General features: G+C 31.3%; 49 protein-coding genes and 1 riboswitch. Of the genes, 42 read left to right on the forward strand and 7 right to left on the reverse strand.

Annotated elements, in window-relative coordinates; genetic code table 11:
• Positions 1 to 293: 293 nt before the first annotated feature.
• On the forward strand, positions 294 to 1,334 hold the full coding sequence (locus RSA29_RS16490; RefSeq protein WP_346944231.1) for a nucleoid-associated protein: 1,041 nt from the start codon (positions 294 to 296) through the stop codon (positions 1,332 to 1,334).
• A gap of 78 nt (positions 1,335 to 1,412) precedes the next feature.
• Here RSA29_RS16490 and RSA29_RS16495 read toward each other — a convergent pair whose 3' ends face one another.
• From RSA29_RS16495 to RSA29_RS16505, 3 genes are all read right to left on the reverse strand, one after another.
• A complete protein-coding gene (locus RSA29_RS16495) occupies positions 1,413 to 2,360 on the reverse strand; it encodes a ketose-bisphosphate aldolase (protein WP_346944232.1) in 948 nt (315 codons plus the stop codon).
• Positions 2,361 to 2,447: 87 nt separating this feature from the next.
• Positions 2,448 to 2,828, reverse strand: a complete 381-nt coding sequence (locus tag RSA29_RS16500) for a DUF4363 family protein (RefSeq protein WP_346944233.1) — start codon at positions 2,826 to 2,828, stop codon at positions 2,448 to 2,450.
• A gap of 5 nt (positions 2,829 to 2,833) precedes the next feature.
• Positions 2,834 to 3,499 (reverse strand): DUF421 domain-containing protein, encoded by a 666-nt coding sequence (locus tag RSA29_RS16505; protein WP_346944234.1) that lies wholly within the window; start codon positions 3,497 to 3,499, stop codon positions 2,834 to 2,836.
• Between the two features lie 288 nt (positions 3,500 to 3,787).
• Here RSA29_RS16505 and RSA29_RS16510 point away from each other — a divergent pair, with 288 nt between their 5' ends.
• The 4 genes from RSA29_RS16510 (at position 3,788) to cax (ending at position 8,726) form a co-directional block, all read left to right on the forward strand.
• Positions 3,788 to 5,443, forward strand: a complete 1,656-nt coding sequence (locus RSA29_RS16510) for a nucleoside kinase (protein ID WP_346944235.1) — start codon at positions 3,788 to 3,790, stop codon at positions 5,441 to 5,443.
• Positions 5,444 to 5,882: 439 nt separating this feature from the next.
• On the forward strand, positions 5,883 to 6,563 hold the full coding sequence (sdaAB, locus tag RSA29_RS16515; RefSeq protein ID WP_346933045.1) for an L-serine ammonia-lyase, iron-sulfur-dependent subunit beta: 681 nt from the start codon (positions 5,883 to 5,885) through the stop codon (positions 6,561 to 6,563).
• Positions 6,564 to 6,569: 6 nt separating this feature from the next.
• Positions 6,570 to 7,451 (forward strand): L-serine ammonia-lyase, iron-sulfur-dependent, subunit alpha, encoded by an 882-nt coding sequence (sdaAA, locus tag RSA29_RS16520; RefSeq protein WP_346944236.1) that lies wholly within the window; start codon positions 6,570 to 6,572, stop codon positions 7,449 to 7,451.
• 171 nt (positions 7,452 to 7,622) lie between these two features.
• A complete protein-coding gene (gene cax, locus RSA29_RS16525) occupies positions 7,623 to 8,726 on the forward strand; it encodes a calcium/proton exchanger (protein WP_346944237.1) in 1,104 nt (367 codons plus the stop codon).
• Between the two features lie 55 nt (positions 8,727 to 8,781).
• Here cax and pssA read toward each other — a convergent pair whose 3' ends face one another.
• Positions 8,782 to 9,294 carry a CDP-diacylglycerol--serine O-phosphatidyltransferase gene (pssA, locus tag RSA29_RS16530; protein WP_346933042.1) on the reverse strand — a complete coding sequence of 171 codons (513 nt, stop codon included), beginning with the start codon at positions 9,292 to 9,294 and terminating at the stop codon, positions 8,782 to 8,784.
• 258 nt (positions 9,295 to 9,552) lie between these two features.
• Between pssA and RSA29_RS16535 the strand changes: the two genes are divergently transcribed.
• The 3 genes from RSA29_RS16535 to RSA29_RS16545 all read left to right on the forward strand — a co-directional run bounded on the left by RSA29_RS16535 (position 9,553) and on the right by RSA29_RS16545 (position 11,403).
• Positions 9,553 to 10,440, forward strand: coding sequence for a YegS/Rv2252/BmrU family lipid kinase (locus tag RSA29_RS16535; protein WP_346933041.1), 888 nt, complete (start codon positions 9,553 to 9,555; stop codon positions 10,438 to 10,440).
• A gap of 83 nt (positions 10,441 to 10,523) precedes the next feature.
• A complete protein-coding gene (locus tag RSA29_RS16540) occupies positions 10,524 to 11,153 on the forward strand; it encodes a hypothetical protein (RefSeq protein ID WP_346944611.1) in 630 nt (209 codons plus the stop codon).
• Between the two features lie 118 nt (positions 11,154 to 11,271).
• Positions 11,272 to 11,403, forward strand: a complete 132-nt coding sequence (locus RSA29_RS16545) for a hypothetical protein (protein WP_346944239.1) — start codon at positions 11,272 to 11,274, stop codon at positions 11,401 to 11,403.
• A 69-nt stretch (positions 11,404 to 11,472) separates the two neighbouring features.
• On the opposite strand, the gene RSA29_RS16550 is transcribed toward RSA29_RS16545, so the two are convergent.
• On the reverse strand, positions 11,473 to 13,476 hold the full coding sequence (locus tag RSA29_RS16550) for a YgiQ family radical SAM protein (protein ID WP_346944240.1): 2,004 nt from the start codon (positions 13,474 to 13,476) through the stop codon (positions 11,473 to 11,475).
• A gap of 481 nt (positions 13,477 to 13,957) precedes the next feature.
• On the opposite strand from RSA29_RS16550, the gene RSA29_RS16555 reads away from it, so the two are divergent.
• From RSA29_RS16555 to ligA, 31 genes are all read left to right on the forward strand, one after another.
• The gene (locus tag RSA29_RS16555; protein WP_346944241.1) at positions 13,958 to 15,220 is read left to right on the forward strand and encodes a CBS domain-containing protein; all 1,263 of its coding nucleotides are present in this window, start codon (positions 13,958 to 13,960) and stop codon (positions 15,218 to 15,220) included.
• Between the two features lie 211 nt (positions 15,221 to 15,431).
• The gene (locus tag RSA29_RS16560) at positions 15,432 to 16,763 is read left to right on the forward strand and encodes a VanW family protein (RefSeq protein ID WP_346944612.1); all 1,332 of its coding nucleotides are present in this window, start codon (positions 15,432 to 15,434) and stop codon (positions 16,761 to 16,763) included.
• 120 nt (positions 16,764 to 16,883) lie between these two features.
• Positions 16,884 to 17,840, forward strand: coding sequence for a MoxR family ATPase (locus RSA29_RS16565; RefSeq protein WP_346944243.1), 957 nt, complete (start codon positions 16,884 to 16,886; stop codon positions 17,838 to 17,840).
• Positions 17,827 to 18,993, forward strand: coding sequence for a DUF58 domain-containing protein (locus RSA29_RS16570; protein WP_346944244.1), 1,167 nt, complete (start codon positions 17,827 to 17,829; stop codon positions 18,991 to 18,993). The genes RSA29_RS16565 and RSA29_RS16570 overlap by 14 nt, the downstream gene beginning before the upstream one ends.
• Before the next feature lie 286 nt (positions 18,994 to 19,279).
• Positions 19,280 to 21,415, forward strand: a complete 2,136-nt coding sequence (locus RSA29_RS16575) for a transglutaminase-like domain-containing protein (RefSeq protein ID WP_346944245.1) — start codon at positions 19,280 to 19,282, stop codon at positions 21,413 to 21,415.
• Positions 21,416 to 21,534: 119 nt separating this feature from the next.
• Positions 21,535 to 22,356 carry a Cof-type HAD-IIB family hydrolase gene (locus RSA29_RS16580; RefSeq protein WP_346944246.1) on the forward strand — a complete coding sequence of 274 codons (822 nt, stop codon included), beginning with the start codon at positions 21,535 to 21,537 and terminating at the stop codon, positions 22,354 to 22,356.
• 90 nt (positions 22,357 to 22,446) lie between these two features.
• Positions 22,447 to 22,914, forward strand: a complete 468-nt coding sequence (locus RSA29_RS16585; RefSeq protein ID WP_346933031.1) for a tRNA (cytidine(34)-2'-O)-methyltransferase — start codon at positions 22,447 to 22,449, stop codon at positions 22,912 to 22,914.
• 14 nt (positions 22,915 to 22,928) lie between these two features.
• Entirely contained in the window at positions 22,929 to 23,780 is an 852-nt protein-coding gene (locus RSA29_RS16590) for a DegV family protein (RefSeq protein ID WP_346944137.1), read from the forward strand.
• A 388-nt stretch (positions 23,781 to 24,168) separates the two neighbouring features.
• A riboswitch (glycine riboswitch) is annotated at positions 24,169 to 24,274 on the forward strand.
• 126 nt (positions 24,275 to 24,400) lie between these two features.
• Positions 24,401 to 24,778, forward strand: a complete 378-nt coding sequence (locus RSA29_RS16595; protein ID WP_346933029.1) for a GrdX family protein — start codon at positions 24,401 to 24,403, stop codon at positions 24,776 to 24,778.
• 15 nt (positions 24,779 to 24,793) lie between these two features.
• Positions 24,794 to 25,717 (forward strand): thioredoxin-disulfide reductase, encoded by a 924-nt coding sequence (gene trxB / locus RSA29_RS16600; protein WP_346933028.1) that lies wholly within the window; start codon positions 24,794 to 24,796, stop codon positions 25,715 to 25,717.
• A gap of 101 nt (positions 25,718 to 25,818) precedes the next feature.
• A complete protein-coding gene (locus tag RSA29_RS16605) occupies positions 25,819 to 26,148 on the forward strand; it encodes a thioredoxin family protein (protein ID WP_346944138.1) in 330 nt (109 codons plus the stop codon).
• An 83-nt stretch (positions 26,149 to 26,231) separates the two neighbouring features.
• Positions 26,232 to 27,518 (forward strand): glycine/sarcosine/betaine reductase component B subunit, encoded by a 1,287-nt coding sequence (locus tag RSA29_RS16610; protein ID WP_346933026.1) that lies wholly within the window; start codon positions 26,232 to 26,234, stop codon positions 27,516 to 27,518.
• 59 nt (positions 27,519 to 27,577) lie between these two features.
• The gene (gene grdA, locus RSA29_RS16615; protein WP_346944156.1) at positions 27,578 to 28,051 is read left to right on the forward strand and encodes a glycine/sarcosine/betaine reductase complex selenoprotein A; all 474 of its coding nucleotides are present in this window, start codon (positions 27,578 to 27,580) and stop codon (positions 28,049 to 28,051) included.
• A gap of 144 nt (positions 28,052 to 28,195) precedes the next feature.
• Positions 28,196 to 29,500, forward strand: a complete 1,305-nt coding sequence (gene grdB, locus RSA29_RS16620) for a glycine reductase complex selenoprotein B (RefSeq protein WP_346933024.1) — start codon at positions 28,196 to 28,198, stop codon at positions 29,498 to 29,500.
• A gap of 175 nt (positions 29,501 to 29,675) precedes the next feature.
• The gene (gene grdC, locus RSA29_RS16625) at positions 29,676 to 31,214 is read left to right on the forward strand and encodes a glycine/sarcosine/betaine reductase complex component C subunit beta (protein ID WP_346944139.1); all 1,539 of its coding nucleotides are present in this window, start codon (positions 29,676 to 29,678) and stop codon (positions 31,212 to 31,214) included.
• 81 nt (positions 31,215 to 31,295) lie between these two features.
• Positions 31,296 to 32,456, forward strand: coding sequence for a glycine/sarcosine/betaine reductase complex component C subunit alpha (grdD, locus tag RSA29_RS16630; RefSeq protein WP_346944140.1), 1,161 nt, complete (start codon positions 31,296 to 31,298; stop codon positions 32,454 to 32,456).
• 262 nt (positions 32,457 to 32,718) lie between these two features.
• Positions 32,719 to 33,810 carry a BMP family ABC transporter substrate-binding protein gene (locus RSA29_RS16635; protein WP_346944141.1) on the forward strand — a complete coding sequence of 364 codons (1,092 nt, stop codon included), beginning with the start codon at positions 32,719 to 32,721 and terminating at the stop codon, positions 33,808 to 33,810.
• 192 nt (positions 33,811 to 34,002) lie between these two features.
• Complete coding sequence (locus tag RSA29_RS16640) at positions 34,003 to 35,532, forward strand: ABC transporter ATP-binding protein (RefSeq protein WP_346944142.1); 1,530 nt, start codon at positions 34,003 to 34,005, stop codon at positions 35,530 to 35,532.
• 1 nt (position 35,533) lies between these two features.
• On the forward strand, positions 35,534 to 36,610 hold the full coding sequence (locus tag RSA29_RS16645; protein ID WP_346944143.1) for an ABC transporter permease: 1,077 nt from the start codon (positions 35,534 to 35,536) through the stop codon (positions 36,608 to 36,610).
• Complete coding sequence (locus RSA29_RS16650) at positions 36,603 to 37,544, forward strand: ABC transporter permease (RefSeq protein ID WP_346944144.1); 942 nt, start codon at positions 36,603 to 36,605, stop codon at positions 37,542 to 37,544. Before RSA29_RS16645 ends, RSA29_RS16650 begins: the two co-directional genes overlap by 8 nt.
• Before the next feature lie 149 nt (positions 37,545 to 37,693).
• Positions 37,694 to 39,079, forward strand: coding sequence for an RNA polymerase factor sigma-54 (rpoN, locus tag RSA29_RS16655; RefSeq protein ID WP_346944145.1), 1,386 nt, complete (start codon positions 37,694 to 37,696; stop codon positions 39,077 to 39,079).
• Positions 39,080 to 39,260: 181 nt separating this feature from the next.
• Positions 39,261 to 40,289 (forward strand): sugar-binding domain-containing protein, encoded by a 1,029-nt coding sequence (locus tag RSA29_RS16660; protein ID WP_346933016.1) that lies wholly within the window; start codon positions 39,261 to 39,263, stop codon positions 40,287 to 40,289.
• A gap of 76 nt (positions 40,290 to 40,365) precedes the next feature.
• Positions 40,366 to 41,373, forward strand: coding sequence for a type I glyceraldehyde-3-phosphate dehydrogenase (gap, locus tag RSA29_RS16665; protein ID WP_346933015.1), 1,008 nt, complete (start codon positions 40,366 to 40,368; stop codon positions 41,371 to 41,373).
• A gap of 141 nt (positions 41,374 to 41,514) precedes the next feature.
• A complete protein-coding gene (locus RSA29_RS16670; RefSeq protein ID WP_346944146.1) occupies positions 41,515 to 42,711 on the forward strand; it encodes a phosphoglycerate kinase in 1,197 nt (398 codons plus the stop codon).
• A 132-nt stretch (positions 42,712 to 42,843) separates the two neighbouring features.
• On the forward strand, positions 42,844 to 43,590 hold the full coding sequence (tpiA, locus tag RSA29_RS16675) for a triose-phosphate isomerase (RefSeq protein WP_346944147.1): 747 nt from the start codon (positions 42,844 to 42,846) through the stop codon (positions 43,588 to 43,590).
• 26 nt (positions 43,591 to 43,616) lie between these two features.
• Positions 43,617 to 45,143, forward strand: coding sequence for a 2,3-bisphosphoglycerate-independent phosphoglycerate mutase (gpmI, locus tag RSA29_RS16680; protein WP_346944148.1), 1,527 nt, complete (start codon positions 43,617 to 43,619; stop codon positions 45,141 to 45,143).
• A 111-nt stretch (positions 45,144 to 45,254) separates the two neighbouring features.
• Entirely contained in the window at positions 45,255 to 46,550 is a 1,296-nt protein-coding gene (eno, locus tag RSA29_RS16685; RefSeq protein WP_346933011.1) for a phosphopyruvate hydratase, read from the forward strand.
• Between the two features lie 174 nt (positions 46,551 to 46,724).
• Positions 46,725 to 46,955, forward strand: coding sequence for a preprotein translocase subunit SecG (gene secG / locus RSA29_RS16690; RefSeq protein ID WP_346933010.1), 231 nt, complete (start codon positions 46,725 to 46,727; stop codon positions 46,953 to 46,955).
• A gap of 161 nt (positions 46,956 to 47,116) precedes the next feature.
• Positions 47,117 to 47,434 (forward strand): YerC/YecD family TrpR-related protein, encoded by a 318-nt coding sequence (locus RSA29_RS16695; RefSeq protein WP_346933009.1) that lies wholly within the window; start codon positions 47,117 to 47,119, stop codon positions 47,432 to 47,434.
• A gap of 287 nt (positions 47,435 to 47,721) precedes the next feature.
• A complete protein-coding gene (gene pcrA / locus RSA29_RS16700; RefSeq protein WP_346944149.1) occupies positions 47,722 to 49,971 on the forward strand; it encodes a DNA helicase PcrA in 2,250 nt (749 codons plus the stop codon).
• A gap of 143 nt (positions 49,972 to 50,114) precedes the next feature.
• Positions 50,115 to 52,112 carry an NAD-dependent DNA ligase LigA gene (ligA, locus tag RSA29_RS16705; protein WP_346944150.1) on the forward strand — a complete coding sequence of 666 codons (1,998 nt, stop codon included), beginning with the start codon at positions 50,115 to 50,117 and terminating at the stop codon, positions 52,110 to 52,112.
• Positions 52,113 to 52,164: 52 nt separating this feature from the next.
• Here ligA and RSA29_RS16710 read toward each other — a convergent pair whose 3' ends face one another.
• Entirely contained in the window at positions 52,165 to 52,482 is a 318-nt protein-coding gene (locus RSA29_RS16710) for a hypothetical protein (RefSeq protein WP_346944151.1), read from the reverse strand.
• Positions 52,483 to 52,627: 145 nt separating this feature from the next.
• Between RSA29_RS16710 and RSA29_RS16715 the strand changes: the two genes are divergently transcribed.
• Positions 52,628 to 54,208 carry an ABC transporter substrate-binding protein gene (locus RSA29_RS16715; RefSeq protein ID WP_346944152.1) on the forward strand — a complete coding sequence of 527 codons (1,581 nt, stop codon included), beginning with the start codon at positions 52,628 to 52,630 and terminating at the stop codon, positions 54,206 to 54,208.
• 19 nt (positions 54,209 to 54,227) lie between these two features.
• Here the strand turns inward: RSA29_RS16715 and RSA29_RS16720 are convergent, their stop codons facing one another.
• Positions 54,228 to 55,631, reverse strand: coding sequence for a hypothetical protein (locus RSA29_RS16720; RefSeq protein ID WP_346944153.1), 1,404 nt, complete (start codon positions 55,629 to 55,631; stop codon positions 54,228 to 54,230).
• A gap of 202 nt (positions 55,632 to 55,833) precedes the next feature.
• On the opposite strand from RSA29_RS16720, the gene rdgB reads away from it, so the two are divergent.
• Together rdgB and RSA29_RS16730 are read left to right on the forward strand one after the other, a co-directional pair.
• Positions 55,834 to 56,430: an RdgB/HAM1 family non-canonical purine NTP pyrophosphatase gene (rdgB, locus tag RSA29_RS16725; RefSeq protein WP_346944154.1), complete on the forward strand. Its 597-nt coding sequence runs from the start codon at positions 55,834 to 55,836 to the stop codon at positions 56,428 to 56,430.
• A gap of 71 nt (positions 56,431 to 56,501) precedes the next feature.
• Positions 56,502 to 56,642, forward strand: coding sequence for a hypothetical protein (locus RSA29_RS16730; RefSeq protein ID WP_346944155.1), 141 nt, complete (start codon positions 56,502 to 56,504; stop codon positions 56,640 to 56,642).
• Positions 56,643 to 56,783: the final 141 nt, after the last annotated feature.

Below are 56,783 nucleotides of genomic sequence, written 5' to 3' on the forward strand. Positions count from 1 at the left end.
TAAAAATAAAAATAAAAATAAAAATAAAAATAAAAATAAAAATAAAAATAAAAATTATAAATTTAGGATTATAAATTATAAATTTAGGATTCAAAATTCAAGATTTAGCATTGGAAATTATAAATGATGGATAAAATTATTAATAGATTTATAAAAAATGAAATGTATTAATTGGTTTAGAATATGGATATAATTGAATACCTAAGGAAATTAAATTTTAGTAACCTGTTTTTGTGGATAGAATTTGGAATTAAATATATAATATATATTGGGAATTTGAGGAGGTTAGAATAATGGAGTACATAAATGAGATTAATATAAATCAAGGAATAATTCATATTTTGGATAATAATGCGGATGAACCCCTTTTAAATGAGTATCCTTTAGACTTAACAGAGGAAGTGTATGAATTTGTTTTTAAACATATACAAAGATGTTTAAAGGATGAGGAGCTTAAATACGCTATCTTTAACAAAGAAAGAAATATTGTAAAGGAAGTATCTCAGGAGTATTTAAATGGTGAGAATGATTTAATAAATGTATCGAAAGAACTTGCAAGTCAAATGTTTATACTAATGAGGTCAAAGGGAAGTATTCCTTCTTGTGATCTACTTACTGTATCATTTACAACAGAACATGGTGCTTTTTTAGGTATATTTAAAATGGATTACATTAAAAATTATATGCATAATGTGGAATTTGTAGAGGGGAAAGTTGGAATACACATAGTTCCTCAATTTACAGGACTTCCTTCAAGTAGTTCTAGAATACAAAAGTGTGCCTTTATTAAAGTCATGGCTAGTGACAATGATTATGATTTATTAGTTATTGATAAACAAAACAAAGCAAATAAGGATAGCACTGATTATGGTGCAAACTACTTTATAGACAATTATTTGGGATGTACAATTATTGAAAATAGTAGAGATAAAACTAAGCAATTCCTTAAAGTAGCAGAGAAGTGGACGCAGACTGCACTAAATGAAAATGCAGAGGGGCAAGAAATTGTCCGTAGGGAAGTAAAAAGAAGACTTAGAGAAGAAGAGACCATTGATTTAGCAACTTTCACTGAGGAAGTATTTCAAAATGATGATAAAATGAAGGAGAGTTTTAAAACATTCGCTGTGGAAAGTGGCGTTGGTGAGAAAATTGATTTAGATAAGCAATGGGTTGAAAAGAAACTTAAACGAGTACGTTTGAAGATTGATAAGGACATAGATATATATATTTCAGAGGAAGCTTATAACGATATAAATAGGTTTGAAATTGAAAGGGTTGGAGATGGAAGTATTAATATGAAAATTAAGCACATCCTCAATTACAGTGAAAAATAAGAAGTTAATGAAAAGGAGTATGGAAATTAATAAATTTCCATACTCCTTAATTTTTAATTCTAAATTAATGTTTTAGTACTATTTCATTGAGTCAGTTGAACCTAGAAGAGTTGTAATTTTTCCTTCAACTAATGCTTGAAGGTTTGTTCTTCCAACACCAAGGTATTTCCTTGGGTCAAACTCAGATGGTTTGTCAGCAAATACTTTTCTACAAGTACCAGTGATGCAAAGTCTGATATCAGTATCCATGTTAATTTTGCAAACTGCCATACCGGAAGCTTTTCTTAACATTTCAACAGGTACACCCTTAGCGCCTTTGATTTCTCCACCGTTTTCATTACACATTTCAACGTACACTGGATCTACAGAAGATGCTCCGTGAAGAACGATTGGATATTTTTCAAAGCCAGCTGCTTCTAACTTTCTTGTGATAGTTTCAAGTCTTTCAAAGTCAAGTTTAGCTTCACCTTTAAATTTATAAGCACCGTGGCTAGTTCCAATAGCTATTGCTAATGAATCAACGCCAGTTCTTTTAACAAAGTCAACAGCTTGATCTGGGTCAGTGTAAGTTGCATCTTTAGTATCAACATTTACATCATCTTCAATTCCAGCAAGTTTACCAAGTTCAGCTTCAACTACTACACCTTTAGAGTGAGCATAGTCAACGATCTCTTTTGTAAGTCTTACATTTTCTTCATAGTCATAGTGAGAACCATCAAACATAACTGATGTGAATCCATTTTCTATGCAAAGTTTGCAAGTTTCAAAAGAGTCACCGTGGTCAAGGTGTAATGCTATATCAAGTCCGCTTTCTTCAACGGCTGCAAGTACCATGTGTTTTAAGTATTCAGGTCTCATATATTTAAGAGCTCCTGCAGAGCATTGTAGGATTACAGCAGAGTTTTGAGCTTTTGCTCCATCTACAATTCCTTGTATAATCTCCATATTGTTAATGTTAAATGCTCCGATAGCATATTTGCCTTCAAAAGCTTTTCTAAACATTTCTTTAGTAGTTACTAATGCCATAATGTTATTCCACCCTTCATATTTTATCATTAATTCTACAAGTATATTATAGTTCAAACTGTAAACAAATGCTATATGTAAATTTTTTTAAAAGATATTACCAATATTTACAGATTCCATTTGTCTAACTTGATTTATTAAGGTTTTTACCACGTGAATTGTTGCTAAAGCTTCATCTTTATTTTCACACTTTGTATACTGACTAAGCTTTATTACTTCACTGTAGATATTATCAAACTCAGTATGATTTAGAAAAAGTGTAAGGTTTGCAATATGGCCTTCATATATATTAAGTAATTCAAAGGATAGCATATAACTTTCATCCCAATTATCATCTACGATGTTTGTTTCGATTTTTGAAGAGACATCTAAAAGTTTATCACAGGTTAATACTATATATTTGCTGGCAAAAAATAATAAAAACAACATTGCAAAAAACATGATAAAGGTTGTAATCATACTCTTCATTTTAATTAAGACTCCTCTTTGGATTTATTTTTATTACTAGTATTACTTGTGGTGGATTTAAGTTGATAATATAGTTTATGGTCATTTGAATAAATAATCGCAATAAACACTTCCTTAGGGCTTTTTATATTGTGATTACTTAAAATTTTATTAAGCCAGTATTTATCTTTACCCAATAGTTTTAAATTTTGAAAATTAATAACTCCGTCTAAAATTATGGGCATTGGAAGAGGTTCATCGGCTACTTTAATTTTTAAGTCTTCTCGCTTTGGAGGTTCATAGGGGGTATAAGGAAGAATAGATATGTCACCATCAGTTTCAAGAATAGCATAGTGTATTTCATTTACATTAAAATATCCCTTTAAACGAAGTTCAGAAAGTAAATCATCGAGATTGTACCTAAGATGACGAAGTTCAGCTATATTTATTATCCCGTCTTTTATTATTATGCTAGGTTTTCCACTTAGAAGGTCTCTAAATTTCTCACTCTTTAATTCTAAAAATGAGGTTGCCATTTGAAGAAACACCAAGGTAGTTATAGGAACTAAAGCATATATTAATGGGATTCTATTATCCCCCATAGGTAGTGCTGCAAGTTCAGAAATCATTAGAGCAACTACTAAATCAACAGGTTCTAATTCTCCAATTTGGCGTTTTCCCATTAGTCTCATAATAAAAACTAAATAAATATATAGAATTATTGTTCTAATAATTAGTATAAACATAAAAATCACCTATATTTCTAAAAGTATTAATAAGTATATTATGTACAAAATAAAATAAATTATTTGTTTTTTATTGGGTTCACATTTATAATCATGTAATATAATAGATAATACAACTAGTAATTATTTTAAGTATATAGAGATTACTAAGGTGTGTGGTATTAATAGAATACATATAGGGTTAAAATAGATAATTTAACTATATGATAAAGAGGTTACATTAGGGGTGAAATTATGGGAGAGATTAATGTTAAGATTGGTAATAATATTATCAAAGCAAAAAAAGGAACAAGCTGTTATAATTTGATGAAAGAACATGGATATGAAAGAGAGGCTCCTATAGTTCTAGTGAGAATAGATGGGAAGCTTCAGGAGCTATATGTAACTATGGAGAAGGATTGTACATTGGAGTTTATTGATATAACTAATAAGCAGGGAATGTTATGCTATATAAGGAGTCTTCAGTTTATACTGGTAGTAGCAACAAAGGAGCTGTTTCCAAATTCGAGAATTACTATTGAACACTCTTTAAGTAAGGGACTTTTTGGGGAAATATATAAGGACTCTCATCTCAATATAGATGATGTATATGCAATAAAGAGAAGAATGGAAGAGATAATTCAAAGTGATTTACAAATAAATAAGATGAAGTACAATAGAAATGAGGCTATTGAGTTATTCCATAACGATGGTATGGAGGATAAGGTTAGCTTATTAAAAACTGTAGATCAAAACAGTTTAACGATATATAGATTAAAAAATGAGATAGGTTACTTTTATGGGCCTATGGCGTCATTTACATCTCTGTTAAAACATTTTGATATAATATATTATGATCCAGGATTTATTCTAAGGTTTCCAACAGTGGAAAGCCCTAGAATGATTCCACGGTTTGTAAATCATAAGAAACTTGCAAAGATATTTTATGAAGCGGAGAGATGGGGAGATATTTTAAATGTTGCCCATGTAGGTGCTTTAAATAATGAAATCGAAAGCGGCGATATAGTTACGTTAGTTAGGGTTGCGGAAGCGTTGCATGAAAAGAAAATAGCAAATATTGCAGATAAGATAAGTAAAAATAGAAATATAAAACTTATAACAATAGCAGGTCCATCATCTTCAGGTAAAACTACCTTTTGTAAAAGATTAGGTATACAGCTGAGAGTAAATGGATTAATACCAGTACCAATATCTTTAGATGACTATTTTATAGATAGAGAAAAGACACCAAAAGATGAATCAGGAGAGTATAATTTTGAAACTATAGACGCCTTAGACTTAAATCTTTTTAATGAGCATTTAGAAATGATTTTACTAGGGGAAGAGATAGAGGTGCCTTCTTATAATTTTAAAAGTGGAAAAAGAGAGTGGGTTGGAAATAAATTAAGAATGCCTAGTAATGGTATTATTGTAATTGAGGGAATCCATGGCTTAAATGAACTGCTTACGGCATCAGTAGCTAAAGAAAATAAATTCAAAATATATATTAGTCCATTAACTCAGATTAATATGGATGATCACAATAGAATTGCAACAACAGATGTAAGAATGATAAGAAGAATAGTTAGAGATTATCTATCAAGGGGGTATGATGTTGAATATACCTTGAAAATGTGGGCATCAATTAGACGGGGTGAGGATGCATATATTTTTCCATATCAAGAAGAAGCTGACGTGATGTTTAATTCAGCATTAATTTATGAACTTGCTGTTCTTAAGAAATATGCCCTTGAGGAGCTATATAAAGTTAAGGCAGATAGTAGTGTATATGATGAGGCTCGAAGACTTATTGAATTCCTGCACTTTTTTAAAGAGGTTGACATGGATGTGGTACCAACGAATTCACTTATGAGAGAGTTTATTGGTGGAAGTTGTTTTTACAAATATTAGCTATGCAGGAAGATATATATGTTCTAATTAAGTTTAGGCATTTTCAAATAATAAATAAGTCAGTGTGTTCAATTATTCATTATTCATTTTTAGATGCCTATGCATTTGATTTTTAAAGAACTATGAAGGAACTTAGTTTCCAACTCCAATTCTAAATTTTAAATTTTAAGTTTTAAATTGTAAGTTTTTAATTTAAAACTGAATAGATAGTTCATAATATAAGAAATTGTATTATGGACTTTTTTAATTTTAAATTGTATAAGATAAAGGTATTAAAATTTAGTTTGACATATAAAAAATTAATATAAATTAATAGATATTTTTTTTAATAAAGTAGTGGTATTATATTATATGGGTATACTACCTAAAGCAAAAGATGTAGAAGTTTATCAAAAAAGTACATTTACATATTATAGGAATGGTATTTTAGGAGGAAATTATGAAGAGTTATAGCGCATTTGATATTATGGGGCCCATAATGATTGGACCTTCTAGTTCACATACAGCAGGAGCAGCTAGACTTGCAAAGCTAGCTGCAAAAATTGCAGAGGATAATGTTAAGGAAGTAAGGTTTTTACTTCATGGTTCTTTTGCAAAAACATATAGAGGTCACGGGACAGATAGGGCATTAGTAGCTGGAATTTTAGGAATGGATCCTTGGGATTATGAGCTTAAAAATTCCTTTGAAGTAGCTAAAGTTTCTGGACTAAAATATACCTTCGAAGAAGCTGATTTAGGGGATGTACACCCGAATACAGTTAAGTTTGTAATGAAAGATTCAAATGGAAATGAAACTACAGTTACAGGATCTTCTATAGGTGGAGGTAATATTGTTATATTTGAATTGGATGGACAAAGCATACGATTTACGGGAGAATATCCAACTCTAATAATTACCCATTTAGATGTCCCTGGTATGATATACAGAGTTAGTAATCTTCTATTTAATGAAAATATAAATATAGCTTCAATGAATGTATATAGAAAATCAAAGGGATCAGATGCATCAACAGTAGTGGAAACAGATGGTGTTGTTAATCATGAGGTAATAGAGAAACTAAGAAGAATTGAAAATATTAAAAATGTAGAAGTAATTCTTCCGCCAACAAAAGGAGAGTAGATTATAATGTTTTTATCAACTGCAAAAGAAATAATAGAAGTATGCAATAAAGAAAATATAACTATTGCTGAATATACAATGCGTGAAGAGTCCCAAACATCAGATTTATCAAGAGAAGTTTTGATAAAAAAAATGAGGGAGAACTTAGAAGTGATGAAGTCATCGTCTCAAGAGGGCATGGATAAGGAAGTTATATCTTTAAGTGGACTTATAGGCGGAGATGCCATAAAAATTAGAAAATACTTTGAAGAAAAGGAAACTCTGTGTGGAAGTTTTATGGTGAAAGCGATGGCTAGAGCATTATCTTGTTCTGAGGTTAATGCTTCCATGGGAAGAATAGTAGCGGCACCTACTGCAGGTAGCTGTGGTATTATACCTGCGGCGATTATAACAGCGGGAGAAAAACTAAATAAAACTGATGACGATATGATAACTGCATTATTCACAGCTTCAGGAGTTGGGGTATTAATTGCACAAAATGCTACGTTAGCTGGTGCAGAAGGTGGATGCCAAGCAGAGTGTGGAAGTGCAGCAGCTATGGCAGCAGCAGCATTGGTTGAAATGATGGGAGGTACTCCACAAATGGCTTTTGATGCTGGAGCCATGGTAATAAAAAATGTGGAAGGGCTAGTTTGTGATCCTATCGCAGGTCTTGTTGAGATACCATGTGCTAAAAGAAATGTAGCAGGTGTTGTAAGTGCCCTTACCATGGCAGATGTTGCAATGGCAGGAGTTGAGAGCAAAATTCCTTTTGATGATACCATAATTTCAATGTACAAGATTGGAAAAGGACTCCCAAGTGAACTAAGAGAAACAGGTATGGGTGGGCTTGCAGTAACACCTTGTGGATTAAGGTTAAGAAAAAAAGCCTTAGGTGTAAGTAAATAAAAAAACAATAAATACATATAAAAAGGGATATCCAAGAGAATTTATTCGCTAGGGTATCCCTTTAAAATTCATAGAAATATTTTTGTATAATGGGCATGATTTAGATATAGGTGTAACTGTTTCTTTATAACATGAATAAAGTAAAGTATAACAAATGTTATGGAGGAAAATATGAAAGACTTAATGGTGAAAAAAATAAAAATCTCAAAAGATAATATTCATGTGGAAGAAATAATTAATTTAACAATAATTTTAGTATCTATTGGATTACTATTTATAAAGATAAATTCAAACATACTAAGCGCTGTTATATATTCGGTATCAATGATTCCTTTAGCCATATTACTGGGTAGAGGTACTTCGAAAATTTCTGATTATATTGGAGAGAAAAGGGGTGGATTAATATCGGCAACGGCAGGGAATGTTCCCGAGCTAATGATGGGACTTTGGTCTATAAAATATGGAATGATATCCATGGCAAAAGCAGGGATATTAGGAGCAGTAGTTACAAATATGTTGCTTGGACTTGGGATTGCAGTATTTTGTGGTGGAATTAAATTTAGAGAGCAGAAATTTAATAAGATAATTGCTAGAACAAATTTAAATATGCTATTTTTAGTAATGTTCACTATAATAATAGTTTCTGCATTAAATAGATATTCATTTATTGATGATGGAAGATTTCAACACTTAAGTATAATAATATCGGGGGTATTGATTGGAGTATATATACTTGGATTAGTCTTTTCCCTATATACCCATAGCAACTTATTTATTTTGGGTGATAAAAAGGAATTTATACAGAAGGATGGGAAAAAAGAAACTAGGAATATTTTCATACTGATAGTAGTTATAACAATATTATTATATTTTATAAGTGAAAGACTTGTAGAAAACATAAGTAGTATAATACAGGAATATAAAATATCTCAAGAATTTATAGGTATAATTTTAATTCCATTATTAGGGTCATTTGGAGAAAATGCCTCTAGTATTGTTTGTGCTATGGAGAATAAAATAGATGCAAGTTTAGAGACAGCGATTGGGTCAAGTATTCAAATTACTATGTTTGTACTACCTATACTTATAATTTGTTCCTCATTTATGGGTATTTCAATTAATTTACTATTTTCAAGCTTTCAAATTATTATAATGGCTATTGCAATGGGAATGTCTTACTTTGTATTTCAAGATGGTAAAACCTATTGGTTTGAAGGTGCACTATTAGTAGCTATTTATATTGTAGTAACCTTATCATATTATTATGTAGTATAAAAATTAAAGCCAACTACAAATTTTTGTAGTTGGCTTTAATATCATATGCCTAAATCTATTTTTTCTTGATTTGATATCTGCTAATCATAAGATATGAAAGCACAATCATAAGTACTGCAGGTATTGGATATGGAATTAATTTTACTGTTGAAAAAATTTCGAGCACAGCAAGGAGACTTCCTGCAATTGTTATTGGGATACCAGTAAAAACATTATTAAATTCAGTGCAGTTATATCTAGCTAATCTATAGGCTCCAGCTATAGGAAAAATAATTAAAATTAAATACCCTAAGAGTCCTAGGTTAATAAATTTATATAATGAAAAAGCTAGTATAGATGGGGCAACTCCAAAGGTTACTAAGTCTGCTAAAGAATCAAGTTCTTTACCCAGGTCACTATGGGTATTCAAAAATCTTGCCACAGTACCATCATATCTATCAAGAATTCCACCTAGAAGAATTAAAATTCCAGCTGTTGTAAAATCATTATTCATCGTAAGTTGTATGGATAGAATTCCACAAACTAAATTACCTAAAGTCATAGCATTCGGAATGAAAGACTTATTCACATTATCACCTCTATTATATTATATACATTATATTGACTATTGTAAAACCTATATAACAGATAAAAATATTTTATTTATCATGTCTGAATGTGAAGAAGGTTAAAACAATTGAAAAAATATTTTTATAATGGTATTATGATATATAAAATGAAATAGGTGAAAATCCATATAAGGAGTAGAGATAGTAGGAAGAATTAAATATAAATATAAAATTAAGAATAAATTCAATACGAATATTACTGATAAATGGAGGAAACCATGAAAAGAGTTAAATTTATATACAATCCTTATTCGGGAGAAAATTCAATAATAAATGATATAGATAAAGTTATAAAAATTCATCAACAGTATGGGTATATTGTTGAACCATTTAGAATTAGTGATAATGTAGATATTAAAGATGCATTTGTAGGACTAGATGAAAATTATAAGTACATATTAATTGCAGGTGGAGATGGGACTATTGATTCTGTAATTAATAAAATGAAGAAAAATAATATAGATATTCCAGTAGCATTTTTACCTGTTGGAACTGCAAATGATTTTGCAAAATATTTAGGGTTACCTAATGATGTTACTACAGCTTGTAGGCAAATTTTAGATGGGAAGATAAAACGATTTGACCTTGGAAAAATAAATGATAAGTATTTTGTAAATGTAGCTAGTACTGGTATATTTACAGATATATCACAGAAAACCGATTCTAATCTTAAAAATACAATGGGGAAGTTAGCTTACTATGTTAAGGCGGTAGAGGAATTTACTAATTTAAAGAAAATACATGTAAAGATAACTTCTCCAGTAATAAATTTTGAAGGTAAAATATACACACTTCTTATATTTAATGGTCAAACAGCTGGGAATATTAAATTTGCAGAACTGTCAGAGGCTGATGATGGATTACTAGATGTAGTAGTAATAAAGAAAGAAATTTTAAGAAATGCTCTTAATAATATGAAGATTATGATGAAAAAAGGTCAGATAGCAGACATGGATGGAGTATTATACTTTAAATGTAAAAGTTTAATGGTGGAGTGTGAAGATGATATCGTAACGGATATTGATGGTGAAAAAGGACCAGACTTTCCACTAGAAATTAGTTGTGAGCGAAGAGCAATTAAGATAATAGGATGTAAAGAGGAATAATATTTTCATAAAACATACTGTAGAATAATATATATAGATAAAATTAATTTTGTGGGGTGTGCAGATTGAATATATATATATATATGTTAGTAATAGCAGCTATTATGATTATAGCCTACATAACAATATGTTTAGGCATGAGATGTTGTCCTAAAAAAATAAAAGAAATGATAGTAATATCAGTAATTCTCGTTGCACTTAGGGTAGTTGCAATAGCAGTTTTGATAATAGTAAAAACACCTAACTATACTAGCTTTGTGAGAAATTTAGTCTTCTTAAATATTGTATACATACCTATAGTAATGTTTATTTGTCTCTACATTTTTTATAGAAATATAGATGTTAATATAAAGTGGTTTTATGGAATCTTAATTTCAGGTATAATTGTTTATTTAGTTTCTATATTTAAAATACCTATGGAATATTATGTTTCAGAAATTTATGGATATAATATTATTTTAAAAAGTTCAATACCATATAAAATCTTACTCTGTGTAAATGGATTTGGATTTTTTATGAGTATAGTTGGGTTTAGGTACAGATATAGTATAAAATGGGGCACTATACTAATTGGATTTTCATCCTTAGTGTTTATAGGAGCTATGGCTAAGGCATTAAGTGGCATGGAAAGTATAGGATATTTACTTTTAGGTGATTTAGCTTGGATGATAGCTTTATATGGTGGAATGGTAACATTTAAAGAAAAGCATTAGAAATTAAAATTATTCGTCAAGTTAGGGATAAGGATAATAGTATGAAGTAATAGAAAACACGAGCTTAGTAATATAATCAAATTTTAAAATACAATCAAGGATAATTAAGAGGGAGAATATGGAGAAGTTTATAAATTGGGTATTAATATATCTTGTTGTAGTAATGCCATTTTTATTTATGTTATATTTTGTGATAAAAAAAGCGGTAAAGGACGGCATGGATGACCATGAAAGATATAATAAAAAGTAAAATAATAAGAAGGCTATGTGTGAATGATTTTTAATATTCACACATAGCCTTCTTAATTATTAAGTTATATTATTTACCTTGTCTTTTAGGTTGAGATTTAGTTCTATTATTATTAGTCGATTTAACTTTTCTTGAATTAGGTGAGTTAGATTTTGCATTTTGGATGTTAGATGGCTTTTTAGACTTATTAGGATCTTCTTTTCTAGGAGTCCCATTTTCATTAGTAGCTTTAGGTTTTGAAGAAGTAGAGCGCTTTCGTTTCTTTCCATGATAAGGATTTTCCGCAATTAAGCATTTCTTACCTGTACCTATTAAGTCTTCTCTCTCGCAACTAATTAAAGCCGATTTTACAAGACCATGATTATCCGGATTTCCGAATTGTAACAGAGCCCTTTGCATATTTTTTTCCCTTTGAGTTTTAGCAACATATACCTTCTTTTTAGTCATTGGGTTAATTCCGGTATAATATATTGTTGTTGATAAACTTCCAGGAGTTGGGTAAAAATCTTGAACTTGTTCAGGCATATGTCCCATAGATTTAATATATTCACCTAGTTCAATAGCCGTAGTTAAATCACTACCAGGATGACTTGACATAAGATAAGGAACAACAAACTGACTTTTACCTAAATCTTCATTTATTGCTGTATATTTGTTTTTGAATCTTTCGTAGACATCCTTAGATGGTTTACCCATTTCACAAAGGACTTTGTCACTTATATGTTCTGGAGCTACCTTTAACTGACCACTAATATGATGTTCACATAGTTCTTTGAAGAATTTTGGATTTTTATCATATATTAAGTAATCGTATCTAATACCTGAACGGATAAATACTTTCTTAACCTTGGGAAGGGTTCTAACTTTCTTTAAAAGACTTAAATATTCAGTGTGGTCTATTATTAGATTTTTGCAAGGGGTTGGGAATATACATTGCCTATCCTTACAAACACCATGTTCAACTTGTTTTTTACAAGCCTTTTGTCTAAAGTTTGCTGTTGGACCACCTACGTCGTGGATATATCCTTTAAAGTCTTTATCTTCTGTAAGAAGCTGAGCTTCAGATACTATAGAATCTTGACTTCTGTTTTGGATAACTCTTCCTTGGTGATAGGTTAGTGCACAGAAGGAACAACTTCCATAGCAGCCTCTATGACTTGTAATTGAAAATTTAACCTCATTAAGGGCAGGGATTCCACCAGCTGCCTCATAGATAGGGTGGTATGTTCTTGTATATGGAAGATTGTATACCATATCCATTTCTTTTGTAGATAGAGGCGCTTGTGGTGGGTTTTGAACTATAAATTTATCACCATAAGGCTCTACAATAGGTTTACCCCATACAGAATCTTGTTCTCTAGAAGCTAGATAGTAGCTTTTAGCATAGGCTTCTTTATTTGAAGTTATGTCAGCTAGGGATGGTAGAATTACCGGATCTTTAACTTTATCTATATCCTTTGAAACATAGCAAGTACCACGTATAGAAGTTATGTTATTAATTGGTTTACCATAACTTAAAAGTTTTGCGATTTCTAGTACAGGTTTTTCACCCATACCGTATATAAGAAGATCAGCAGTTGAATCAATAAGGATACTTTTACGTATTTTGTCTTCCCAATAGTCATAGTGTGCAAATCTTCTAAGACTAGCCTCGATACCACCTATAATTATTGGCGCATTTTTATAAGCTTCTCTAACTCGATTAGAGTATACAATGACAGCTCTATTTGGTCTAAATCCACTTTTGCCACCAGGTGAATAAAAATCGTCATGTCTTTTCTTTTTAGCAACGGTATAGTGATTTACCATGGAATCAATATTACCAGAGTTAATTAAGAAACCATATTTGGGCTCTCCAAGTTTTTTGAAATCTTCACAGGTGTCCCATTTTGGCTGGGGAATAATTCCTACAGTATATCCTTCGCTCTGTAAAAGTCGCCCAATTATTGCAGTACCAAAAGACGGATGGTCTATATAGGCATCACCAGTTATTATTATAAAATCAAGCTGAGAAATACCTTCAGCCTTCATATCTTCCTTACATATAGGTAAAAATTTATTATTATTTTTCATAAGTTTTCTTATTAAAAGTGCTTACTGTGATTAATTAAATTCTAAAAGAGAATACTAATTAAAATAAGTAAGTGAATAATAAGATACCTCCTTTCTTTTGAGGAATATATATCATTAAACTATATTAACACAATAAGTAGTAAATATGAATAGTAACCATTGTGGCAAAAAATGAGATTAAACAGGTAAGAATATTAGTATGATGTAGAAATAATGAATAAACGTGAGCCTTAGACATGTAATCAATATTTTTGACTTAATTCAAGGATATTTGAATTAAATTAGTTACAAATTCAAATATGTAGACTATAATAATAAGTATAGAAATAAAAAAGTTAAATAGGTGGTGAGAATTTAATGGACAGTGGGCCTTTGTGTAACGACTGTGAGGAAAGTGATAAATTAAATAGAGTTAGAGGGATACTGTTTATTGAGTTATAAATTACTTATATACATATTCCTCTAAAATTGGAGGAGTAATATGGAGAGATTATCAGAATTCTACTTGAGCAGCATCCTGAACATAAGTGTTTATGATGAGTTAGATTATTGTATAGGAAAATTAGAAGATATTTATGTGACTACAGATTATGGATGTCCAAGAGCAATTGGATATAAAATCAAGAATGGAAGAGAAATAGAAAATTTTGAATTTAGAACTATTGATGTCTATAAAGATAATGGGAAATATATTATAAAAGTAGTTCAGGTAAAGGATATTATTCCTAGAAAATATTCATATTTATTATCTAAAAATTTATTAGATAAGGATATAGTTAATGTAAATGGGAAAAAAATTGTAAGAGTAATAGATTTAAAGATAGTAAAATTTAATGGATACTTAACAGTGGTAGGTGTAGAATCAGGTCCTTTAGCTATGGCAAGAAAAATAGGCATGGATGGAGCAATCAAAAGGGCTTATAATATATTTAACAAAAATATAGAAGAACATTCAATAAGTTGGGAAAGTGTTCAATCTTTAGAAATGGTTGATTCATCCTTAAAATTAACGACACCTTATAATAAGTTAAGCAAATTACATCCAGCGGATATTGCAAAAATTATTGAAGAACTATCACCAGAAGATAGGGTGAAGGTTATTGATGGCTTAAGCATTGATTTAGCTTCAGATACTTTGGAAGAGCTAGATCATGATATAACCCAGGATATTTTAAAGAGGCTTTCTGAAGAAAAGGCAAAGCAAATTTTAGATATTATGCCTAATGATGAAATAGCTAATATGCTAGATGATCTTGATGAGGAAACTACTAATAAGGTATTGGTAAACTTAGATGATGATGATGAAACCGAAATAAGAGATTTGATGAAATATGAAGATGAAGTGGTTGGAAATATAATGAATAAGGATTTTATATCTTTTAACATTGATATTACAGTTAAGGAAACAATAAATATTTTGAGAGAGCTTAAACCAGAAGAAGAAGTGTCAAATTATATTTATATTGTGGATAGTAACGAAAGACTTCAAGGTACAGTAGCATTAATAGATTTAATAATATCAGATCCAAATTGCAAATTAAAATCAATAATGAATACTAAGATATTCAAGGTTTATGATAAAGATGAGATAGATTCAGCTATTGCTATAGCGGTAAAATATGATTTATACTCAGTGCCAGTAGTTGACGAGGATGAAAAATTATGTGGAATTACAGTTATGAGTGATATTATAGATGAAATTCTATCCCCAAGTTGGAAAAGAAAAATAAAAAGAATGGTTTAATTTATATATTTCATTTTCTTGAGATACATTAATGATTTATACTTAAATTTAAATTAATATTTGAACAATAAATGAGAAGTACTTCAATTAGATATTATGGATATATCTAATTGAAGTACTTTTTATTTGCGTTTAATAAAACTATTATAATATGATGGCGGCGTTCATATATTTACATGAGAGGTGATGAATTTTGAAAAATAGGTTCAAGATGGCAATTTTATTTCTAATCATAATATTATTTATAATTATTGTGATAATAGGATTAAGGATAGGATTGGCGGTTAAAGCAAATGCAAATATTATATATAAAGGTATTACTATCAATGGTATAGATGTTTCACTTTTAAATATGGAACAAGCTATAGAAAAGATTAAGCAAAATTCAGATATTGTTAATGAAAATAGGAAAATAAGTGTTAATGTGGAGGAAAAAAGTTATAATACATCTTTTGTTCGATTGAAAGTAAGGGAGAATATAGAAGAAGTTGTGAAAATTGCATTATATTATGGGAAAAGCGATGATATTTTAAAAAGATATAAGTGGATTAAATATGGAATAATTAAAGATTTTACAACCTCAATAACCTTAGATGCAGAAGAGTTTAAAGAGTTTTTGAAGAATATAGAAAAAGAACAAAATATAGCTTCGGTAGATGCGACTATAGACCATCAATGGGGGGAATTTAGAATAACTCCTCATGAAATAGGAAGAAGTATAGATCGATATGAACTTAAGAAAAATATAGAGAATCAGATTGAAGAAAGCAAAGATGGTGTGGACATTAGTTCTGAGGCAATGTTTATAAAAGAGTATCCTAAGATAATGGATAGCGATATTAAGAGTATAAATTCTTTAATATCTAGTTACACTACAGGTTTTATTAATTCTTCATCTGCAAGGTGTAAAAATATAGAAATAGCAGCAAAATCAATAGATAATACAGTAGTTTTACCGGGAGAAGAATTTAGCTTTAATAACATTGTAGGGATGGCTACAAGTAGCAAGGGTTATCAGTATGCCAAGGTAATAAAGAATGGCATTTTTATAGAGGAAGTTGGAGGTGGAATTTGTCAAGTATCTTCCACATTATACAATGCGGTATTGAAGAGTAGGTTTTCTATAAGTGAAAGAAGGAATCATAGTAAAGTTATATCATATGTTCCAAGGGGGCAAGATGCTATGATTTCCTATGGGGTATCAGATTTAAAGTTTGTAAATACATTTAATTATCCTATTTTAATAGAAACTATAGTGGCAAATAAGGAAATTACAATTAATATTTTTTCCAATAAGAATGAAAGTGGAACTAACTATGAGGTGGTAAGTGAGGTAGGAAAATTAATTAATCCTAAAAAAGAAATTATTTATGACTATGGGTTGAGAGAGGGAACGGTTATTATACAGCAACAAGGGGAAGTTGGATATGTAATAGATACCTACAGAGTTCTTTATAAAAATGGAAAGCTAGTTGAAAAAATAAAGGTAGGGGAGAGTATATATCAGGGTAAAAATATAATTATACGAAAAGGAAAGGATTAGTAATATTTTAAATTATGGATGATAATACTTTTTAACATTTATAAAAAAATAAAAGGGTTTCCTGTCGGTAATGACGAAATAAATAAAAACAAAATAATTACAATACAGGAGGTATTTACTATGAATGAGGCTGTAGAAACTATAGATAAGATTGTAGAAAACATAGAAAAGGTCATAATCGGTAAGAAAAATGAAGTATATAATATAATGAAGGGTATGATTGCAGGTGGGCATATATTAATAGAGGATGTACCAGGTGTGGGAAAGACGACATTAATAAAAGCTATAAAAGAGAGTTTAGATTTAACCTATAGTAGAATTCAGTTTACACCAGATTTACTTCCTTCTGATATTACGGGAATATCAATATATAATGCTGGAACAGGGATGTTTAATTTTAATAAGGGGCCTATATTTTCTAATATAGTTTTAGCTGATGAGATTAATAGAACTTCACCTAAAACACAGTCTGCGTTACTAGAAGTTATGGAAGAAATGCAGGTTTCAGAAGGTGGGATAACATATAGATTAGAAGAACCATTTTTTATTATGGCAACAGAAAATCCTATAGAGTATGAGGGTACATTTTCGTTACCGGAAGCACAGTTGGACAGATTTATGATAAAGGTTCACCTTGGATATCCTGGTAAAATGGATGAAATATATATATTGGAGTTATATAGAGAAGAAAATCCTTTAAAGGAATTAAAAGCTGTAGCTAGTAAAGAGGATATTGTAAATTTACAAAGGATAGTTAGAACAGTTAAAGTTAATAGTGAGATTAATAAGTACATTGTTAATATTATAGATGCTACAAGAAATCATAAGGAAATAATCTTAGGTGGAAGTACGAGAGCTTCCCTTGCATTAATGAGAGTTTCACAGGCTACAGCCTTAATAAAGGGGCGGGATTATGTAATTCCAGAGGATGTTAAGGAAAGTGTTAGCTTGGTATTAGCTCATAGATTGATATTAACTAATAGTTGTATCGCTAGAGGTGTTAAGGCAGAAGAAATTTTATCGGAAATTTTAAATGTAGTTCTAGTGCCTACGGTAAGACTTTATGATCAGAATTAAGAAATCATATATAGTTTTAGTTGTTATTACATTCATATTTGCGTTATTTTCTGGTGGAAATTTACCTTACTCTATTTTTTACTGTGTAGTTTTAGTGTTACTTATATCGGGAATTTATACTTATATTGTAAAAAAAGGCATATATGTAGACGTTGGCACCGACAAAAAAATTATTCAGGTGGGAGAAGAGAATGGAATTATTATAAAAGTTTATAATGATTCCATATTCCCTATACCGTATATAGAAGTGCAAAACTCTCTGTTTAGAAAATTTGTAAAAATGTATAGAGGGGATTTTATATCCATAAGCATATCTTCAAATAAATTTTTGAAAAAATCTTTAAGTATTTTGGTTAGAGGCCAGTATAATTTAGGTGAAAGTAGTTGTGTAGTAAGTGATATTTTTGGAATTTTCACATGGGAAGAAACCTTTATACATAAGGAGATTATTAAGGTGTATCCTAAAGTTTATCAGTTGTCTAATATTACAATAAATGGTGCAAATTTAAAAGAATATAATATAACAACTATTAAAGAGGTAAATAGAGGACATGAAAGTTTAGAGACAATTAAAAATATACGGGAATATAGAGTAGGAGATAGTTATAAAAGAATTAATTGGAAGGTAACAGCAAAGCATGGAAAGTTGTTTATAAAGGAATATGAAAGTAGTGAAAGTCCGCGTATTCATGTGTTTTTAGATTTAAGGAGCAATCCATTTAGTCATGATGAAAATGGACAAATAGAAGAAGATGTGGTTGAATTTTTTTTATCTCTAATAAATCACATTAAAGATAAAAATACTAACTCTCAGGCGGTTATAGTTGGAGCTACTACAAAGTCTTTTCATATAGGTAACAATAGTCAATTTGAAATGCTAAGAGAACAAATGGTAACAAGCTATAGTGGCGGAAAAGGTAGTTTATCAAAATTTATGAAGAATTCTATTTATGAAATTGCTAAAAGAAGCGCTATGGTTATAGTTAGTTGTGATATTAGTAAGGAAAATGTAGATTATTTTATATCCCTTGCAGATAAGGGATATACAGTTACATTATTTTATTTAAATAGAATACCAGGATTGAATGAAGAAAGCATTTCCAAAATTTCAGAGCATGGCATAAGTTGCTATAATATAGAAGGATTAAGGTGATGGCATGGAATCGTGGAAAGAAAAGAGCGTAAAGATATTTTTAGTTGTGATTAATATTATGTTGATTATGAATCTTGTGCGACAGTGCTTTAAAATAGAAGAATTCAATTATATTTTTGTATTGTTATTAATTATTTTAGGAATAATAATATATCTGTTTTGCAATATCATTCTCAATAGTAAAAGAAAAAAAATTATTTTTTTTCTTTTCATCAGTTGTGCATTAGGGTTACTCATTTTTCAAACGAAAGGAAGGATGATTTCTGAGGAAATAAAAACTATTCTTTTGAATTTTAAGGTTATAAACACAGCTGCATTAGAGCATCGTGGAGTTAATTTTGAGGAGTTTGTTCATATAATCTCCTTAACAGTTCCATTATTAACTGCCGTAATTATAGGGATTACACAGAAATGGAGAAATGCTGTTGTAATTTTTACCAGTGCAGTATTTATAATATTTTGGTATCAGATATTTTATAAAACTGTACTTAAGAATATTTCCTATTATATAGCTGTAACTATTTTAACGGTAGGGGTAAATGAATATATTAAGAAAAATAAAGAGTACACAGGGCGAGAGGTGAAAATAGGGTTAAGAACTACTGAGGTCATTTCGATTCTCGTTATACTTTCATTAATTATCCCACAGATAGTATTAATATTTCCCCAGGAATACAAAGGAAAGACTATTGAAGGAATTAGGACATATATTAGAAATGAATTTGCAGAGGGGAAAGGTAAGGGTGGAAGCCCGGTTTTAGCTGCAATTAATGGAAGTTATGGACTTAAACAGAGTGGTTATAGTGATTCGGCTACTATGCTGGGTGGGAAAATAGTCATAAATGACAATGAGGTATTTACAGTTAAATCAGACAAGCCTTATTACCTTAGAGGAAGGGTAAGTGATAATTACACAGGGAAATCATGGCTAAAATATGATGATGCTTTATTTAGTAATGAAGAGTCCTACAAAGGAGAGGCCATGAAAAAACTTGAGCAGGTTATAGGCATTGAAGAAATCCCTAGAGAGGATAAAACACTTACCATATCTCCAAGTAAAAACTTGAAAAGCACTTCGTTTTTCACGCCAAATGGCAGTAAAAACGTTAAAAGTAGTAATGATGGAATTTATTTGGATGAAGTTCCTGTTTTTATGTCTAGTGAGGAGATAATGGAGGATTATACTGTAGAATATTTATCCTTTGGAGATTATGATAACTATTTACAAGGAATACAAAACACACAATATATTAAAATCATTAAGGATGAAGGATATACTTTACCATCAAGAGTCTTTGGAGAAGATGATTATGCGTATGTTGAAAAAATAAATTTATTATTAGAGAGTTATAAGGGCGAAGAATCTATAAATATAATAAGTGCTAAACTTGGTCAACTTTTAAATAGCTATTTTGGTTATATGAAAATAGAAGCATCAATGAATGAGGGAGTATATATAATTGTAAACACTATATTGAATGATGAGGCTGTAAAAAAGGGAGTTAAGGTAGAAGAACTTACAAATCATGATAAAGCATCAGCTATTAGAACTTACCTTATGGAGAATTATGAGTATGTTACTAATGTTAAAAATAATACTCAATACGATGATTTTGTTAGTAACTTTTTACTAGAAGAGAAAGAGGGATATTGTACTTATTTTGCAACAACCACAGTAATGATGTGTAGAATAGCAGGGGTTCCAGCCAGATATGTAGAAGGTTTCAAGATGAGCGATAGAAAGAATGATGAAGGTGACTATAGTGTTACCAATGCAGAAGCTCATGCTTGGGCAGAGGTGCTTATAAATCCATATAGAGACAATTGGGCTGTGGTAGATTCAGCGCCGACGCCTAGGGAATATGAAGCGTTGCGAGATAAAGAACAGGTTGAAGCTGGTGATACACCAGATATCAATGTTGATAATGGTGGACAAATTAATAGACCGGATAAAAATAATCCGGCATTGGGTGAGGATGATTTTAATAATGATGTAGGCACAACAAATAAAATTTTCACTCCATACAGAGTAATATTTGGATTAATTATAATCATACTATGCATTATGAGCATGCAGTGGATTAATAGAATAAAGATAATTAAAAGTAATAGTATAATACCATTATATAATTATTACTTTAAAAGACTTAAAACTATAGGTATAATAAAGAATAGTACTGAGGGCGATTTAGAATTTATAGAAACTATTAAAGATTCTGATTTAAAACTATTGTTAAGTAGTCTTGTTAAACAAACCTATGATGAGTTTTATGGTGGCAGGGTATTGAAGAATGTTGACAAAAGACAATATTTAAAATCTATTGAAAGCTATATCAAAGATAATGATAAGTGGTATAAATACATGGTGAAAAAATACTTTTTAATTAGCAGTGTTTTAAGAAAAAAATCCGTGGAACAATAATTAAGGCATATGAAATAAAATGATGTTAAGTTATTTTGTTTCATATGCCTAATGTTTGGAATAAAGTTATTGGTACTATTTTCTAAAATATGGACAATAATTAAATGGGGGAGATACTAATGAAATATAAATTAATTTGTTTGGATATGGATGGTACATTATTAACTAATAAAAAAAACATAACAGATAGGAATTTGAAAGCGATAAAAATGGCTCATGATCTTGGAGTAAAAGTTGTGGTTGCCACAGGGCGAATTTTTGTTTCAGCCAGTTATTATGGAGATTTAATAGGTGTGAAAGCTCCTGTTATAGCATCTAATGGTACATATGTAAGAGAAAAGGATAATGATAAGGCTATATATGAGGAATATTTGGGGCAAGATAGTTGCAAACTAATAGTAGATATACTCAAGAAATACAATATAGAACCTCAGTTTTATGGTATAGATACATTGTATACAAAGGAAATGAAATTTGCAGCATTAATATATGAAGCAGCCAATAAAGAAATGCCTTTAAATAGACAAGTTAAAATAAAAAGAATAGAGGATTGGAATAGATTATTTGATGATAAACACATAAAGCTAATTAAGATTATGGCAACGGATTTAGATGGAGAAAAAATAAAATTAGCTAAAAAAGAATTTGTAGAACTAGGGGATTTTGAAGTTGTTAGTTCTTTAAAAAATAGTTTTGAGGTTATGAGGAAAGGTACGTCAAAGGGGAATGCATTAAGAAGAGTATGTGATTATTATGGAATAGATAGAAGCGAAGTAATATGTGTAGGAGATAATGAAAATGATATTTCAATGATTGAATTTGCAGGTCTTGGAGTCGCTATGGGAAATGGTGAAGAGATGGTTAAGGCCAAGGCTGACTATATTACTCTTACAAATGAGGAAGATGGAGTGGCCCATGTTATAGAAAAATTCATCTTTTAAATTCATAAGAAACTTTACATAAAAATAGAATTAGAGTATTATATTTTTATGACGCTTTAAAAAAGTGCGTTTTGCTAGGAGGATATAAGAGTGAACTTAAATATAGTATTATTTCAACCAGAAATTCCTCAAAACACAGGGAATATAGGAAGAACTTGCGTTCTTACAGATTGCAAATTACATTTAATAAAGCCTTTAGGTTTCGATATAGGTGAGAAAGCTGTAAAAAGGGCGGGGCTTGATTATTGGCCACAAGTACAAATAGAAATACATGAGAGCTATGAAGACCTTAGAGAAAAATATAAGGATGGTACCTTTTATTTTTGTAGTACTAAGGGAGATAAGTATTATCATGAAGCGAGTTATAAAGAAGGTGACTTTTTGGTTTTTGGAAGAGAATCTAAAGGATTACCTGAATATATAAGAGAAGAGAATAAAGAGACTCTTATTAAGGTGCCTATGGTAGATACCACTACTAGGTCACTTAATCTTTCAAATACTGTTTCAATAATTGTATACGAGGGGTTAAGACAAATTGGATTTAAAAATATGAAATAGGAGGTGGACTTAATTTGACCAAAATAAAAATAGTAACGGATAGTACTTGTGATTTACCCAAAGAGCTAGCGGAAGCTATGGGTTTTCATGTAGAGTCATTACAAGTAATGATAAATAATAATACATACAGAGATGGTGTAGATATAGACATAAATACATTTTTTGATGAGATGGAGAAGAGCGATGAGTCACCAAAAACTAGTCAAATACCTCCTGCAAAATTTGAAAGTATTTATCGTCAATACATAAATGAAGGATATGAAATTGTATCTATCCATCTATCGTCAAAAATGAGTGGAACATATCAATCTGCAACTATAGCGAAGGATATGATAGGAAGTGATAATATTCATATAGTAGACTCGCAAAATGTAACTTGTGGATTAGGATTATTGGTACTAAAAGCTTGCAAGCTTAGGGACGAGGGTAAAACTGGTGCTGAGATAAAGCAAATAATTATTGAAACTATTCCACATATTAAAAGCACCTTAAACTTTCAATCCTTAGACAATTTGGTTAAAGGTGGCAGACTTAGTAAAACCACAGGTTTTGTTGGTGGTTTATTAGGGATAAAGCTAAACCTTGCAGTTGAAGATGGAGAGATGATCGTTAGAGATAAGGTTAGAGGTAGTAAGAAGGCTTTAAGATATCTACTGGATTATGTAGATAGCTGCGGAATATGTGAAGAAGTTACACCTATTGTATTAAATGCAGGAGCAGATGAAGAAAATAGGGGAGTATTAAATGGAATAATAGGTTATTTGAATGATAATAACATTAGGTTTATAGAATCAGAAGTAGGGTGTGTTGTTGGAACCCATTCAGGAAAAAATGCATGCGGTATTTTCTTTATAGAAAAATACTAGATGTAAATAGCAATTATATTCAGAGTGTAATTATTAAAAGCATTATATGTTTTTAGTAATTACACTTTATTTTTTTAAAAATTAGAAATTAGAAATTAAAAATAAATGATTAAAGATCAATGATTAAAAATTAAGGATTAAAAGTTCAGAATTTATAATAAACCATTAATTGGTTTAAAGTATGTAATGAATAAGATTAGTTAGAACATAGACAAACAGGGCATAATACTATTAAGGATGGATTCATAAGTTGAAAATCAGTATTTGAAAAACTTTAATAGACCTATAGAAAAAATAAATATTAAAAATTCAAAATTGTGTAGAAATTTAGGAAACTTTATTGTATACTAGTCTCAACAGGGAAAATAAAAAGAATAATCGGAATTGGATGATATTTTCGGGAGATAATCCATTAAATTGGGTAGCCGAAGAAGCAAGTACTTATTTTGCCAAATAAGTGCGAAACTCTCAGGCAAAAGGACCGACAAAGGACAATACTCTGGAAAGCGTATATGCACCGAAGGAGCAAAACTCTCAGGTTAAAATACAGAGGCGTAAGGCGAGAATATGTATAATATTTTTGACTTACGTCTTTTTGCGTACACTTAGGAGGTGTTTCAATGATAGAACCATTATTTATTGTAACAAACAACCCTATGTCTAAAGAAAAATTCATGGGAAAGTATATAGTTGAGTTTGTAGAAGGACCACAGCTTGAGGTACTTAAAAAAGTAAGAAATTATATACATAAAGGTAATCGATTACTTACACATCCATTAATGGGGAGTGTAAAACCAAATGAAACGCCATACAGAACAGTTTGTGTTTCATTAAAAGTAGAAGATGCAGTAGATTTTCAATCCCTTGAGATTATAGAGAATTCTATATCAACTACTGAAAAGTTTTTAAACGATTTCAACACTCCTAATTGGAGTGAGAAAATATTAGCAGATTTTCAATTAATAGATTCAGATTTAATAGATCATGCTATTAACTAAGGGAGGTATATTAATATGTCACAAATTTTCGATACTATAATAATTGGTGGAGGACCTGCAGGATTATCAGCAGGACTATACGCTTCTAGATCAAGAATGAAAACGTTAATAATCGAGAGAGCTAAATACGGTGGTCAGGCTACAACAACTGACGAGTTAGAAAATTATCCGGGTTCAATCGAAGAGTGTACAGGAACAAGCTTAAGTCAAAGAATGAGAAAACAAGCAGAAGAATTTGGTACTGAATTTGTTAAGGATGAAGTTGTTGAAACCGTTTTAGAAGGTGATATCAAAACTATTAAATGTAGAAAAGGTGAATACCAAGCTAAGACAATCATAATAGCAACAGGAGCTACTCCAAGACTTGGTGGGTTCAAGAATGAAATAGAATTAAGAGGAAAAGGTATTTCTTACTGTGCTACATGTGATGCAGATTTCTTCACAGATTTAGATATTGCAGTAATGGGTGGCGGAGATTCAGCGATAACTGAAGCTATATACCTTGCTAAATTTGGAGAGACAGTTACAGTTATTCATAGAAGAGATGAGTTAAGAGCTGCTAAATCATTACAAGAAAAAGCTTTTGCTAATCCTAAAATCAGATTTATTTGGGATTCTACTATAGATTCAGCAAATGGTGATGAAATACTTGAAAGCTTAACAGTAAGAAATCTTAAAACTGGAGAAGTAAGTAACTTAGAAGTTAACGGATGTTTTGTATTCGTTGGATACTTACCAATATCTGAATTATTCAGAGGTAAGATAAATATGACTGAAAGAGGCGACATCCAAACTGATGAAGATATGAGAACTAATATACCAGGAGTATTTGCAGCAGGAGATGTTAGAGAAAAAACTTTAAGACAAGTTATAACAGCGGCAGCAGATGGAGCTATAGCAGCTACTAATGCAGAGCATTATATAGAGAACGGTCACTAAAAGGTTAATAATATTTATCTTTAGTGATTAATATTAAATAATAGGTAGATAATTATAATTGGTTATTAAAAAACGTAAATTTGAAAGGTAGGGAATTAAAAATGTTAGAATTAAACAAAGATAATTTTGAAGCAGAAGTTATAAACAGTGAGTGCCCAGTATTCGTAGATTTCTGGGGAGATAAGTGTGAAATTTGTATCGAATTAATGCCTGGCGTTCATGAATTAGAGCCAAAATATGGAGATAAAATAAAGTTTGCTAGTTTAAATATTGGTGGATCAAGAAGAGTAGCTATATCACAAAAGGTTTTAGGACTTCCAACTATGAAAATATACAATGGTGGAGCATGTGTTGCTACAATAACTCCAGATAAAATATCTACATTAGATGATATTGAAACATTTGTAAAAGAATATTACGCGACATTATAATTAAAGACTTATTAGATGAGGAGGATGTACCTCCCATCTTTTAATAAAAAAAAATAACCTATATATTTTAGGAGGTGAAGGTTTTGCGTCTAGAGATTGGAAAAATATTTATTAAGGATCTTCAATTCGGAGCAGAAACAAAAGTTGAGAATGGAGTTCTTTATGTAAACAAAGAGGAATTATTAAGTGAAGTGTCTGGGGATGAAAGAATTGCTAGTATCGATTTTGATATAGCGAGACCAGGTGAAGAAGTTAGGATAATACCTGTAAAGGACGTAATTGAACCAAGAGTAAAAGTTGAAGGACCAGGTGGAATATTCCCAGGTTTCATTAGCAAGGTAGAGACAGTAGGTTCTGGTAGAACTCATGTTTTAAAAGGAGCTGCAGTCGTAACTACTGGTAAAATTGTTGGTTTCCAAGAAGGTATCGTTGACATGTGTGGAGAAGGTGCTAAATACACACCATTCTCAAAAACAAATAACCTAGTAATTATATGTGAGCCTAAAGAAGGTGTTTTACAACACGATCATGAAGAGGCTGTAAGAACTATAGGATTTAAAGCGGCTACATATCTTGGAAAAGTTGGTAAGAATATAGAACCAGATGAAGTGAAAACTTTTGAAACATTACCGCTTTTACAACAAGCTGCACAATACCCAGAATTACCTAAGGTTGTATATGTATATATGCTTCAAACACAAGGATTATTACATGACACTTATGTATATGGAGTAGATGCTAAGAAAATAATTCCTACATTTATATATCCAACAGAAGTATTTGATGGAGCTGTTGTAAGCGGAAACTGTGTATCAGCTTGCGATAAGAACCCAAGTTATGTTCATATGAACCATCCAATAATAGAAGATTTATATGAGAGACATGGTAAAGACTTTAACTTCTTAGGTTGCGTTATCACAAATGAAAACGTATATCTAGCTGATAAAGAAAGATCATCAAGTATGGTTGCTAAATTAGTAGAATTCTTAGGAGCAGATGCTGCTATAATTTCTGAAGAAGGTTTTGGAAACCCAGATGCAGACCTTGTTATGAACTGTAACAAAGTTACTGCAAAAGGTATTAAAACTGTTTTAGTAACAGATGAGTATGCAGGACAAGATGGAATGTCTCAGTCACTAGCAGATTCAACTCCACACGGAGATGCTGTTGTAACTGGTGGAAATGCTAATGAAGTAATTATTTTACCAGCTATGAAAAAAGTTATTGGTCATGTAGATGCTGCAGATATTATAGCAGGTGGACACATGGGAAGTTTAAGAGAAGATGGATCAATAGAAGCTGAGATTCAAGTTATTACTGGAGCTACAAGCGAAGTTGGATTCAACTACTTAACAGCTAAAGCATATTAATTAAAAAATTTAACTAATGAGATAAAGTTATTTAATAAATATAAGTAAAAAGGAGATAGATTATTATGTTACAAGGAAAAAAAGCTATCTGTATAGGAGATAGAGATGGAATACCAGGACCAGCTATTGAAGCTTGTTTAAAATCAGCAGGAGCAGAGGTTGTTTTCGCATCAACTGAATGTTTTGTCTGAACAGCTGCAGGTGCAATGGATCTGGAGATCCAACAAAGAGTTAAAGATTTAACAGAAAAATATGGCGCAGAGAACATGGTAATAGTAATAGGAGGAGCTGAAGCAGAAGCATCTGGATTATCAGCTGAAACTGTTGCAGCAGGAGACCCTACATTTGCAGGTCCTTTAGCAGGAGTTGAACTAGGATTATCTGTATTCCACGTAGTAGAGCCAGAAATAAAAGCTGAATGTGATGAAACTATCTATGATGAGCAATGCGGAATGATGGAAATGGTTCTTGATGTTGATGCTATCATAAGCGAAGTTAAAACTGTAAGAGACCAATTTTGTAAATATCTTTAGAAATGATATTCACTGAATTAGTTTAGTGAAGTAATTTTAAGATATTTAAATATCGGATTTAGAGTCTTAAGTAAAAATAAATGAATTAATTGACCTTAGGAAGAATAATTCTAAAGGTCAAGTCCCATGAAAGGGGGAGAACCTATGTTAAAAGTTGTTCATTATATAAACCAATTCTATGCAGGAATAGGTGGAGAAGAAAAAGCAGATATTAAACCTGAGGTTCGTGAAGGATTTATAGGACCAGGACTTGGATTGAATGGATTGTTACAAAAGGAAGGCATTGAAATAGTAGCTACTGTTATTTGTGGAGATTCTTACTTTGCTGAGAATACAAAAGAAGCAAAAGCAGAAGTTCTTGAAATGGTTAAAAAATACAGTCCAGATTTATTTATAGCTGGACCTGCATTTAACGCTGGAAGATACGGAGTTGCTTGTGGTGAAATCTGTAAAACAGTTCAAGAAGAGTTAGGAATACCTGTTTTATCTGGAATGTATATTGAAAACCCAGGTGCAGATATGTATAAAAAACATTTATACATAGTTTCTACAAGAAATAGTGCAGTTGGTATGAGAGATGCATTACCTAAAATGGCTAATTTAGCTGTTAAATTAGTAAATAATCAAACATTAGGAACTCCAGTAGAAGAGAATTATATCGAAAGAGGTATAAGAAAAAATTACTTTGCTACTGAGAGAGGATCTAAAAGAGCGGTTGATATGCTAGTTAAGAAGTTAAAGGGAGAAGAATTTGTAACAGAATTCAAAATGCCTGACTTCGATAGAGTTGATGCTATGCCAGCAGTAAAAGATATGGCTCATGCTACTATAGCAATAGTTACATCAGGTGGTATTGTACCAAAAGGAAATCCAGATCACATTGAATCATCTTCAGCTTCAAAAATCGGTAAATACGATATAGATGGAATTGATGATTTAACAAGTGAAAACTTTGAAACAGCACACGGTGGACACGATCCAGTATATGCAAATCAAGATCCAGACAGAGTTATTCCTGTTGATGTGTTGAGAGAAATGGAAAAAGAAGGTAGAATAGGTAAGTTACACAGATATTTCTACTCTACAACTGGTAATGGTACTGCGGTTGCTTCTTCTAAGAAATTCGGAGAATATGCAGCTAAAGAATTAATAGCAGATGGTGTAGATGCAGTTATACTAACTTCTACATGAGGAACTTGTACACGTTGCGGTGCAACGCTTGTTAAAGAAATAGAAAGAGCTGGACTTCCAGTAGTACACATGTGTACTATTACTCCAGTATCAGTAACTGTTGGTGCTAACAGAATATTACCAACAATTGCTATTCCTCATCCACTAGGAAATCCAAACTTAACTGCAAAAGATGAGTACACTTTAAGAAAGAAACTTGTTGAAGGCGCTTTAGTGGCACTTGAAACAGAGGTTGATGGACAAAGAGTATTTGAATAGTTTTTAATAATGATTAAGTAATTAGGGGAGTATCCCCTAATTACTTAATATATAACATTGGTATATTGGATTGCACAATGTACAATGAATAGGTTTAATCTATTTATTTTAGATTGTGCAAACTATATAAAATAATATAAATAAAGGCACATTATTAAGGGAGGTTGAATTTCAAATGAATTTTCCAGTTATTAAGAAAGCATCTTATATTTTAGTAAATACTCCAGATATGGTAATACATAATGGAACAACTCAAACTTTAGAGAGACAAACTCATCCAGATTCAGAATACTTAACACAAATAAAGAGTAATTTAAGATCGTTTGAAGATGTGGTAGGGTATGCACCTAACCAAACTTATATAGGTAATATAACTCCAGAGGAGTTAGGTGAAATGCCAAGACCTTGGGTTGGTAAAAACTTAGAGAATGCAAATAGGTTTGGTAAATTTGGAGAAGTAATGCCACAAGATGAATTCTACGGATTAATGAAAATATCAGATGTATTTGATTTAGTTATTTTAGAAGAGTCTTTTGCAGTAAATGTAAAAGAAAAGTTAGCTAAACATCCATTATTAAAAGAAAAATCAGAAAAAGTAGTAGGGGATGAATTATCTAAAATTGAAAATCTAGTTAATAATTCTGGTGCAGAAGGATTATATGAAGATGGTAGACTTATAGGATGTGTAAGAAGAGCTCATGAATTTGATCCAAACTTATCATCTCACTATATGCTTGAAAACTTAGCTGTTAAATCTTCAGGAGTACTTGCAGGAATGCATCTTGTAGATAATTTAGATATACCAGTAAATGAAATTGAATATATAATAGAATGTTCAGAGGAAGCAATAGGAGATATGAACCAAAGAGGTGGCGGAAACATAGCTAAATCAATTGGTGAAGTTGTAGGACTTTCAGGAGCAACAGGAACTGATATGAGAGGATTCTGTGCAGGACCGGCTCATGCATTAATAAATGCTGCATCTTTAGTTAAGAGTGGAATATTTAAAAATGTATTAGTAATTGCAGGTGGAGCAACAGCTAAACTTGGAATGAATGGTAAGGATCATATTAAAAAATCATTACCAGTACTTGAAGATTGTCTTGGAGGATTTGCAGTGCTTGTATCTCAAAATGATGGTGTAAGCCCAGTTTTAAGAACTGATATAATTGGAAAACATACAATAGGACATGGTGCATCACCACAAGCAGTGCTTGAGGCTTTAGTACTAGATCCACTAACTTCAGCAGGGCTTAAAGTTACTGATGTAGATAAGTATGCTCCAGAAATGCAAACACCAGATATTACAGAACCAGCAGGAGCTGGAGATGTACCAACTCAAAACTATAAAATGATTGGTGCATTAGCTGTTAAGAAGGGTCAATTAGATAGAAAAGAACTACCAGAATTCATTAAGAAACATGGATATCAAGGATATGCTCCAACTCAAGGACATATTCCATCAGGAGTACCTATAATAGGTCATGGTATAGATCATATAAAAAATGGTGTTCTAAATAACTTTATGATAGTAGGAAAAGGAAGCTTATTCTTAGGAAGAATGACTAACTTATTCGATGGAGTTTCTATATTGGTTGAAAAGAATACAGGGAAATTAGAGAATGAATCTGGAGTAAGCAAAGAAGAAGTTAAATCAATGGTTGCTGATGCTATGAAAGATTTTGCAAATTTCTTAGTAAACGCTGATAAATAGTAATTTTAAAAGCTTTATATAATTAATAATATCTCCCCTTTAATTTAAAGGGGAGGATTATTAAAGAAAAGGGGTGTAGAAATGAGTCAAGATGCTACTAAGGCAATGATTGCTGAGGTATTTAACGATATCGCAACAGGAATAAGAAGTGGACAATTTAAGAAAAAAGTTAGAATAGGGTTAACCATATTAGGTTCTGAACATGGAATAGATGAAATGATAAGAGCTGCTGAACTAGCAAAAGTTAAATATGGAGACTTTGATATAGTTTTAATAGGAACTAAGGTTGATGCTGACTTTGAAGTAATAGAGGTAGAAACAGCTGAAGAAGGTCATAAAAAAATGACTGCTATGCTTGAAGCTGGAGAATTAGATGGTTGTGTAACTCAACATTTTGATTTTCCAATAGGGGTATCAACAGTAGGAAAAGTTATGACTCCAGGGTTAGGAAGAGAAATGATAATAGCTACTACTACTGGAACAACATCTACAAACAGAGTTGAAGGCATGGTAATGAATGCTATATCAGGAATCTCAGTAGCTAAAGCCAATGGAATTAAAAATCCAAGAGTTGGGATTTTAAACCTTGATGGAGCAAGACAAGTTGAAAGAATATTGAAAGAAGTTAAAGATGGTGGATATGATTTATCCTTCACAGAATCATTAAGAGCTGATGGTGGAGCTGTAATGAGAGGTAATGATCTTTTAGCAGGAACACCAGACGTTATGGTATGTGATTCTTTAACAGGAAATTTGTTAATAAAAATATTTTCATCCTTCACAACTGGTGGAAGTTATGAAACAGTAGGAGCAGGATATGGTCCTGGAATTGGAGAAAACTATGATAAGCTTGTTAACATAGTTTCAAGAGCTTCAGGAGCACCACTTATATCAGAAGCATTAAGATTCTGTGCGACATGTGCAGAAAATAAAGTTTTAGATATAGCTAGAAGTGAATTTAAAAATGCTAACAAAGCTGGATTGAAGGAACTAATAGAAAAAACTACGAAGAAAGCAAATAAACCACAAGAAGAAGTAGTTGCGATGCCAACTAAAACAGTGGTTACATTCTCAATAGCTGGAATAGATATACTTGAGCTTGAGGATGCTTGTAAAGCATTGTGGAAAGAGAATATATATGCGGAGAGCGGAATGGGATGTACTGGACCTATAATATTAGTAGCTGATGAAAATGGCGAAAAAGCGAAAGAAGTCCTTGTGAAAGCTGAGTTTATGGCATAAATTTTAAAAACAAAATTGATGGATATATATATCCATCAATTTTGTTTGATTTTTTAGAATAATTGTGATATATTCAACATAAGAATGTATGAGGTTTAATTGTGTAGCATAATAGAAAAGGTGTTTTATGAATTATAATGCAATTATTATTTATAATTATACATAAATATTATGGGATTGCGTATATATTATTATGGTAAATAATGTATAATATAAATTTTATATGTTTGAATTAAATGTATTAACTTAGGGAGGGTATATTATGAAGATGAAGAAAATTATTGCTCTTGTGGCAACGGTTACGATGACTGCTTCACTATTAGTTGGATGTGGTCAAAAAGAAGAAGGGACTAACAATGGGGGAACTACGCCAGAGAAGAAAGCTGTAGCGGTTGGGCTTTCAACTGATGAAGGTGGATTAAATGATAAATCATTTAACCAATCAGCAGATGAAGGTGTTAAAAAAGCTGTTAAAGAATTAGGGGTTAAATATACTCCAATTGAAGCTCAAAAGAAGGAAGATTATGATCCAAACTTACAATCCTTAATAGATGCAGGTTCAGACCTAACTTTAGCTATAGGATTCCAATTAGCAGATGCAGTTAAGGCTGTTGCTAAGAATAATCCAGATTCAAAAATGGCTATAATAGATTCAGTAGTTGATGAAAAAAATGTTATGTCAATAACATTTAAAGAAGAAGAGGGTTCATTCCTAATGGGAGTTATAGCTGGTTTAACAACTAAAACTAACAAAGTTGGATTTATCGGTGGAAAAGATTTTGATACAATTCAAAAATTTGAATCAGGATTCGTTGCTGGAGTAAAAGCTGTTAACCCAGAAGCTGCTAAAGGATTACTAAGTGCAGATGGAAAAAATCCAGGTGCAAACGCTATATATGCTGATTCTTTCGCAGATACGAACAAGGGTAAAGAAATAGCTAAAAAATTATACAACGATGGTTGTGATGTAATTTATCATGCTGCTGGTGGTGTAGGAATTGGTATGTTTACTGCTACTAAAGAACTAAGAGATGCAGGTAAAGATGTTTGGGCTATTGGAGTAGATATGGACCAAGCGGTTTCAGTTCCAGAATATAAAGATGTAATTCTTTCTTCTATGATTAAGAGAGTTGATAAAGCTACTTTTGATGCAACTAAATCAGTTGTAGATGGAACATTCAAAGCAGGTCATGTAGAACTTGGAATTAAAGAAGGCGGAATTGGAATGGCAGATACAACAGCTAACAACACAAAAGCTGATGTAGTTGCAAAAGCTAAAGAGTTTGAAGAAAAAATAAAATCAGGTGAAATTAAAGTGCCATCAACAAGACAAGGTGCTATAGATTATAAATAAAATTTAGTGAAAATGAGAAAGGGTTAGATGCGTAATCTAACCCTTTCTTCACGTGAATAATTGGAATTAAGTGAAAAATAAAATAATATTAAATGAAGTTGATTTATGATATAATATTATAAATATGATGTACAAATATGATATTAATTCAATTGGATTTAAATGTAGGAAATATTATAAGGAGGAAGGGAAATGAAGAAAGTAATTGAAATGAAAGGCATAACCAAAGTTTTCCCTGGTACTATTGCAAATGATAATGTGGATTTTGATCTTTTACAAGGTGAAACTCATGTGTTGTTAGGAGAGAATGGAGCAGGGAAAACTACCTTAATGAATATACTTTATGGTCTTTATCAGCAGGAAAAAGGTGATATATATGTCAATGGTAATATAGCTAAAATTACCAACCCTAATGACGCTATAAAACTTGGGATAGGGATGGTACACCAGCATTTTATGTTAGTGAGCAATTTTACAGTGGCTGAAAATATTGTCCTTGGGTGTGAGCCTAGTAAAGGTTTAAGTCTGGATAGAAAAAAAGCTTATAAGGATGTTAAAGATATTTCAGATAAGTATGGTTTTTCTATAGATCCAAATGCAGTTATTCAGGATATATCTGTTGGACAGCAACAAAAAGTGGAAATTCTTAAAGCACTTTATAGAGGAGCTAAGATTTTGATTCTTGATGAGCCTACCGCTGTTTTAACACCGCAAGAAATAGAAGAGCTTAGTAAGATATTAAGTAATCTAAAAAAAGAGGGAAAGTCAGTAATACTAATAACCCATAAATTAAAAGAAGTTATGAGTATGAGTGATAGGGTTACTATTATTAGAAGAGGTAAGGTTACGGGTATAGTTAACACTTCTGACACAAATATAGATGAGCTAGCTGAGCTTATGGTTGGAAGAAAAGTAAATCTAATAGTAGATAAAAACCAAGCAAAATTAATGGGAGAAGTACTTAAAGTTGAAAATCTTTCAGCTAATGATCAAAGAGGTATTGAGGCAGTGAAAAATGTTTCTTTTACAGTAAATGGTGGAGAAATATTTGGGGTAGCTGGAGTAGATGGAAATGGACAAACAGAACTTTTAGAAGTGCTTACGGGACTAAGAAAAGGTAATGGTGGAAGTATAGCTGTTAATGGCAAAAATTTATATGGTAAATCTACTAGGGAAATAATTGATTCAGGTGTTGGACATATCCCTGAAGATAGACATAAAAGAGGACTTATACTAAAATATTCATTGATTGAAAATTCAATACTTGGAATCCATAAAAATAAGCCATTTACCGATAAATTCATTATGAATTACAAAGAGATAAAGCAACATTGTGATAAGTTAATTAAAGAATTTGATGTAAGAACGCCTAGTAGCGAAGTGCATGCATCTGCGCTATCAGGGGGGAATCAACAAAAGCTTATTGCGGCTAGAGAAATTTCTAAAGATCCAGATTTACTTATTGCGGCTCAACCTACAAGAGGAATTGATGTTGGGGCTATTGAATATATTCATAGAAGACTTGTAGAAGAAAGGGATAAGGGAAAAGCAGTACTTTTAGTATCCCTTGAATTGGATGAAGTTTTAGCTCTTTCTGATAGAATAGCGGTAATGTATGATGGTAAAATTGTAGATATTTTAGATAGAAAAGATGCAGATGAGCAAAAACTTGGTATTTTAATGGCAGGTGGAAGTTTGTCTAAGAAAGGGGAAGAAAAATAATATGAAAAGTAAGATTAAGGATATAGCAAAAGCAATCCTCTTTCCTATTGTAGCAGTTATACTTTCATTATTCATATCAGTGTTTTTTGTTATGTGGGCAAAGCATTATCCGATAACTGAATATTTTACAGCATTAAAAGATTTAGTTTCAACAATATGGACTGGAAGTTTTGGGAATCAAAGAAATATGATGGCTACATTAGCAGAAGTAACACCACTTATATTCACGGGGGTTGCTAATGCTATAGCGTTTAGATGTGGATTGTTTAATATTGGTGTAGCAGGTCAGTTTGTACTTGGTATGGTTGCTGCGGCAATCGTAGGTACGATTCCAGGACTTAGCCCTATTATTCATATACCATTGATAATTTTAAGTGGTATAGTAGCGGGAGGTATTTGGGGTGGAATACCTGGGTTTCTTAAAGCAAAATTTGGAACTAGTGAAGTTATAAATACAATTATGATGAACTATATTTCTATTGCAGTTGCAAATTATATTATTCTTAGAACTGCCTTTGGAGTTGCTGGGAAAGCTTCAACTCCAATGATTCAAGAAAGTGCTATGCTTACTAGATTTGTACAGGGAAGCTCAGCTAATATAAGTTTATTTATTGGAATTATAGCTGCAATACTTATGGCATTTATATTATGGAAAACAACTGTTGGATATGAAATAAGAGCTGTTGGGATTAATCCTTATGGAGCAGAGTATGGCGGAGTGAATGTTGCTAAAAAGGCAGTTCTTGCTATGGTATTATCAGGAGCGATTGCAGGACTTGGAGGAGCTACCCATGTAGCGGGAGTGAAACATTTAATACAAGATTTTATGGTAGTGCCAACCTATGGATTTGATGGTATAGCCGTTGCTCTTTTAGCAAAGAACAATCCAATAGCATGTATTGGATCAGCAGTATTATTTGGAGCTCTAAACAGTAGTTCGAGAGCACTTCAAATAAGTGGAATACCAAAGGAAATAGTATTCTTAATTCAATCAGTAATTATTATATTTGTAGCGACAGACTATATTATGACTTACTTTCAAAATAAGAAAAAGAAAGGGGAGATAATGAATGGATAGCGTAATTATTACTACTATAATTTCATTAATAGCTGCAACACTTAGGATAGCTACACCTCTTATCTTCACGGCACTTGGAGGAGTTTTCTCGGAGCGTTCAGGTGTAGTAAATATAGGTCTTGAAGGTATGATGACAATTGGTGCATTCTTCGCAGTGTGGGGAACTTATATAACTGGAAGTCCGATTGTGGGAATGATTTTTGCAATGATAGCAGGTGGAGTTCTTGCTTTAGTTCATGCATTCTTATCTATTACATTGAAATCAGATCAGGTTATTTCAGGTACAGCTATAAATCTATTTGCAGCGGCTTTGTCTAGCTTTTTAATATATATTTTATTCGGTGGTAAGGGTGGTCAAACTGATATAGTTAGCTTGTTACCTTATAATTTGCCGGAATTTATAGAAAATATTCCTATTCTAGGAGATATATTGGCAGATTTGAACTGGTTTGTTATATTGGCTATAGTACTTGTGTTTGTATGCCACTATGTATTATATAAAACATCAATTGGTCTTAGAATAAGAGCTGTTGGAGAACATCCAAAGGCTGCAGATACATTAGGTATTAATGTATATTTAGTTAGGTATTCTTGTGTTGTAATATCAGGTGTTCTTGCGGGTTTAGGTGGAGCTGCACTTTCAATAGGTATTACACCAGTTTATAGAGAAGGAATGATAGCGGGGCGTGGATTTATAGCTCTTGCCGCTATGATATTTGGTAACTGGACACCTATAGGGTCCCTTGGAGCATGTTTATTGTTTGCATTAGGGGAGTCATTCCAAATTTTCGCACGAGGACTTGGATGGTCATTACCATCTGAAGTGTTCACAGTTATTCCATATTTATTAACAATGCTTGCTCTTGCAGGTTTTGTAGGTAAAACTAGTGCACCATCAGCATCTGGTGAAGCTTATGAAAAGAATGGTAGATAAAATTTAAATAATAAAGGGATTAGTTCAAAAAAATGAGCTAATCTCTTTTTTAGTGATTAAACTATCAAAAGATATGTGAATATACTAAAATGGAAATAGTAAAAAAATTGTGATATGATAGTGTGAGAAGATGTAAAGGGGTGAGAGTCGTGAATTTAGGTTTTGACTTAAAATTATCACAAGAACAAAAGTTAGTTATGACAATGGAGATGCAGCAATCAATAAAATTACTTCAAATGTCATCTTATGAATTATTGCAACATATAGATAAGGAATTGCAGGAAAATGTGGTTTTAGAAACAGAAAATGCTGTAGTGGATACTAAAGAATATTCAGTTGATAATGAATTGAAGGAATATAGGGAAATTATAAAATACTTAGAGTTTGATAATTATAATAGTAGAGTATATTCTCAAGATGATGAAAATGAAGCGATATCACCCTTTAATTTTATAAGTGATAAGCCTACGTTGAAAGATTATTTGAGTGATCAACTTATGTATAGTGGTTTGAATAAGGAAGATGAAAAGGTATGCAGATATATTGTTGATAATATAGATCATAAGGGTTACCTAGAGACTACTATTATAGAAGATTTAGTGAATGAACTTGGTATTGAGGAACATATGGCTATGGAGTGTTTAGTTATAGTACAAAATCTAGAACCAGTAGGGATTGGTGCTAGATCTCTTAGTGAGTGTCTGATAATTCAATTGCATAAAAAAAATGTGAAAGATTCTGCTTTGGAAAAAATAATAAATACGTATTTAGTGGAACTATCAAAATCGAAATATCAATTTATAGGCAAGGCTTTGGGAATTTCGGCAAAGGCTGTACAGGAATATGAAGATGTTATAAAAAAATTAGAACCTAAGCCTACGAGAGGTTTTTTCACGGGTGAAGAGATTAGTTATGTAATTCCGGATGTGTATATTAAGAAGCTAGATGATAATTATATAGTTGTTATGAATGATAGTTTATTACCTAAGCTTGTAATTAACAATACATATAAGGAGGTAATTAATAGCGGTGAAGACCAAGTGGCAGTTAACTATGTAAAGGATAAGATTAGTAGTGCTATGTTTCTTATAAAGAGTATACAAAGCAGAAAAAATACTTTGTGTAGAGTGGTGGAAGAGATAATCAAAAATCAAAAAGAATATTTTGATGGTGGTGATGATTTTATTAAGCCTATGACTATAAAATCTATAGCTTATAGTCTGGATATGCATGAATCTACAGTTAGTAGAGCAATTCGGGATAAGTATGTTGCATTAAGTAGTGGAGAAGTTAGAAGTATAAAAAGTCTATTTACTACTTATGTAAATATTTCAAATGAAGAACTATCTTCTGTTAATGTAAAGGATATGATAAAAAAAGTAGTAAGTGAAGAGGTAAAAACAAAACCTTTATCAGATTTATCAATATGTAATATATTAAATGAAAAAGGTATAGATATTTCAAGACGTACAGTAGCTAAGTATAGGGAAGAGGTTGGAATTAAATCATCATCTCAAAGGAAAAGGTTGATTTGAGAGAATGTGAATAAAGATATGGTGAAATGATTAATACTAATGAAGATTAAAATAAATATAAATAAAATAGAAGAAACACTTCACAAATACTATAAATTGTCGTACAATCATTATGGAAGACAAAATTGCCATAGGGACATTAATTGTCCACTGGGACATTAATTGTCCATAGAGGTGAAGGATGAAAGAATTATTAAAATTACAACAACAAGTGGTTCCAGATTTACTAAAGGTTTTAGATGTAAGATATACAATTTTAAGAAATATAAAATATAGAGAACCAATAGGTAGAAGACTACTATCCTCAGTAGTAGATTTAAGTGAAAGAATCATTAGAAGTGAAACAAACTTTCTTAAGGATCAAGGCTTAATCGAAATAACAGCGGCAGGTATGTGTATAACTGAAAATGGAGAAAATGTATATAGGGGTCTAAAAGATATGATGAGAGAAGTAAAGGGACTTAATTTTATAGAGGAAGAACTTAAGAGTGCTCTTAAAATTAAGAATGTTGTTGTGGTAAATGGAAATGTTAATTCAGATATGAGTCTTCGTTCACAGCTTGGAAAAGCAGCAGCTAACTATCTTAAGCAAACTATTAAGAGTAACTGTGTAATATCAATTACAGGTGGACGTACAATTAAGGATGTTGTAGATAGCTTCCCGTCAATGTCGAAGTTTTCAGGCTTGAAAGTTTTACCTGGTAGAGGCGGAATGGGAAAAGAGGCAGAAATACAATCAAATACTTTAGTTGAAATTCTCGCAAACAAGTTAGATGCAACATACGAATTACTTCATATACCAGATAATTTAAGCCATAATTCTTTTAATGCAATACTAGAAGAGGCGGAGATTAAAGAGATTTATCGAAATATTAGAAATTCTGATATTTTGCTTCACGGAATTGGAATTGCTAAGGAAATGTGTGAAAAGAGAAGTTTAACAATGGCAATGAGAGATGAAATAATAAAATGTGGAGCTATAGGGGAGGCTTATGGGCATTTCTTCAATAGTTGTGGAGATATAGTATATTCTATGCCTTCAATAGGAATACCTAAAGATAACATTGAAAATATTCCTAATATAATTGCAGTGGTAGCAGGAATCGAAAAAGTAGATGCTATCATAGCGATTGAAAAAAATAGAATGAACTCTACATTAATTACAGATGAGGTAACAGGTAAAGAAATACTAAAAAAAATACAGGGTTAGACAATGTTTAAGTGGTTTATCATTTAAGCTAAATATATAAATAAATTTAGAATTTAATTTCAGGAGGTAGTTTATAATGGTTAAAATAGGTATTAATGGATTTGGAAGAATAGGAAGAAATGTATTTAAGGGTATTATTGAAAGATATGGTAATGAACTTGAGGTTGTAGGGATAAATGATTTAACTAGTCCTAAGACGTTAGCCCATCTTTTAAAATATGATACACTTTATGGTAGATTTAATGGAACGGTAGAAGCCACTGAAAATTCAATAATTGTTAATGGAAACGAGATAAGAATATTTGCTGAGAGAGATCCTAAGAATATACCTTGGGGACTTCAAGGAGCAGATATAGTAATAGAGTCTACTGGGTTATTTACAGATGCAGCTAAAGCTAAGGCACATATAGAAGCTGGAGCTAAAAAAGTTTTAATATCTGCACCAGCTAAAAATGAAGATATTACAATAGTTCTTGGTGTAAATGAAGAAAAATATGATGCTAAAAATCATAATATAATATCAAATGCATCATGTACTACAAACTGTTTAGCTCCATTTGCAAAGGTTCTTGATGAGAAGTTTGGAATAGTGCAAGGGCTTATGACAACAATTCACTCATACACAAATGATCAAAAGATTTTAGATGCTCCACACAGCGATTTAAGAAGAGCAAGAGCAGCTGCAGAAGCAATGATACCAACAACTACAGGGGCAGCTAAAGCGGTAGCATTAGTGTTACCACAGCTTAAAGGAAAATTAAATGGTATGGCAGTGAGAGTTCCAACTCCAACAGTTTCAATGACTGATTTAGTTTGCCAACTTGGAAAAACAGTAACAGCAGAAGAAGTTAATGCGGCATTTAAAGAAGCGTCAGAAGGAAGTTTAAAAGGCATACTTGGATTCTCAGAAGAGCCATTAGTATCTATGGATTATAAAGGTGATGATAGATCTTCAATAGTTGATGGATTATCAACTATGGTAATGGGAGATAACCTAGTTAAAGTAGTTTCTTGGTACGATAATGAATGGGGATATTCAAATAGACTAGCCGATTTAACAAAATACGTTGCTGATAGATTATAATCTTTAGTTTATTATTAAAGTAGGAAATATATTAAAAGAATCTAGTTCAGCAGAGGAATCTGGGGACTAGATTTTTTTATAAGTTAAGGGTAATGTATTTAGTATAAGATATAGTAAATATTAGTTTGGAGGAGATTTTATATGTCATATAATAAAAAGTCTTTAGAAGACATAGAAGTAATTGGTAAAAAAGTATTGGTGAGATGTGATTTTAATGTACCGATAGTAGATGGGGTAATTACAGATGAAAACAGATTGGTTGGCGCTATACCTACCATTGAATATTTAGTGAAAAATGGAGCTAAGGTTATATTGTGTTCTCACTTAGGAAAACCAAAGGGAGCGGAAAAGAAAGAATTTTCCCTTGAACCTGTGGCAGTGAGATTAAGTCAGCTTTTAAACAAAAATATAGTTTTTGCAAATGACGATAATGTAGTTGGAGAAAATGCTAAAAACAGCATTAATATAATGAATAATGGGGATATTATTTTACTTCAAAATACAAGATATAGAAAAGAAGAAACAACAAATGAAGAAAATTACTCTAGAGAGTTAGCTTCTTTATGTGACTTATTCGTAAATGATGCCTTTGGAACAGCTCATAGAGCACACTGTTCAACGGTGGGAGTAACTGAATTTGTTAATGAATCAGTTTGCGGATATTTAATACAAAAAGAATTGAAGTTTTTAGGGGAAGCTATAGATAATGCAGAGAGACCGTTTACTGCAATACTTGGAGGTTCAAAGGTTTCAGATAAAATCAATGTTATAAATAGTCTTCTTGGAAAAGTAGATAATCTTGTAATAGGTGGAGCTATGGCATATACCTTCCTTAAGGCTCAAGGCTATGAAATAGGAATGTCTAGAGTGGAAGAGGATAAAATTGCATATGCTTTAGAGATGATGAATAAAGCTAAGGCTAATAATGTGAACATTTACCTTCCTGTAGATCATGTGGTTGCAACTGAATTCTCTAAGGAGGCAACACCTATAGTAACAAAGGATGAGAATATTGACAATGGATATATGGCTTTAGATATAGGACCTAAAACAAGTGCAATATATGGAGAAGTTATAGGCAAATCTAAAACAGTTATTTGGAATGGGCCTATGGGGGTTTTTGAATTCCCTAACTTTAGCAAAGGTACAATAGCTGTTGGAGAGGCCATGGCAAATTGTGACGGAATTACAATAATCGGTGGTGGAGATAGCGCTGCAGCGGTAAATATATTTGGTATGGGTGATAAAATGACTCATATATCAACAGGTGGCGGAGCTTCTCTAGAATTTTTAGAAGGTACACCACTTCCAGGAATAGTTGCATTAAATGATAGATAATTAACAGAAGAAGAATCATATTTATTTAAGTGGTTAACACGTTAAATAATATGGAATGGGTATATTAATTTCTATAAAAATTTATTTAGTACTTAGGTAGAAGTAAAAACTTTAAATAATAGGAGGTTAATTATGAGAAAAGCAATAATTGCTGGGAATTGGAAAATGAATAATACTATAGAGGATGCTTTAAAATTAGTTGGAGAATTAAAACCTATGGTTAAAGATGCTATGTGTGACGTAGTGGTTTGTCCTACGCTTTTAAGCCTGCCGTCGGTAGTTAAGGAATGCATGGGAACGAATATAATGGTTGGAGCTCAAAATATGCATTTTGAGGAATCAGGTGCTTTTACTGGAGAAGTTTCTCCGATGATGCTTAAAGAATTAGGAGTAAAATTTGTTATTATTGGACATAGTGAGAGAAGGCAGTATTTTAACGAAACAGATGAAACTGTGAACAAAAAAGTAAAGGCCGCATTTGCTCATGGGATTATACCGATACTATGTGTTGGTGAGAGTTTGGAAGAGAAAGAACTTGGAATTACTAATGAAATTCTTGGGTCTCAAGTGAAACAGGATTTAATTGGCGTGCCTAAGGAAAATGTAGAAAATCTAGTTATAGCTTATGAACCAATATGGGCTATAGGAACAGGTAAAACAGCAACTTCAGAAGAAGCAAACAGCACTATAGGATTTATTAGAGGTGTGGTTGGAGATTTATATGGATGTGAAGTTGCAGATAAAGTAAGGATACAATACGGTGGATCAGTAAAACCATCAACTATAAAAGAACAAATGGAAAAAGAGCATATTGATGGTGGATTAATTGGTGGAGCAAGTTTAAAAGCTTCAGATTTTGCAGCTATTGTAAACTACTAGAAGATAAAAAGGATGGGGGTTTATATATGAGTAAGAAACCGGTAATGCTGATGATATTAGATGGATTTGGTATTAGTGATAATTTAGAGGGAAATGCAGTGAGAGAGGCTAAAAAGCCTAACTATGATAAGTTGAAAGCTAAATACCCTCATACAAAGTTATCGGCTTGTGGGCTAGAAGTTGGCCTACCGGAAGGACAAATGGGGAATTCAGAGGTGGGGCATCTGAATATAGGTGCTGGAAGAATAATATATCAAGAGCTTACAAGAATATCAAAAGATGTGAGAGAAGGAAGATTCTTTGACCGTGAAGCATTTAAATTTGCCATAGATAAATCAATAGAAAATAAATCCTCTATTCATTTAATGGGACTTTTATCAGATGGTGGAGTACATTCTCATATTTCTCATCTGAAAGCACTTATAACCCTTTGCAAGGATAAGGGTGTAAAGAATGTATTCGTCCACTGTTTTTTAGATGGAAGAGATGTTTCACCTAGTTCAGCGAAAGAGTATATTAAAGAATTACAAGGGCATATGGACATGGAAGGGGTAGGAGCTATTGCGACTATTTCTGGTAGATATTATGCTATGGATAGAGATAATAGATGGGAAAGAGTAGAGCTTGCATACGATGCTATAGCAAAAGGAGAAGGAAACACTAATACTTCACCATTAGCAGTTATTGAAGATGCTTATCATGATAATAAAACTGATGAATTTGTAATTCCAACTGTAATAGTTAAAGATGGAAAACCAGTAGGTGTGATAAAGGATAAAGATTCAGTTATATTTTTTAACTTCAGACCAGATAGAGCAAGAGAAATAACTAGAGCTTTAGTAGATAAAGAATTTTCAGGATTTAAAAGAGAAAACATGGATATAAACTTTGTTTGTATGACTCAGTATGATAAGGCTATTGAAAATGTAAAAGTTGCATATACACAAGAAGGTTATACTAATACTTTGGGTGAATATGTAAGTAGTAAAGGGCTAAATCAACTTAGGATTGCAGAAACTGAGAAATATGCACATGTAACATTTTTCTTCAATGGTGGAGTTGAAGAGCCTAATGCGGGTGAAGATAGAATATTGATTCCATCACCTAAGGTAGCAACATATGATTTAAAACCTGAAATGAGTGCTTATGAAGTTACAGATGCAGTATTAAAACAGCTAGATAGTGACAAATATGATTTAATAATATTAAATTTTGCAAATCCAGATATGGTTGGTCATACTGGGGTAGTAGAAGCTGCAGTTAAAGCTATTGAAGTTGTTGATGAATGCTTAGGTAAGGTTGTAGATAGTGTATTAGAACATGATGGAACTGTATTTATTACAGCGGACCATGGAAATGCTGAAAATATGATAGACTACTCAACAGGAAAGGCAATGACTGCTCATACTACTAATTTAGTTCCATTTATATATGTATGCAAGGAAAATAGTGAATTAAGAGAAGGTGGAATTCTAGCAGATATTTCACCAACAATCTTAACGAAAATGGGAATTGAAATACCTAAAGAAATGGACGGTAAATCACTAATTTAGTTAGTGACAATAGTAAATTACAAGTTACGTAATTTATGCTATAATCTTATAGAAGCAATATATTTAGCATGCTAAATTTATTATAAACATAATATAGAGGAGGAATAAAAAATGAAACAATATGTTGAAATTATCGACGTTTATGCAAGACAAATATTAGACTCAAGAGCATTCCCAACTGTAGAGGTTGAGGTTGTATTAGAAGACGGTACAGTAGGGGTAGCAGCGGTGCCATCAGGAGCATCTACAGGACAATTTGAAGCTGTAGAATTAAGAGATGGAGATAAGAGCGTATATGGTGGGAAAGGCGTTTTAAATGCTATTGAGAATGTAAATAATATAATAGCAGAAGAATTAGTAGGAATGAATATCTTTGATCAAGTTGCTATTGATAAAATCATGATAGAACTTGATGGAACTCACAATAAAGAAAAATTAGGTGCTAATGCTATTTTAGGAGTTTCTCTTGCTTGTGCAAAAGCTGCTGCTGAATACTTAGGACTTGGATTATATCAATATATTGGTGGAGTTAATGCTAAAGTTTTACCTGTACCAATGATGAACATTTTAAATGGTGGATCACACGCTGACAACAACGTAGACTTACAAGAGTTCATGGTTATGCCTGCTGGAGCTGAATCTTTTAGCGAAGCTTTAAGAATGGGTTCAGAAGTATATCATGCTTTAAAATCAATATTAAAAGCTAAAGGACTTAGCACTGGTGTTGGTGATGAAGGTGGATTTGCTCCTGACTTAGCTTCAAATGAAGAGGCTATAAAAATTATTATGGAAGCTATAGAGAAAGCTGGTTTTGTGCCAGGAAAAGATATATTCATAGCTCTTGACCCAGCTTCATCAGAATTCTTTGAAGATGGAAAATATAACTTAGCTGGAGAAGGAAGAATATTAACTCCAGAACAAATGGCAGATTACTATGTAGAACTTACAGAAAAATATCCAATAATCTCAATTGAAGATGGTATGGCTGAAGAAGATTGGGCTGGTTGGAAATACTTAACTGATAAAATCGGTAAAAAAGTTCAATTAGTAGGGGACGATTTATTTGTAACTAACACTACAAGACTTGAAAGAGGTATTGAAAGTGAAACTGCAAACTCAATCCTAATAAAATTAAATCAAATTGGAACTTTAACTGAAACTATAAATGCTATAGAAATGGCTTCAAGAGCTGGTTATACAGCTGTAGTTTCTCACAGATCAGGAGAGACAGAAGATACTACAATAGCAGATTTAGTAGTTGCTATGAATGCAGGACAAATTAAAACAGGAGCTCCTGCTAGAAGTGAAAGAGTTGCTAAGTACAACAGATTATTAAGAATAGAAGAAGAACTTGGCGATATGGCTGAATATAGGGGTTTAAAATCTTTCTATAACATTAAAAGATAATTAAAAGAATTACTTATGTGAAAATATCGGACAGATATAAAAGCTGTCCGATGTTTTGTTTTTGAAATAATAGATTTTTTTTACAATTAATTGTTCTTTTTATTGTAAATATTTTTTTACTATGATAAAATGTATTACATGTATCAAAGTTTAAATTAATAAGGGGGTACAACAATGATAACAGCATTAAAGGTTGTATTAGTTATTTCTGCATTAGTAGTTATAATATCAATAGCACTTCAAGAAAGTAAATCATCGGGACTTGGTGGCTTAGTTGCTGGGACTTCGGAGACGTTTTATAGTAAAAACAAAACAAAGACTAAGGATTCCTTACTAGTTAGGATTACAATAGTGTCAGCTGTAGTTTTTGCAGTGACAACTGTGGGAATAAATATTTTATTATAGGTTAAAAGCTATCTAATATTAAGATAGCTTTTTTTATTGTGTTAAAATAAATATATATTTTAAAAATTTAAATTATTATTAATATAGATATTTACACTTTAAAAATATGTCCCTATAATGTTATATAGAGATATATTTTTAAATTTAATGGGGGTTGAATAATGGGTGGGTATAATTCGAAAATTGAAAGTATAGAAATGGATTATTTAGTTGATTCTATAAGATCTCTTAAAACAAGAGAAGAAGTATATAGATTTCTTGAAGATGTTTGTACGATAAATGAAATTAAAGCAATGGAACAAAGGCTTCAAGTGGCTAGAATGTTGAAAGAGAGAAGAACTTATTTAGATATTGCAAGTACAACAGGGGCAAGTACAGCTACAATAAGCAGGGTTAATCGTTCGTTAAATTATGGTAATAATGGGTATAGAGTAGTGTTCGATAGGGTGAATTGGGAAGAATATGAAGAGCAAGAATAATAATGTACATAACTTAGCACAATGTGATTGAGTAAGCTAAAACACGGTGGTGGATAATAATTATCTACCACCGTTGTTATTTTTGATATGAATTAATAGTTATTCGTTTATAAATATTAAGTATATGGTATAATAAAAGATAGAATAAAAATTTATAGTATATAAGTAGTTTAGATGTATTATAAGGATTCATTGTTAATATTTTCATGAAATTAATTGCATAAGCATTTATAAGTAGTATAGATGAAAATAGGTACGGAAGAAAATATAGATTTAGGAGTGATTAAATGGAGTTAAAAAGTCTATTAAATAAGGAACAATACGAAGCTGCTGTAACGGTAGAGGGACCATTATTAATTTTAGCAGGAGCTGGATCAGGTAAAACTCGAGTTTTAACTTATAGAATAGCGCATATGGTAAATGATTTAAATATTTATCCATCTCAAATCCTTGCATTAACATTTACAAATAAGGCTGCAGGTGAGATGAAGGAGAGAGTTAAATCCTTAGTTGGAGATGTGGTTGATAATATGTGGGTGTCAACTTTCCACTCTAGTTGTGTAAGGATATTAAGAAGAGAAATTGACAAGATAGGATATAATAAAAATTTTACAATATACGATAGTTATGATGCTAAATCACTAGTAAGACAGTGTATGAAAGAACTTAATATAAATGATAAGGACATTACAGAGGGAGAAGTAATTGGCAAGATTTCAGATGCAAAGAATAAATTAATATCTGCAAAAAGATTTAAGAAGGAAAACGAGAGCAATTTTAGAACTAATAAAATTGCAGATATTTATTTGACATATGAGAAAAAGTTAAAAACGAGTAACTCTTTAGATTTTGATGATTTAATCTATTTAACAGTTAAATTGTTTAAAGAGCATGAAGATGTTAGAGAATTCTATAAAAGGAAATTCAAATATATATTAGTAGATGAATATCAAGATACGAATAAATGCCAGTATGAGTTAGTTAAGCTTCTTGTAAATGAAAATGAAAATATTTGTGTTGTTGGTGATGATGATCAATGTATATACGCTTGGAGAGGTGCAGATATAAATAATATACTGGACTTTGAAAAAGATTTTCCAAAAGCCAAGGTAGTTAAACTTGAACAAAATTACAGATCTAAATCAAATATACTTGAAGCGGCTAATAAAGTAATAAAAAACAATGCTACAAGGAAAAATAAGGTATTGAGGACTGAAAGTGACCCAGGAGAAACCTTAAAAGTATATAGAGCATACAGTGATATTGACGAGGGTAACTTTGTAGCAACTCAAATAAAAAGGCTGATAAGAGAAGAAAATAGAAGTTTAAAGGATTTTGCTATTCTTTATAGAATGAATTCACAGTCACGTATCTTTGAGGAATCTTTTAGAAGAAATGAAATTACATATAAAATAGTAGGTGGACTTAGATTCTACGAGAGAAAAGAAATTAAAGATATTATGGCATATCTAAAACTTATAAATAATCCACTAGATGATATAAGCTTAAAGAGGATTATAAATGAACCAAAGAGAAGTATTGGTGATGCAACTATTGCGAAGGTTCAAGAATTTGCATCTGAAAAAGGTATTTGTATGTATGATGCGCTTTTAGATGCAGAGTTTATACCGAATCTTTCAGCCAGAACAATAACTTGTGTAAATAAGTTTGTAAGTCTTATGAACACTCTAATAAGTAATTCAGAGAATACAAGTGTATCCGAACTTATTGGAGATATTTTAGATAGAAGTGGATATATGAAAATGTTAGCAGGTTCTGCTAGTGCAGAGGATGAAAGTAGAATAGAAAACTTAAAGGAACTTGTGTCAGACGCAGTTGCATTTGAAGCAACTTCAGAAGAAAAATCATTGAGTGGATTTTTAGAAAAGGTAACACTGGTATCAGACATTGATAATCTTGATGAAGAAAATAATGCAACAGTAATGATGACGGTTCATAGTGCAAAGGGACTTGAATTCCCAGTTGTATTCCTAGTTGGAATGGAAAATGGTGTATTCCCAGGACAATCTTCACTTAATAATTTTCATGAGATGGAGGAGTCAAGAAGGCTATGTTATGTTGCCATAACAAGGGCAAAGGAAGAGTTATATATATCTTCAGCTGAACAGAGAATGGTATTTGGTAGGACAGTTGGATATCCAGTCTCAGATTTTATAAGTGAAATACCAAAAGAGCTTAAAACAAGTTTGAATGATGTAGTGAGGGTTCATCCAAAGGCTGATATGAATGCGGGTGGACAACGTGAAGATAATAATCCTCACTCATTTAGAAATAGCTTCTACAATAAGAGTGCAAAGCAGGCTCAGGCTGTAATTGAAAGTGGATTAGAAGAAAAAGGTAAGGAAGCAACTAAGGATGAACTTACAATTGGTAGAAAGGTTAAACACAACAAATTTGGAATAGGAACAGTTGTATCACTTTCTACGGATAATGGAGGAACCATAGTTACTATAGCTTTCAATAATATGGGTATAAAAAAACTAATGTTCAGTAAAGCGGGACTAGAAGTTCTATAAAGTAATTGTAATTTAAATAATAAATAATAAATAATAAATAATAAAAGTAATAGAAGAATTAAAAGCAATAATCTCTTTAATTTTAAAGTTAGGTTATTGCTTTTGATAATATTTCTTAAATGGAAGGTAGGAGAATAAGTTTTATGACTGATAATAAGGATGAAAGAATACTTGAGTTAGTAGAAGAGTTAAATAGATATGCATATGAATACTATTCATTAGACAATCCAACGGTGTCGGACAAGGAATATGATAAAAAGTATGACGAACTAAGGGCTTTGGAAAAAGAAAGTGGTAGAGTGTTGCCATATTCTCCAACCTTAAGAGTAGGAGATATAGTCCTTGATCAGTTTAAAAAGTATAAGCATAAATCTCCACTTTGGAGTTTGGATAAGGCACAGTCCATGGGGGAGATAATACAGTGGCATAATAGAAATGTTAAAGCTGTAAATGATTATAATAATAACCATGAAGAAAAATTACCTCAGGTTGAATATATAGTAACGAAGAAGTTTGATGGGTTATCCATAAACTTAACATATGATGAGAATGGAATATTAGCTGTGGCAGCATCACGTGGTACTGGAGAGATAGGAGAAGATATAACTAATCAAGTAAAAACAATAAAATCAACACCACTCATTATAAAAAACACCCATGTGTTAGAAATACATGGAGAAGCTATTATGACAAAGGATGCATTTGAAGAATATAATAAAAATGCTGATATACCTCTTAAAAATTTAAGGAATGGAGCTGCAGGTGCTCTCAGAAATTTAAATGTAAAAGAAACAGCTAGGAGAAATTTATCAGCATTCTTTTATGATATTGGATATAATGAAGGGAAAATTTTTGGAAGTTATAGTGATATGTTAAAGTTTATAAAGGATATGGGGTTGCCAGTAGATGAATATGTAAAGAAGTGCAATACCATAGAAGAAATAGAAGATGAAGTAGAGTATATTAATAGTATAAGAAGTGGTTTGAATTATGATATAGACGGTGTTGTTATTGCTATTAATGATATGAGAACTAGGGAAGTGTTAGGCTACACAGTTAAATTCCCTAAATGGGCTATAGCCTTTAAGTTTGAAGCAGAAGAAACTACTACAGAGCTTTTGGATGTAGAGTGGAATGTTGGGAGAAGTGGTAGAGTTACACCTACTGCAATACTTGAACCGGTAGAACTTGCAGGAGTAACGGTTAAGAGAGCAACATTGAATAATATTGATGATATAGAGCGAAAGGGTGTAAGGATTGGAGCAACTGTATTCATTAGAAGGTCTAATGATGTAATTCCAGAAATAATGGGAGTTGTAGGAGCGTCAGTAGAAGGGAAAGAACCTATAAAGGAGCCACGGGTATGCCCTAGCTGTGGATCTAATCTTTTCAGAAATGGGGTTCATCTATTCTGTGAAAATACATTAGCGTGTAAACCACAGATGGTAAAGACTATAGTACATTATGCTGGTAGAGAAGCCATGAATATAGCAGGATTTAGTGAAAAAACCGCTGAACAATTGTTTGAAAAACTTGGGATAAAGTCAATTGCAGACTTATATAGGATAAAAAAAGAAGAACTTTTAACATTGGAAAAGTTTGGCGAGAAAAAAGCTACTAATCTATTGGTATCTCTTGAAAATAGCAAGGAATGTGAGTTGCCGTCATTTATATATGGATTAGGTATTCCTAATGTTGGTAAAAAGACAGCAAAAGATTTGGCTAAGAAATTTAAAAGTTTAGAAAATATACAAACAGCATCCTTTGAAGAATTAGTCAGTGTTCAGGATGTAGGTGATATAGTTGCTAAAAGTATAGTGGAATTCTTTTCATTAGAAAAATCTAAGGAGATAATTAATGAACTTTTAGAACTTGGGATAAAACCAAAGGAAACTCAGATTCAGGAAGTTGCTATAAACCAATTTAGTGAAAAAACTGTGGTAGTTACAGGGAGTTTGAAAAGTTTTTCGCGTAATGAAATTAAGGAAAAATTAGAAGTGCTTGGTGCTAAGGTATCAGGTTCGGTGAGTAAAAAAACTGATTTTGTAATAGTTGGTGAAGAGCCGGGATCAAAATATGATAAAGCAGTAGAACTTGGAGTTAAGATACTTTCAGAAGATGAATTTAAAGATATGATTTAGTGATATAAATTAAAAACCACTTAGGAGTAAATTCTAAGTGGTTTTTAATTTGTTAATTAGAATTATTCTCAGCTGATTCATTTGATAGAGTTGTATCTAATTGTATATTATCGGTAGTAGGGATATCCGTAGGATTAGTAATCGAACTTTTAGCGGGTGTTTTAAATTTTTTAGTTTCCTCTTTTTTCTTAGCCTGCATATCTAGGCAAGAAATGTTGAGAATATGTGATATTTTTTCAAGTATATAGTTACTATATTTAAGTTGGCCATATATAGAATTAAACACAACAAATCCCCAAATAGCTATTAGCATGAAAGTTAATAGAGAAGCAATTCCTAATACTTTTAATATGATATCTAAATAAATCATAATCTACCTCCAAATTATTTTCATATTACAATAAGTATTATATCATATGTTACATAACGTAAAAGAAGAATTTTATATTAACTGACCAAGAAATGTTTATTTTAATATCAATAAGTAAATAATCCTAAAATAGGAGGTGTTACAAGTGAAGAAAATAATAATGTTGGTTATGGTCATAATAGTCATTTTTGTAGGTACATCTATAGAAAGAGAAAAAGTTGAAACACTAGATGATAAAAATTCACGGGATTTAATAACTTATAATATGAATATAAACCCAGATGATTTAAAACTTATCTATATTGACAATAGGAGAGAAAAGGATTTGTTAGTAACACTTTTTGAAGGATTGGTAAAGGAAAATGAAAATGGGCAAATTACACCAGCATTAGCAAGGGAATTTAATGTGTCTGAGGATGGTCTACAGTATACATTTACCTTAAGGGATGATATACGCTATAGCAATGGCGAAAAAATCGTTGCAAAGGATTTTAAGGAGTTCTTTAAAGCGTTTATAGGTGATAAACAGAATATATATGCAAAAGAACTAGATTGTATATTTGGGGTAAAAGCATTTAGGGAAGGAACTGGGAATTTTTCAGATGTAGCAATAGTTGATAATGGAGATGATGTTTTATCTATAAGATTAAATTATAGATGTCCATATTTTATAAATATATTGACGAACCCAGTATATACACTTAGGGATTATAAAGATTTAGATGAGTATAAAGATAAATATACATCAATTCGCTTCACTGGGCCATTTATTATAAAAGAAGCTAATGATGAGGAGTTGGTTGTAAAAAGAAATGATAGTTATTATGATAGTGATAATGTAACGGATGAAAATATAAAAATATCGTTTAATGAAAGTGCGGAAAAATCATTAGCAATTTTTGAGAGTTCTAATAAAGATTATTTTAAAAATATAGATATAATGTTAGATGTACCTTCAAATGAATTATTGAGACTAGCTAAGGATGGAGTAGTTAAAAGTTTCAAGGGAGTATCTAAATATTATTTGAATTTTAATGATAATGATAAATCACTAGGAAGTGATTTGAACTTTAGGAATTCTATAAATTCTGCGTTATCTAAGGAGTATTATTCTCAAATAATATCTAAAGAACTGTTAAGTCCGGCTATAGAATATGTTGAAAAATCTAGTGCGGTTGAAACTGTATTTTCTAGTTATGGACATACAGAAAAAGCAATGGCTTATTTGAAAGAATTAGGTATAAATGAAAATTCAATTATAAAGATAGCATATATAAAAAACAATTTAAATAAACGTGTTATTGAAGAATTATGTTATGACTTGGAAAAGGAGCTAAGTATAAATATTGAGGCAAAAGGTTATACAGATGTAGAGTTAAAGGATGTCATAAAGAAGAATGAATATGATGTTTTATTACAGGAACTAGAGTTTAAATATAGATATCCAGGTGAATATTATGAAAGTTTTAGCAAGTTATCAGAAGCTAATATAATAGGGTACTATGATACGCAGTATGAAGAGTTGCTAAATCGGGCTAGATATGAGATGAATGAAAATAAGAGAAATGAAATTTATGAAGAGTGTGAAGCAATTATAAAGAGAAAATTAAATTCTATACCATTGTACGATGTAAATATACCTATTTGTGTGAAAAAAGATATATCCAAGGTTTATGTAACTACGGGTGGCAATATAAGACTGGAAAAAGTAGAAAGAGTACCTTAGAAGTAAAGGTACTCTTTTCCTAAAAGTTTAGGGTATCATTAAGGAATATTACAATGAAGAAATTAAACATATTTTTACAAGAATCAAAGCTGTGTTTATAATGTTTGTAGCTCTCTTTTTTTCGATTAAGAGATATGCTTTTTATGAATATTGGAGCCAAATCGTTAGCTTCTATATTTATAGAAGGCGTAGGCATAAAGTAGGAATCATCAAGCATATCCTCGGATTTATTTGAATAATTTAAATATCTTGATACATCGTCTAAGTTAGGCGGGTCTATCCATCTAAGAATAATACCGGAATTTATTACTTGCTTTTTATAAAGATTATGAACTTTTGAGGCAAGATCCGATTTTTCGTTATCGTTGAGAAAGGATTCATGAATCATAAATACATATAGGTACAAAATTATTTCATCAGATGAAAATTTATTTTCTTTTTCTGAGGCATCTTTAATAAATATACCAGTATCATTATCATAAAGAGTTTCAAGTATATTATAGAGTTTAAATGCTTCAGTTTTGAAAGTGATAATACCTGTATTTTTATAGGTTAGTATGGAGTTTATATAGCAAATGCAAGAAATATCAATATTATCTCTGATAACAGAAGCAGGCATATGATTTATGTTTTCAAGCATAAGTTCAGAAAAATCTATTAGTAATTCTTTAACTTCATCTAATTTTGAGCACTCATAAAGAATATTAAAGGCTAAACAAATCTTAACAAGCTCGTCATGGGAGGTGTTGTAGATTTGTTCTTTCAAAGTTTGAAATAATTTTAAAATATCAAGGGCGAAAGCTTTAAAATCTTCATTTGAGTTATTACAATCTATAGAGACCATATAACATTTATAATATGCGGCCATAAGTAAAGCTTGAGTTGAAAATTTGAATTTCATATCTTTGTCAGTAAGAGAGTACTCTTTTTGAAGAGGATCTGTAGAATCATACTTATCCACGAAAACGCCTTCATTATTACGGCAATGTGTGGCGAAAAATTCTAGTTGTTCATTGGCCAAATTAGAATAATATTTACTAAGGTTGAATTTATCATTATCAATACCTTTAAAAGATCTAAAGTAGTCCGATAAATAAAGTAAAGTCAGATTCATATAGCCGTTAGCACATATATTTATTTCTTTTTTGAATTTTCGATGATTCCAAATAAGTGTATCTTTTTCACGTAAAAGTTTTCCATCAGCTTTTCTATACACGCATAATAGTGGAGAAATAGCACTATTTGTGGTATCATCATCTTTAGGTAAAAATTTGGATTTCAAATCTGAATTTCTACATACAATACCACAGCCGGAGTGTAGGATTATATGTCTAAAAGATTCTTTGGAAAAATGAAACAATTGACTTTTTATTTTGTCATTGCTTAATATGTTAATTCTTAAAAAAGGTCCTATATATCTCAAAATAACACCACCAGAATATTAATCATATTTAATAGTATGATTAATAAAGTGAAAATGTGCTAAAAACAAAATAGTTTTTACTAAAAGAATTTATATTATATAATGGTTTGTCTTATTCAATTATTTAAAAGCATGGAATGCGAAGTCATGAACACATAATTAGCAAACAAAAATTAATAAAGAGTAAAAAGGAGAACAATATATGAGAAGACTAATAGTAGCGAGTAATAATGAACACAAAATTTTAGAAATTAAGGATATTTTAAAGGCGTTTAATCTTGAAGTAGTATCATTGAAAGAGGCGGGGATAAATGTAGATGTTGATGAGACGGGAAGTACGTTTATGGAAAATGCAGAAATAAAAGCAAGAGCAATTTATGAAATTTGTGGGAATGATATGGTTTTATCTGACGATTCCGGTTTATCTGTAGATGCACTAAATGGGGAACCAGGTATATATTCTGCAAGATATAGTGGAAACCATGGAAACTCAGTTGAAAATAATAAGAAATTAATACGAGAACTATCAGGGGTACCATTTGAAGACAGAACTGCAAAATTTATCTGTGCTATGGTTCTTATTGTTGATAATGAAAATGTAGTGAAGGTTCAGGGTGAGGTATCGGGTTTAATTTTAGAAGAGTATTGTGTTTGTGATGGGTTTGGATATGATCCATTATTTTATGTTCCAAAATTGAAGGCAACATTTAATGATGTACCTTCAGGGGTTAAGAATGCAATTAGTCATAGAGGTAATGCATTAATGGAACTTACAAAAGAAATGAAGAAATATTTATAAAATATAAAATGTAATTTAAATAGCACAGTTTTGTTAATACAATTCTGTGTTATTATTTTGGGGATTTTTAAATGAGAAATATTAAAAATGTGAAAAAAAGAAAGCTTTTCATACTGTGGACTAACTGTGAAAAGCTAGTTAAATCAATGGATGCAAGAAATGAATCAGAAAAAAATAAAATGGGGATGAAAAAAGTTTGGAAAAAGTGTTGACTATTTACTAGGAAGTCTGTATAATAAATTTTGTCGTTAAGGTTACTAAATGAATGGCGAAAACGAAGCCAAGTAGTTTGGTTGATAGCGGGGTGTAGCGCAGATGGGAGCGCGCGTGGTTTGGGACCATGAGGTCGCAGG

Source organism: Clostridium sp., assembly GCF_036660475.1.
In the GTDB taxonomy this organism is placed as follows: Bacteria; Bacillota; Clostridia; order Clostridiales; family Clostridiaceae; genus Clostridium_J.

Bases quoted from the DNA above. Each gene is read 5' to 3' on its own strand.
- RSA29_RS16490 (WP_346944231.1), top strand. From the start codon at position 294: ATGGAGTACATAAATGAGATTAATATAAATCAAGGAATAATTCATATT.
- RSA29_RS16495 (WP_346944232.1), bottom strand. From the start codon at position 2,360: ATGGCATTAGTAACTACTAAAGAAATGTTTAGAAAAGCTTTTGAAGGC.
- RSA29_RS16500 (WP_346944233.1), bottom strand. From the start codon at position 2,828: ATGAAGAGTATGATTACAACCTTTATCATGTTTTTTGCAATGTTGTTT.
- RSA29_RS16505 (WP_346944234.1), bottom strand. From the start codon at position 3,499: ATGAGACTAATGGGAAAACGCCAAATTGGAGAATTAGAACCTGTTGAT.
- RSA29_RS16510 (WP_346944235.1), top strand. From the start codon at position 3,788: ATGGGAGAGATTAATGTTAAGATTGGTAATAATATTATCAAAGCAAAA.
- sdaAB (WP_346933045.1), top strand. From the start codon at position 5,883: ATGAAGAGTTATAGCGCATTTGATATTATGGGGCCCATAATGATTGGA.
- sdaAA (WP_346944236.1), top strand. From the start codon at position 6,570: ATGTTTTTATCAACTGCAAAAGAAATAATAGAAGTATGCAATAAAGAA.
- cax (WP_346944237.1), top strand. From the start codon at position 7,623: ATGAAAGACTTAATGGTGAAAAAAATAAAAATCTCAAAAGATAATATT.
- RSA29_RS16535 (WP_346933041.1), top strand. From the start codon at position 9,553: ATGAAAAGAGTTAAATTTATATACAATCCTTATTCGGGAGAAAATTCA.
- RSA29_RS16540 (WP_346944611.1), top strand. From the start codon at position 10,524: ATGTTAGTAATAGCAGCTATTATGATTATAGCCTACATAACAATATGT.
- RSA29_RS16545 (WP_346944239.1), top strand. From the start codon at position 11,272: ATGGAGAAGTTTATAAATTGGGTATTAATATATCTTGTTGTAGTAATG.
- RSA29_RS16550 (WP_346944240.1), bottom strand. From the start codon at position 13,476: ATGAAAAATAATAATAAATTTTTACCTATATGTAAGGAAGATATGAAG.
- RSA29_RS16555 (WP_346944241.1), top strand. From the start codon at position 13,958: ATGGAGAGATTATCAGAATTCTACTTGAGCAGCATCCTGAACATAAGT.
- RSA29_RS16560 (WP_346944612.1), top strand. From the start codon at position 15,432: ATGGCAATTTTATTTCTAATCATAATATTATTTATAATTATTGTGATA.
- RSA29_RS16565 (WP_346944243.1), top strand. From the start codon at position 16,884: ATGAATGAGGCTGTAGAAACTATAGATAAGATTGTAGAAAACATAGAA.
- RSA29_RS16570 (WP_346944244.1), top strand. From the start codon at position 17,827: ATGATCAGAATTAAGAAATCATATATAGTTTTAGTTGTTATTACATTC.
- RSA29_RS16580 (WP_346944246.1), top strand. From the start codon at position 21,535: ATGAAATATAAATTAATTTGTTTGGATATGGATGGTACATTATTAACT.
- RSA29_RS16595 (WP_346933029.1), top strand. From the start codon at position 24,401: ATGATAGAACCATTATTTATTGTAACAAACAACCCTATGTCTAAAGAA.
- trxB (WP_346933028.1), top strand. From the start codon at position 24,794: ATGTCACAAATTTTCGATACTATAATAATTGGTGGAGGACCTGCAGGA.
- RSA29_RS16605 (WP_346944138.1), top strand. From the start codon at position 25,819: ATGTTAGAATTAAACAAAGATAATTTTGAAGCAGAAGTTATAAACAGT.
- grdC (WP_346944139.1), top strand. From the start codon at position 29,676: ATGAATTTTCCAGTTATTAAGAAAGCATCTTATATTTTAGTAAATACT.
- grdD (WP_346944140.1), top strand. From the start codon at position 31,296: ATGAGTCAAGATGCTACTAAGGCAATGATTGCTGAGGTATTTAACGAT.
- RSA29_RS16635 (WP_346944141.1), top strand. From the start codon at position 32,719: ATGAAGATGAAGAAAATTATTGCTCTTGTGGCAACGGTTACGATGACT.
- RSA29_RS16640 (WP_346944142.1), top strand. From the start codon at position 34,003: ATGAAGAAAGTAATTGAAATGAAAGGCATAACCAAAGTTTTCCCTGGT.
- RSA29_RS16645 (WP_346944143.1), top strand. From the start codon at position 35,534: ATGAAAAGTAAGATTAAGGATATAGCAAAAGCAATCCTCTTTCCTATT.
- RSA29_RS16650 (WP_346944144.1), top strand. From the start codon at position 36,603: ATGGATAGCGTAATTATTACTACTATAATTTCATTAATAGCTGCAACA.
- RSA29_RS16660 (WP_346933016.1), top strand. From the start codon at position 39,261: ATGAAAGAATTATTAAAATTACAACAACAAGTGGTTCCAGATTTACTA.
- gap (WP_346933015.1), top strand. From the start codon at position 40,366: ATGGTTAAAATAGGTATTAATGGATTTGGAAGAATAGGAAGAAATGTA.
- RSA29_RS16670 (WP_346944146.1), top strand. From the start codon at position 41,515: ATGTCATATAATAAAAAGTCTTTAGAAGACATAGAAGTAATTGGTAAA.
- tpiA (WP_346944147.1), top strand. From the start codon at position 42,844: ATGAGAAAAGCAATAATTGCTGGGAATTGGAAAATGAATAATACTATA.
- gpmI (WP_346944148.1), top strand. From the start codon at position 43,617: ATGAGTAAGAAACCGGTAATGCTGATGATATTAGATGGATTTGGTATT.
- eno (WP_346933011.1), top strand. From the start codon at position 45,255: ATGAAACAATATGTTGAAATTATCGACGTTTATGCAAGACAAATATTA.
- secG (WP_346933010.1), top strand. From the start codon at position 46,725: ATGATAACAGCATTAAAGGTTGTATTAGTTATTTCTGCATTAGTAGTT.
- RSA29_RS16695 (WP_346933009.1), top strand. From the start codon at position 47,117: ATGGGTGGGTATAATTCGAAAATTGAAAGTATAGAAATGGATTATTTA.
- pcrA (WP_346944149.1), top strand. From the start codon at position 47,722: ATGGAGTTAAAAAGTCTATTAAATAAGGAACAATACGAAGCTGCTGTA.
- ligA (WP_346944150.1), top strand. From the start codon at position 50,115: ATGACTGATAATAAGGATGAAAGAATACTTGAGTTAGTAGAAGAGTTA.
- RSA29_RS16710 (WP_346944151.1), bottom strand. From the start codon at position 52,482: ATGATTTATTTAGATATCATATTAAAAGTATTAGGAATTGCTTCTCTA.
- rdgB (WP_346944154.1), top strand. From the start codon at position 55,834: ATGAGAAGACTAATAGTAGCGAGTAATAATGAACACAAAATTTTAGAA.
- RSA29_RS16730 (WP_346944155.1), top strand. From the start codon at position 56,502: ATGAGAAATATTAAAAATGTGAAAAAAAGAAAGCTTTTCATACTGTGG.